The organism is Blautia sp. BCRC 81119 (assembly GCF_003184505.1).
In the GTDB taxonomy this organism is placed as follows: domain Bacteria; phylum Bacillota; class Clostridia; order Lachnospirales; family Lachnospiraceae; genus Blautia_A; species Blautia_A fusiformis.
Window position 1 is genome coordinate 57672 of sequence record NZ_QJHD01000002.1, and the last position, 57671, is coordinate 115342.

The 57671-nt window shown below is 46.8% G+C and carries 53 protein-coding genes and 1 pseudogene (1 of these 54 only partly in view); 44 read left to right on the forward strand and 10 right to left on the reverse strand.

Annotated elements, in window-relative coordinates; all coding sequences use genetic code 11:
* Positions 1 to 276, forward strand: partial view of an SH3 domain-containing protein gene (locus DMI82_RS01320; RefSeq protein WP_022426066.1) — the final stretch only. It extends 645 nt beyond the left edge of the window; 276 of the gene's 921 nt are visible here — the last part of the coding sequence; its start codon lies beyond the left edge, outside the window; the stop codon is at positions 274 to 276.
* A 65-nt stretch (positions 277 to 341) separates the two neighbouring features.
* On the opposite strand, the gene DMI82_RS01325 is transcribed toward DMI82_RS01320, so the two are convergent.
* Entirely contained in the window at positions 342 to 878 is a 537-nt protein-coding gene (locus tag DMI82_RS01325; protein ID WP_110102174.1) for an N-acetylmuramoyl-L-alanine amidase family protein, read from the reverse strand.
* Between the two features lie 112 nt (positions 879 to 990).
* Here DMI82_RS01325 and DMI82_RS01330 point away from each other — a divergent pair.
* The 8 genes and pseudogenes from DMI82_RS01330 to DMI82_RS01365 form a co-directional block, all read left to right on the forward strand.
* A pseudogene (locus tag DMI82_RS01330) lies at positions 991 to 1641 on the forward strand (pseudouridine synthase); the annotation flags it as partial.
* A gap of 85 nt (positions 1642 to 1726) precedes the next feature.
* Entirely contained in the window at positions 1727 to 3688 is a 1962-nt protein-coding gene (gene ligA, locus DMI82_RS01335; protein WP_110102176.1) for an NAD-dependent DNA ligase LigA, read from the forward strand.
* Positions 3689 to 3779: 91 nt separating this feature from the next.
* Positions 3780 to 4712, forward strand: coding sequence for a homoserine O-acetyltransferase MetA (gene metA, locus DMI82_RS01340; RefSeq protein ID WP_015524726.1), 933 nt, complete (start codon positions 3780 to 3782; stop codon positions 4710 to 4712).
* 326 nt (positions 4713 to 5038) lie between these two features.
* Entirely contained in the window at positions 5039 to 5854 is an 816-nt protein-coding gene (locus DMI82_RS01345) for a methyltetrahydrofolate cobalamin methyltransferase (RefSeq protein ID WP_110102177.1), read from the forward strand.
* 54 nt (positions 5855 to 5908) lie between these two features.
* Positions 5909 to 6541: a corrinoid protein gene (locus DMI82_RS01350; RefSeq protein WP_015524728.1), complete on the forward strand. Its 633-nt coding sequence runs from the start codon at positions 5909 to 5911 to the stop codon at positions 6539 to 6541.
* A gap of 91 nt (positions 6542 to 6632) precedes the next feature.
* Positions 6633 to 8333 carry an ASKHA domain-containing protein gene (locus DMI82_RS01355; RefSeq protein WP_227573805.1) on the forward strand — a complete coding sequence of 567 codons (1701 nt, stop codon included), beginning with the start codon at positions 6633 to 6635 and terminating at the stop codon, positions 8331 to 8333.
* Between the two features lie 16 nt (positions 8334 to 8349).
* A complete protein-coding gene (locus DMI82_RS01360) occupies positions 8350 to 8889 on the forward strand; it encodes a DUF2284 domain-containing protein (protein WP_110102179.1) in 540 nt (179 codons plus the stop codon).
* Positions 8890 to 8904: 15 nt separating this feature from the next.
* Complete coding sequence (locus DMI82_RS01365; protein WP_021650844.1) at positions 8905 to 9687, forward strand: arylamine N-acetyltransferase family protein; 783 nt, start codon at positions 8905 to 8907, stop codon at positions 9685 to 9687.
* A 21-nt stretch (positions 9688 to 9708) separates the two neighbouring features.
* Here DMI82_RS01365 and DMI82_RS01370 read toward each other — a convergent pair whose 3' ends face one another.
* The gene (locus DMI82_RS01370) at positions 9709 to 11289 is read right to left on the reverse strand and encodes a PucR family transcriptional regulator (protein ID WP_022426480.1); all 1581 of its coding nucleotides are present in this window, start codon (positions 11287 to 11289) and stop codon (positions 9709 to 9711) included.
* Between the two features lie 261 nt (positions 11290 to 11550).
* Between DMI82_RS01370 and DMI82_RS01375 the strand changes: the two genes are divergently transcribed.
* The 8 genes from DMI82_RS01375 to ybaK all read left to right on the forward strand — a co-directional run bounded on the left by DMI82_RS01375 (position 11551) and on the right by ybaK (position 20918).
* Entirely contained in the window at positions 11551 to 12951 is a 1401-nt protein-coding gene (locus tag DMI82_RS01375; protein WP_110102181.1) for an MFS transporter, read from the forward strand.
* A 54-nt stretch (positions 12952 to 13005) separates the two neighbouring features.
* Positions 13006 to 14037: a uroporphyrinogen decarboxylase family protein gene (locus DMI82_RS01380; RefSeq protein ID WP_110102183.1), complete on the forward strand. Its 1032-nt coding sequence runs from the start codon at positions 13006 to 13008 to the stop codon at positions 14035 to 14037.
* 74 nt (positions 14038 to 14111) lie between these two features.
* Positions 14112 to 14738 carry a hypothetical protein gene (locus DMI82_RS19995; RefSeq protein WP_199579953.1) on the forward strand — a complete coding sequence of 209 codons (627 nt, stop codon included), beginning with the start codon at positions 14112 to 14114 and terminating at the stop codon, positions 14736 to 14738.
* 189 nt (positions 14739 to 14927) lie between these two features.
* Positions 14928 to 15524 carry a zinc dependent phospholipase C family protein gene (locus DMI82_RS01390; protein ID WP_022426477.1) on the forward strand — a complete coding sequence of 199 codons (597 nt, stop codon included), beginning with the start codon at positions 14928 to 14930 and terminating at the stop codon, positions 15522 to 15524.
* Between the two features lie 263 nt (positions 15525 to 15787).
* Complete coding sequence (locus tag DMI82_RS01395) at positions 15788 to 17812, forward strand: NlpC/P60 family protein (protein WP_110102185.1); 2025 nt, start codon at positions 15788 to 15790, stop codon at positions 17810 to 17812.
* Between the two features lie 85 nt (positions 17813 to 17897).
* On the forward strand, positions 17898 to 19106 hold the full coding sequence (locus tag DMI82_RS01400) for a transglutaminase domain-containing protein (RefSeq protein ID WP_227573977.1): 1209 nt from the start codon (positions 17898 to 17900) through the stop codon (positions 19104 to 19106).
* Between the two features lie 49 nt (positions 19107 to 19155).
* Positions 19156 to 20415: a DUF4203 domain-containing protein gene (locus DMI82_RS01405; protein ID WP_059085598.1), complete on the forward strand. Its 1260-nt coding sequence runs from the start codon at positions 19156 to 19158 to the stop codon at positions 20413 to 20415.
* A gap of 23 nt (positions 20416 to 20438) precedes the next feature.
* Complete coding sequence (ybaK, locus tag DMI82_RS01410; protein ID WP_022426473.1) at positions 20439 to 20918, forward strand: Cys-tRNA(Pro) deacylase; 480 nt, start codon at positions 20439 to 20441, stop codon at positions 20916 to 20918.
* Between the two features lie 85 nt (positions 20919 to 21003).
* Here the strand turns inward: ybaK and DMI82_RS01415 are convergent, their stop codons facing one another.
* Complete coding sequence (locus tag DMI82_RS01415; protein ID WP_021650411.1) at positions 21004 to 22644, reverse strand: ABC-F family ATP-binding cassette domain-containing protein; 1641 nt, start codon at positions 22642 to 22644, stop codon at positions 21004 to 21006.
* Positions 22645 to 22985: 341 nt separating this feature from the next.
* Between DMI82_RS01415 and DMI82_RS01420 the strand changes: the two genes are divergently transcribed.
* From DMI82_RS01420 to DMI82_RS01485, 14 genes are all read left to right on the forward strand, one after another.
* Positions 22986 to 23399: an RrF2 family transcriptional regulator gene (locus DMI82_RS01420; RefSeq protein WP_110102187.1), complete on the forward strand. Its 414-nt coding sequence runs from the start codon at positions 22986 to 22988 to the stop codon at positions 23397 to 23399.
* Between the two features lie 244 nt (positions 23400 to 23643).
* Complete coding sequence (gene nifJ / locus DMI82_RS01425) at positions 23644 to 27189, forward strand: pyruvate:ferredoxin (flavodoxin) oxidoreductase (RefSeq protein ID WP_110102189.1); 3546 nt, start codon at positions 23644 to 23646, stop codon at positions 27187 to 27189.
* 113 nt (positions 27190 to 27302) lie between these two features.
* Positions 27303 to 30077 carry a YfhO family protein gene (locus DMI82_RS01430; protein WP_110102191.1) on the forward strand — a complete coding sequence of 925 codons (2775 nt, stop codon included), beginning with the start codon at positions 27303 to 27305 and terminating at the stop codon, positions 30075 to 30077.
* The gene (locus DMI82_RS01435; RefSeq protein ID WP_015524751.1) at positions 30074 to 31021 is read left to right on the forward strand and encodes a glycosyltransferase family 2 protein; all 948 of its coding nucleotides are present in this window, start codon (positions 30074 to 30076) and stop codon (positions 31019 to 31021) included. The genes DMI82_RS01430 and DMI82_RS01435 overlap by 4 nt, the downstream gene beginning before the upstream one ends.
* Positions 31002 to 31430, forward strand: a complete 429-nt coding sequence (locus DMI82_RS01440; RefSeq protein ID WP_110102193.1) for a GtrA family protein — start codon at positions 31002 to 31004, stop codon at positions 31428 to 31430. The genes DMI82_RS01435 and DMI82_RS01440 overlap by 20 nt, the downstream gene beginning before the upstream one ends.
* Entirely contained in the window at positions 31430 to 32482 is a 1053-nt protein-coding gene (cobT, locus tag DMI82_RS01445; protein WP_110102334.1) for a nicotinate-nucleotide--dimethylbenzimidazole phosphoribosyltransferase, read from the forward strand. The genes DMI82_RS01440 and cobT overlap by 1 nt, the downstream gene beginning before the upstream one ends.
* Position 32483: 1 nt before the next feature.
* Positions 32484 to 33011, forward strand: coding sequence for a bifunctional adenosylcobinamide kinase/adenosylcobinamide-phosphate guanylyltransferase (locus DMI82_RS01450; RefSeq protein ID WP_110102194.1), 528 nt, complete (start codon positions 32484 to 32486; stop codon positions 33009 to 33011).
* A complete protein-coding gene (locus tag DMI82_RS01455; protein ID WP_110102196.1) occupies positions 33008 to 33784 on the forward strand; it encodes an adenosylcobinamide-GDP ribazoletransferase in 777 nt (258 codons plus the stop codon). The genes DMI82_RS01450 and DMI82_RS01455 overlap by 4 nt, the downstream gene beginning before the upstream one ends.
* A gap of 27 nt (positions 33785 to 33811) precedes the next feature.
* Complete coding sequence (locus tag DMI82_RS01460) at positions 33812 to 34192, forward strand: bifunctional adenosylcobinamide kinase/adenosylcobinamide-phosphate guanylyltransferase (RefSeq protein WP_110102197.1); 381 nt, start codon at positions 33812 to 33814, stop codon at positions 34190 to 34192.
* Positions 34185 to 34784, forward strand: coding sequence for a histidine phosphatase family protein (locus tag DMI82_RS01465; RefSeq protein WP_110102199.1), 600 nt, complete (start codon positions 34185 to 34187; stop codon positions 34782 to 34784). Before DMI82_RS01460 ends, DMI82_RS01465 begins: the two co-directional genes overlap by 8 nt.
* 3 nt (positions 34785 to 34787) lie before the next feature.
* Positions 34788 to 35606 (forward strand): DUF975 family protein, encoded by an 819-nt coding sequence (locus tag DMI82_RS01470; protein ID WP_110102201.1) that lies wholly within the window; start codon positions 34788 to 34790, stop codon positions 35604 to 35606.
* Positions 35575 to 36438 carry a selenium-dependent molybdenum cofactor biosynthesis protein YqeB gene (gene yqeB / locus DMI82_RS01475; protein WP_330409180.1) on the forward strand — a complete coding sequence of 288 codons (864 nt, stop codon included), beginning with the start codon at positions 35575 to 35577 and terminating at the stop codon, positions 36436 to 36438. Before DMI82_RS01470 ends, yqeB begins: the two co-directional genes overlap by 32 nt.
* A gap of 54 nt (positions 36439 to 36492) precedes the next feature.
* Positions 36493 to 37185, forward strand: coding sequence for a selenium cofactor biosynthesis protein YqeC (gene yqeC, locus DMI82_RS01480; RefSeq protein WP_158526414.1), 693 nt, complete (start codon positions 36493 to 36495; stop codon positions 37183 to 37185).
* Between the two features lie 78 nt (positions 37186 to 37263).
* Positions 37264 to 37956 (forward strand): nucleotidyltransferase family protein, encoded by a 693-nt coding sequence (locus DMI82_RS01485; RefSeq protein ID WP_199579954.1) that lies wholly within the window; start codon positions 37264 to 37266, stop codon positions 37954 to 37956.
* A gap of 638 nt (positions 37957 to 38594) precedes the next feature.
* Here the strand turns inward: DMI82_RS01485 and DMI82_RS01490 are convergent.
* Both DMI82_RS01490 and DMI82_RS01495 read right to left on the reverse strand, forming a co-directional pair.
* The gene (locus tag DMI82_RS01490; protein WP_021651696.1) at positions 38595 to 38885 is read right to left on the reverse strand and encodes a BMC domain-containing protein; all 291 of its coding nucleotides are present in this window, start codon (positions 38883 to 38885) and stop codon (positions 38595 to 38597) included.
* Between the two features lie 16 nt (positions 38886 to 38901).
* On the reverse strand, positions 38902 to 39201 hold the full coding sequence (locus DMI82_RS01495; RefSeq protein WP_015524766.1) for a BMC domain-containing protein: 300 nt from the start codon (positions 39199 to 39201) through the stop codon (positions 38902 to 38904).
* Positions 39202 to 39454: 253 nt separating this feature from the next.
* Between DMI82_RS01495 and DMI82_RS01500 the strand changes: the two genes are divergently transcribed.
* The 5 genes from DMI82_RS01500 (at position 39455) to yedF (ending at position 43870) form a co-directional block, all read left to right on the forward strand.
* Entirely contained in the window at positions 39455 to 40816 is a 1362-nt protein-coding gene (locus DMI82_RS01500; protein WP_110102207.1) for an MATE family efflux transporter, read from the forward strand.
* A 130-nt stretch (positions 40817 to 40946) separates the two neighbouring features.
* Positions 40947 to 42194, forward strand: a complete 1248-nt coding sequence (locus DMI82_RS01505; protein ID WP_110102209.1) for a DUF1015 domain-containing protein — start codon at positions 40947 to 40949, stop codon at positions 42192 to 42194.
* Positions 42195 to 42318: 124 nt separating this feature from the next.
* Positions 42319 to 42963 (forward strand): GTP pyrophosphokinase, encoded by a 645-nt coding sequence (locus tag DMI82_RS01510; RefSeq protein ID WP_110102211.1) that lies wholly within the window; start codon positions 42319 to 42321, stop codon positions 42961 to 42963.
* Between the two features lie 2 nt (positions 42964 to 42965).
* Entirely contained in the window at positions 42966 to 43157 is a 192-nt protein-coding gene (locus DMI82_RS01515) for a hypothetical protein (RefSeq protein WP_015524771.1), read from the forward strand.
* Between the two features lie 101 nt (positions 43158 to 43258).
* Positions 43259 to 43870: a sulfurtransferase-like selenium metabolism protein YedF gene (gene yedF, locus DMI82_RS01520; RefSeq protein WP_015524772.1), complete on the forward strand. Its 612-nt coding sequence runs from the start codon at positions 43259 to 43261 to the stop codon at positions 43868 to 43870.
* A 406-nt stretch (positions 43871 to 44276) separates the two neighbouring features.
* On the opposite strand, the gene DMI82_RS01525 is transcribed toward yedF, so the two are convergent.
* From DMI82_RS01525 to DMI82_RS01535, 3 genes are all read right to left on the reverse strand, one after another.
* Positions 44277 to 45440 carry an RNA-guided endonuclease InsQ/TnpB family protein gene (locus DMI82_RS01525; RefSeq protein ID WP_110102212.1) on the reverse strand — a complete coding sequence of 388 codons (1164 nt, stop codon included), beginning with the start codon at positions 45438 to 45440 and terminating at the stop codon, positions 44277 to 44279.
* Complete coding sequence (locus tag DMI82_RS01530) at positions 45370 to 46026, reverse strand: IS607 family transposase (RefSeq protein ID WP_173741318.1); 657 nt, start codon at positions 46024 to 46026, stop codon at positions 45370 to 45372. The genes DMI82_RS01525 and DMI82_RS01530 overlap by 71 nt, the downstream gene beginning before the upstream one ends.
* 68 nt (positions 46027 to 46094) lie before the next feature.
* Positions 46095 to 47309 (reverse strand): dicarboxylate/amino acid:cation symporter, encoded by a 1215-nt coding sequence (locus tag DMI82_RS01535; RefSeq protein WP_022426826.1) that lies wholly within the window; start codon positions 47307 to 47309, stop codon positions 46095 to 46097.
* An 80-nt stretch (positions 47310 to 47389) separates the two neighbouring features.
* Between DMI82_RS01535 and DMI82_RS01540 the strand changes: the two genes are divergently transcribed.
* The 3 genes from DMI82_RS01540 to DMI82_RS01550 all read left to right on the forward strand — a co-directional run bounded on the left by DMI82_RS01540 (position 47390) and on the right by DMI82_RS01550 (position 50203).
* Entirely contained in the window at positions 47390 to 48535 is a 1146-nt protein-coding gene (locus DMI82_RS01540) for an aminotransferase class V-fold PLP-dependent enzyme (RefSeq protein WP_110102214.1), read from the forward strand.
* 32 nt (positions 48536 to 48567) lie between these two features.
* Positions 48568 to 49572, forward strand: coding sequence for an XdhC family protein (locus DMI82_RS01545; protein WP_110102216.1), 1005 nt, complete (start codon positions 48568 to 48570; stop codon positions 49570 to 49572).
* A 91-nt stretch (positions 49573 to 49663) separates the two neighbouring features.
* A complete protein-coding gene (locus DMI82_RS01550) occupies positions 49664 to 50203 on the forward strand; it encodes an SH3 domain-containing protein (RefSeq protein WP_110102218.1) in 540 nt (179 codons plus the stop codon).
* A 191-nt stretch (positions 50204 to 50394) separates the two neighbouring features.
* Here DMI82_RS01550 and DMI82_RS01555 read toward each other — a convergent pair whose 3' ends face one another.
* Positions 50395 to 50874 carry an S-ribosylhomocysteine lyase gene (locus tag DMI82_RS01555; protein WP_110102220.1) on the reverse strand — a complete coding sequence of 160 codons (480 nt, stop codon included), beginning with the start codon at positions 50872 to 50874 and terminating at the stop codon, positions 50395 to 50397.
* A 239-nt stretch (positions 50875 to 51113) separates the two neighbouring features.
* Between DMI82_RS01555 and DMI82_RS01560 the strand changes: the two genes are divergently transcribed.
* The 4 genes from DMI82_RS01560 to DMI82_RS01575 all read left to right on the forward strand — a co-directional run bounded on the left by DMI82_RS01560 (position 51114) and on the right by DMI82_RS01575 (position 54798).
* Positions 51114 to 52001: a peptidylprolyl isomerase gene (locus DMI82_RS01560; RefSeq protein ID WP_110102221.1), complete on the forward strand. Its 888-nt coding sequence runs from the start codon at positions 51114 to 51116 to the stop codon at positions 51999 to 52001.
* A 14-nt stretch (positions 52002 to 52015) separates the two neighbouring features.
* Positions 52016 to 53221: a bifunctional phosphopantothenoylcysteine decarboxylase/phosphopantothenate--cysteine ligase CoaBC gene (coaBC, locus tag DMI82_RS01565; protein WP_015524779.1), complete on the forward strand. Its 1206-nt coding sequence runs from the start codon at positions 52016 to 52018 to the stop codon at positions 53219 to 53221.
* Positions 53222 to 53375: 154 nt separating this feature from the next.
* Positions 53376 to 54014 (forward strand): ECF transporter S component, encoded by a 639-nt coding sequence (locus DMI82_RS01570; protein ID WP_015524780.1) that lies wholly within the window; start codon positions 53376 to 53378, stop codon positions 54012 to 54014.
* A 19-nt stretch (positions 54015 to 54033) separates the two neighbouring features.
* Positions 54034 to 54798 carry a type III pantothenate kinase gene (locus DMI82_RS01575; protein WP_021651710.1) on the forward strand — a complete coding sequence of 255 codons (765 nt, stop codon included), beginning with the start codon at positions 54034 to 54036 and terminating at the stop codon, positions 54796 to 54798.
* Between the two features lie 56 nt (positions 54799 to 54854).
* Here the strand turns inward: DMI82_RS01575 and DMI82_RS01580 are convergent, their stop codons facing one another.
* Positions 54855 to 55751, reverse strand: coding sequence for an RluA family pseudouridine synthase (locus DMI82_RS01580; protein WP_110102223.1), 897 nt, complete (start codon positions 55749 to 55751; stop codon positions 54855 to 54857).
* Between the two features lie 562 nt (positions 55752 to 56313).
* On the opposite strand from DMI82_RS01580, the gene DMI82_RS01585 reads away from it, so the two are divergent.
* Positions 56314 to 57495: a zinc ribbon domain-containing protein gene (locus DMI82_RS01585; RefSeq protein WP_110102224.1), complete on the forward strand. Its 1182-nt coding sequence runs from the start codon at positions 56314 to 56316 to the stop codon at positions 57493 to 57495.
* Positions 57496 to 57671: the final 176 nt, after the last annotated feature.

The following is a 57671-nucleotide window of genomic DNA, read 5'->3' on the forward strand; positions in this document are numbered from 1 at the left end:
GTAAAGACGGACTATGAAGCTGCGCAGGAGAGTGATCCCTCTCTGGCAGAATTCCTTCAGGGCCTTGGTGAAGATGCCAGTGCTTCCGCAGATGCAGGAACAATGCTTACAGTTACAGAGGATTGTAATGTTCGTGCTTCCGCAGATTCAGAGGGTGAGGTTATCGGTGGTTTTTCTGCAGGAACGGAAGTTGAAAAGAAAGGGCAGGAAGGCGACTGGATACAGGTTGATTATGATGGACAGACCGGTTATGTTTATAGTGGTCTGTTAGAATAATAAGGGTTAATAAAATGCAGGTTCCGGAAGAACCTGCATTTTTGTTGCTCTGATATAACGAAAGATCATTTTTTGAGTGAACCGTCTGCTGCCAATGTGTATTTTTTTCCATTTACGGTGATGGTTCCGGTCTGCATGATTCCGTCTTCGTCCAGATAATAACGTTTTTTGCCTAGGGTGATCCAGCCGGTCTGCATGATTCCGTCCTTATTGAAATAATATCGATGACCATCTGTGTCGGTAAGCCATCCGGTATAGGCGGTTCCGTCAACCATAAATTTCCAGTTGGTGCCATCCGGTGTCCAGACTCCGTTTTCTGCCTCTGGCGAAACCTTTTCTGTTTCGGGAATCTCTGTGGGAACAGGAGACGGTGTGGCGGAAGGTGAAGGAGCGCCGGAAGATATCCATGCATCTGTATGGTGATCGCGATCTGAACTTGGTTCAATGGCCGAAATATCGCTGGTATTTATGGAAACTACGGAAGTACTGCTGCTTTCAAAAGGACCGGCCGATGACTGGGTAAAGAGAATACCGCAGATCAGACACAGGAAAACAGCGACAAAGATCAGCAGCCGGTTCATACGTGGAGTATGCTCTGACATGTTTTTCCTCCTGATATTTAAGTATATTTCTGTTTATCATACAATAATGAGAAAGAAAATACAAGAAAAATAACCGGTTGCGAACACGTGGGAAAAAATATATAATAGAACAATGGACGAAAAAATCAGAATCAATAAATATTTAAGCGATATAGGAGTCTGCTCAAGAAGAGAGGCAGACCGACTGACAGAAGCGGGGAGAGTTACTGCTAATGGAGAACTGGTTCCCACAGGAATGAAGATCCTTCCGGATGCGGAGATCTGTATTGACGGAAAGCCTGTAAAAAAACAGGAAAAAAAGATCCTGCTTCTTTTTCATAAACCAAAAGGGATTGTCTGCAGCACCAGACAACAGCGGAATGAGATGACAGTAACAGAATATCTGGATTATCCGGTGCGGATCTATCCCATAGGACGGCTGGATAAAGATTCCGAAGGACTGCTTCTCCTTACCAATGAAGGAGATCTGGTGAACCGTATCATGAAGGCGGGGAACTACCATGAAAAGGAATATCAGGTGACCGTGAATAAACCGGTGACAGAAGAATTTATCCGTGGTATGGGCGGCGGAGTGCCGATCCTTGATACGGTCACACGTCCCTGCAAGGTTACAAAAACAGGGAAAAACAGTTTTCGTATCATCCTTACCCAGGGTCTGAACCGCCAGATCCGTCGTATGTGTGAATATTTCGGATATAAAGTCGTAACACTTAAACGTGTTCGGATCATGAATCTGTATATTGATGGCCTGGAAGAGGGGAAATATCGTGAGATCCGACCGGAAGAACGAAAAGAACTGGAGGAGATGCTTTCCTCCGAAAAATCAGAAAAAAGGACGGGAGGAAGCCATGAACGAATCATCCATAAAAAAAATGAAAGAGCTGGGAGAAAAGCTCCGGGAAGCGTCCAGGGCCTATTATCAGGAAGACAGGGAGATCATGTCCAACGTGGAGTACGACGCCCTGTACGACACTCTGAGCGCACTGGAGAAAGAAACAGGGATCGTTCTGGCAGACAGTCCAACCGTTAATGTAGGATATGAGGCAGTGGAGCAGCTCCCCAAGGAAGAACATGAGAGACCGATGCTGTCTCTGGATAAGACCAAAGAGAGAGAAGCTTTGAGAGAGTTTATCGGGGAACATCCTACACTTTTATCCTGGAAGCTGGATGGCTTAACGATCGTGCTTACCTATGAAAACGGAGAGCTTATAAAGGCAGTTACCAGAGGAAATGGTATTGTGGGAGAGGTTATTACCAATAATGCCAGAGTATTTAAGAACATACCTCTGAAAATTTCTTTTAAAGGGAGACTGGTACTTCGCGGAGAAGCCATCATTACCTATTCGGATTTTGAAAAGATCAACGAAACCATCGGAGATGCAGATGCCAAATACAAAAATCCCAGAAATCTCTGCAGTGGTTCTGTCCGCCAGCTGAATAACGAAATTACAGCGAAGAGAAACGTACGGTTTTATGCTTTTTCTTTAGTGAGTGCGGAAGGCGTGGATTTCCGGAATTCCAGGGAGGTGCAGTTTCGGTGGCTGAATGAACAGGGTTTTGAAGTTGTGGAATATCGAAAAGTCACAGCGGAAACTCTGGATGAAGCGATGGATTACTTTGCGGAAGCAGTTACGACCAATGATTTTCCGTCAGATGGGCTTGTGGCATTGTATGATGATATTGCTTACGGAGAATCTCTGGGAACTACGGCCAAGTTTCCAAGGAACGCCATGGCATTTAAATGGGCCGATGAGATGCGTGATACGAGACTTCTGGAGATTGAGTGGAGCCCGTCCAGGACCGGACTGATCAATCCGGTAGCAATTTTTGAGCCGGTGGAACTGGAAGGAACCACAGTGAGCAGGGCCAGTGTGCATAACATCAGTATAATGAAGGAACTGAAGCTGGGGATCGGAGATACCATTCGTGTATACAAAGCAAATATGATCATTCCTCAGATTGCGGAAAATCTGACCGGAAGCGGTAATGCACCGATCCCGCATACCTGTCCGGCCTGCGGACAGGAAACGGTAGTGAAGAAAGAAAACGATGTGGAATGTCTTTTCTGCGTCAATCCGGGGTGCCCGGCCAAGAAGATCAAATCCTTTGGGCTTTTTACAAGCAGGGATGCCATGAATATCGACGGACTTTCCGAGGCAACACTGGAGAAATTTATTGCCAGGGGATTTATCCATGACTTTGGCGATATTTTTGAGATCAGCCGGTATAAAGATGAGATCGTGGAAATGGAAGGCTTTGGGCAGAAATCCTATGATAATCTTATGGAAAGTCTGGAACGGGCGAAAGAGACTACACTTCCAAGGGTGATCTACAGTCTTGGGATCGCAAATATCGGTTTGGCTAATGCAAAGGTGATCTGCCGTCATTTTGACAATGATCTGGACAGGATACGTCATGCCAGTCTGGAAGAGGTCAGTGATATTGATACCATCGGGCCGGTCATTGCCGGAAATCTGGTAGCTTATTTTAGAGATGAGGATAATAATCGCCGCCTGGATCATCTGATGAGATTTCTTCATATTCAGGAGGACAGTCCCAAACAGGAACAGATCTTTGAAGGAATGAATTTTGTGATCACAGGAAGTCTGGTGCACTTTGGAAATCGAAGTGAGGCCAAAGAGCTGATCGAATCCCTGGGAGGCAAGGTTACCGGTTCAGTTACCAAAAAGACCAATTATCTGATCAATAACGACATCCAGTCCAATTCATCCAAAAACAAAAAGGCAAGAGAACTGGGGATTCCGATCCTTTCAGAAGAAGATTTTCGGAAACTTGCCGGAGTGCAGTAAAGGCCGTACAGACTGGAGATACTTTTTATCTGAAGAAAAAAGCCGAGCGGCTCCTTTATAAGAGACGCTTTATATATAAGGAGGGCAAACAATGCCGATCAAAACACAGGGGGATCTTCCGGTAAAGGAGATCCTGGAGAGAGAAAATATATTTGTAATGGACGAAAAACGTGCCATGCACCAGGATATCCGTCCGATCCATATTCTGATCCTGAATCTGATGCCGCTGAAAGAAGAAACAGAGCTGCAGCTTCTGCGTTCTCTTTCCAATACACCGCTGCAGGTGGATGTGACATTTATGGCTGTGGAGAGCCATGAAGCCAAGAATACATCTCTCAGCCATCTGAACAAGTTTTATGAAACATTCACCGATATAAAGAAACGTAAATTTGATGGAATGATCATCACAGGAGCACCGGTGGAGCAGATGCCTTTTGAGGAAGTGGATTACTGGAATGAGCTGACTGAGATCATGGATTGGACTGAGAAGCATGTGACTTCCACGATCTTTCTCTGTTGGGCAGCGCAGGCCAGTCTTTATCATTTTTATGGCCTGGAGAAAAAACCTCTGGATAAGAAAATGTTCGGACTTTTCCAGCACAGGGTACTGAACCGTAAGATCCCGCTGGTCCGGGGCTTTGATGATGTATTTCTTGCGCCGCATTCCAGACACACAGAAGTTCCTATTGCAGATATCCATGCATGCAAAGACCTTACGGTCCTGGCGGAAAGCGAAGAGGCTGGTCTGTTCCTTGCAATGGCAGAGGGAGGACGTAAAATCTTTGTTATGGGACATCCGGAATACGACCGCGTGACTTTGGATGGCGAATATAAAAGAGACCTTGCCAAGGGTCTGCCTATTGAAATCCCGAAGAACTATTACAAAGATGACGATCCAAACAACAAACCACTCCTCACCTGGAGGGCCCATGCCAACAACCTGTATACGAACTGGTTGAATTATTACGTATACCAGAGTACTCCGTATGACCTGTACGGGACACCGGATTTCAGGGAAATTTAAGGAATATGAAATAAGTGTTAGCATAAGCTCATAAATCGTAGACAAGGCTATGATTTATGGGCTTATTTTAGATTGCTGCTTACGAAGGTCTTTCCTAAAAAACATTCCTACAAAATGTAGGAATAAATGCAATGTTTATGGTATGAAATGCGGCTGGTTTTTTGCATTTATTTTGATACAATCATTATATAAAAGACATGGAACTGAAATAAGAATTCCTGGTTACTGTTTATTGGTAATATTCTGCGAAGCGTGTTACTGAGAATGGAATGAACAGTAACAATTCTTGATGCAGGCCAGAATATGTTAACGGGAGGATAAATAATATGATAATCATAGGTGAAAAAATCAATGGATCCATCCCCTCTGTGGCGGAGGCGATCTCAAACAGAGATGCAGAATTCATCAAGCAGCGGGCACTTGCTCAGGCAAACTCAGGAGCAAGCTATATCGATTGTTGCGCGTCTGTTCCGGAAGCAGAAGAAGTAGAAACCTTGAAATGGATGATCGACTGTATTCAGGAAGTGACAGATCTTCCGATTTCCGTAGACAGTCCCAGCGCAGATGTTCTTACAGAAGCTTACAAATTCTGCAGAAAACCGGGTATATTTAACTCTGTATCCGGTGAAGGGGATAAGATCGATAAGATTTTTCCTCTCATGGCACAGCCTGAAAACAAAGGGTGGCAGGTTATCGCACTTTTAAGCGATGATACAGGTATCCCCAAAAGTGCGGAAGACAGGCTGAAGGTATTTGACAAGATCATGGCAAAAGCGAAAGAGTACGGAATTTCACCGGATCGTATCCATATTGATCCATTGGTTGAGATGCTCTGTACATCTGAAGATGGTATTGCGATGAATGTGGAAGTAATTTCAAGTGTCCGTAAACAGTATCCGATGATCCACATTACAGCGGCGATCAGTAACATTTCCTTCAATCTGCCGGTACGTAAGCTTATCAATTTCGGATTTGTGGTACTTGCAATGAATGCCGGCCTTGACAGTGCGATCATGGATCCTACAAACAGAGATATGCTTGGACTTGTATATGCAACAGAGGCATTGCTTGGTCTGGATGATTACTGTATGGAATACATCGGAGCATACAGAGAAGGTCTGATCGGACCTGTAAAAAAATAAATAAAACGCATATGCGGAATGCGGATAGAAAATAAAAAGCGGAGGTGTTTGATTATGTCAAAAATCACAGAAGTAGCAGAATTGGTAGAAAAAGGAAAAGCAAAACTTGTAGGTGCAGCTGTACAGTCAGCTCTTGATGAAGGCTGTGAGGCAACAGAGATTCTTAACAGCATGATCGATGCAATGGCTGTTGTAGGTGAAAGATTTAAGAACGGAGAAATCTTTGTTCCGGAAATGCTGGTAGCAGCCCGTGCAATGAAAAAGGGTGTTGAGGTTCTGAAACCACATCTTGCATCCGGCGCTACAGGAAGTATGGGAAAACTTATCATCGCTACTGTAGCAGGAGATCTTCATGATATCGGAAAGAATCTTGTTGCAATGATGATCGAAAGTGCCGGCTTTGAAGTTATTGATCTCGGTGTTGATGTACCTGCATCGAAGGTTATTGAATGTTACAAAGAAAATCCGGATGTTAAGGTAATTGCACTTTCAGCGCTGCTCACAACTACAATGCCGGCTCTGAAGGATACAGTTGCAGCACTTAATGCGGAAGATTTCAGAAGCAATGTTAAGATCATGGTTGGAGGAGCACCGATCACGAAGGAGTTTGCAGATGAGATCGGCGCAGATGGATATTCAGAAGATGCAGCAAGCGCAGCAGTTCTTGCAAAAGCTTTGGCAGCATAAGGGAAAATAAAATAGGCCGCTCTGTATTGTCTGTGCATGGCATAGACGGCAGAGCGGCTTTTGCTTTACAGTGACCATCGGAGGGATAAAAATGTACCGAATAAAATTTATTAGGGAGGAAAAGGAGATCCTGGTGGAACCGGGTACCAGGATCCTTGAGGCGGAAAGAAAAGCAAAGCTGGTTCCTGATGCACCTTGCGGAGGCCGGGGAAAGTGCGGGAAATGTCGTGTTAAAATAGAAGATCACATGGTGCTTGCATGTCAGACGGAAATCCACAGTGACCTTGAAGTAGATACATTGTCCGGATGTCAGGAAGAGGAGATCCTTACAGAAGGAATGCAGAGACCGGTTGCGTTCAGGCCTGATCTGAAACAGAAAAAAGTGATTCTTAAGAAACCGGAGACAGGAGACAACCGCTCTGAATGGGAGCGGCTGACAGAACAGCTGGATGTGGAAAAACCTGTTCTGCCTGATACTGAAATTGCATCGAAGCTTTATGGCTGCAGAAAAGAAGCAGAAGAATGGTATGTGATCTGTGCAGGAAATAAGATCCTGGATATCAGCAGAGAAGAGAAAAAAATCTGTTTTGCGGCTTTTGATATAGGTACAACGACGGTGGTCGGCTATCTTATGGATGCATTGACCGGGAAGCAGCTGGCTCTCAAGAGTAGAATGAACCCACAGACTCAGTATGGAGCAGATGTGATCATGCGGGCGGATCATGCTCTGGAGCATGGCGTAGAGCAGCTGACCGGCTGCATACGGAATGCGGTTGATGAAATGCTCCAGGAACTGGCAGAGGAAGCAGGAAGAAGCACATTAGATATCTGTCAGGTATCTGTGGTAGGAAATACCTGCATGCATCATCTTTTTCTTGGGATTTCTCCGGCATCGCTGGTCCATGCACCGTATAATCCGGCGATCAGTCAGGGGCTTACACTGAATGCAGAGCAATATGGGCTCCATATCCACAGAAAGGGGCAGCTGCTTATGCTGCCTGATATAGCCGGGTATGTAGGGGCAGATACCTGTGGCTGCATTTTGACGCTCAGACAGGATCAGCAGAACGAGATCAGCCTTATGATCGATATTGGAACGAACGGGGAGATGGTCCTTGGAAATAAAACGAGATTAGCCTGTTGTTCAACAGCTGCCGGTCCGGCATTTGAAGGTGCAAAGATCGAGTGCGGGATGCGTGGAGGAGCAGGAGCAGTAGATCATGTAGTATACAAAAATGGAAAATGGGAATACACGACTATAGGAAATAAGGCTCCGGCAGGCTTATGCGGTTCAGGTCTGATCGATCTTGTGGCACAGCTGTACCTGGCTGGCTTTATTGATGAAAGTGGTCATCTGGAAAGCGGCCAGGAAAAGGCGGGAGTGTTTGTGCTGGTACCTCCGGAAAAGTCGGGAAATGACAGGGGCGTTTATCTGACACAGAAGGATATCGGAGAGGTACAGCTGGCAAAAGCGGCTATCGCAGCGGGAATCTTTCTTCTTATGAAAAGACTGGAGATCACAGAAAAGGATATTAAACGGGTCTATCTTGCCGGTGCATTCGGCAATTACATGAATCCGGAAAGTGCGGCAGCGATCGGGATGTTCCCGGCCGGACTGCTGCCCAGGATACAGCCGGTGGGAAATGCGGCAGGCGAAGGTGCAAGGATCGCGCTTCTGAATGAAGAGGAAAGAAAAGAAATGGATCGGACTGTCAAAAATATGGATTTTGTGGAGCTGGCAGCTTCGCCGGAGTTCCAGGACTGTTTTGTGGATGGCTTATGCTTTCCGTAATGCGAGGAGAATGGATATGCTTAATATAAAAGAACTGGAAGAGATGGGAAAAAAGGCAGGATTTTCTTATGTAGCACTTCTGAAGAGCGATTCGATCCAGCTTATGCCGGAGGTAAGGGAAATGTGCAAAAATAATACCTGCCATATGTATGCAAAACGCTGGAGCTGTCCTCCCGGATGCGGAGATCTTGAAGTATGCAGAAAAAAGATAGAAAAGTACAGGGAAGGCATTATTGTCCAGACAGTGGGGAAACTGGAGGATCCTTTGGACGGAGAGACGATGATGGAGACCGAAGCGGTTCATAAACAGAATTTTTATGAATTTGAAAAAATGCTCAGAGAAAGATGGCCGGGCATGCTCCCCATAGGGGCCGGGTGCTGTACAAAATGTAAAACGTGTACATATCCGGATGCTCCATGCCGTTTCCCCGAACAGGCATTTTCTTCGATGGAAGCCTATGGAATGCTGGTAACACAGGTATGCCAGGCAAATGGTCTGGAATACTATTATGGTCCCTGTACGATCGCCTATACCAGCTGTTATCTTCTTGAATAGAACAGGAGTGAAAAAATGAATGACAGAGAACGGGAGGCATATCTGAACAGGATCGGATATGAGGGTGAATTAAGAACAGATAAAAAATGTCTGGAAAAGATAATGGACCTTCATCTTTGCAGTATTCCCTTTGAAAATCTGGAAGTTTTTGACGAGGGAAGGATTCCTTCTCTGAGGTCGGAAGATATTTATGAGAAGATCATTGTCAGAAAACGAGGCGGATATTGCTTTGAGCTGAATAAATTGTTTTATGAGCTTCTGAAAGCTTTGGATTTCCGTGTGATCCCTGTGGCGGTAAGGATATTGTGGAACCGGGAAGAGCTTCCGCCGGTCCTGCACCGGGCAACCCTTGTTATTTTTGAGGAAGGAAGCTATTACTGTGATGTAGGATACGGAGGTCCCGGACCCAAGAAGCCGGTTCTTATGAAGGATGGTATCCACAGAGAAAAAAACGGATGGTACCGTGTTAACATGAAGCCGGGAAATACAAACGGAGAGATACTTGTTGAACGAAGGAAAGAAGAAAAATATCTGCCAATACTCAGATTTTCACAGACTCCTACAGTAGAAGCAGATTTTGAACTGCTGAATTTCTATTGTGCAAAATCTCCAGATGTATTAATTACCAGAAAAAGAGTGGTGAGCATCTGCAGACCGGAAGGAAGTGTTGCGCTGACCGGGGATGTTCTTACAATCCAGAAGGAAGATGGATCCATTGAAACGAAAATAAGCGATTCGGAAGAAACCATCAGGCTATGGATGGAACATTATTTCGGATTGGAGTTTTTACAGATATAAGCAGAAAAAAGGACCAGGTTGTCAGGTGACAGTCTGGTCCTTTTCCTGCAGAAGAAAGCAGAGCTGCAGAAGAAGCCGGTCTTTCGGATTATCCAGATCAACCTTTGTGAGTTTCTGGATGCGCTCCAGACGGTAGGTCAGGGAACTTCTATGTATAAAAAGCTCACGGGCTGTCTGAAGAGAATTGCGTTCATGCTCCAGATAGACCTTGAGTGTGTGATACAGCTCAGTATTGTTTTTTCGGTCATAATTCTGCAGTGCATCCAGCCGTGAAGAGACCAGAAGCTCGGGACTGATCTGATGGCTGATCTGGGAAAGCATATATTCCAGAAGATAAGCATCAAAATGATAGCACCAGGCCATGCTCTGACTTTTTTTGCCCAGGCGCAAGGCGGAAACAGCCTGAATATATCCCTGAGGGATCAGGAGAAAATCACGAAATTCAGAGCTTACTCCCATTTTAAAAAGCCCTTCGCGCAGGATGATCGCAAGTGAACTGATAACATCGGAAGATACAGAGTGCTTAAAGGACAGATTAACGATCACAACGATTCCCTGCTGATAGGTAAAAGCCAGACCTTCCGGGATCTGGGCTTCAATGTGTCCCAGTGTGGCGATGGAAGAGTGCATACGGTCATCCTGCTGCTGGGTTTCCAGACGAAGTACAAGATACCGGTCATGGCGATTCCAGTTCAGATACTGGATCTGATCGGTAACTGCCTGTAGTTCTGTGAGCTTTCCGGAAAGATACTCCGTGAAGAACTGCCGGGAGTCATTTCCCATTGAGATTTGGAACAGATTGTGCCGACGGATGCATAGCTCGATAAAGGAGCCAAGATACTCAAGAGCAGAAAAATGTCCGGGCTGTATCTCCGTCTGGAGCTCATCTACACAAAGCCTGCCCTGATAATTGCCGCTGACCCAGAGATTCATGTAGAGGATACGGTAACCGCGGAGCTCTTCGGAATAAATATTGGCGCCGTGGGTGATAAGTGTGCGCTGGTATTCGGCATCAAGCTTGAAATCCTGAATCAGGCTTAAAGGTGCGATGAGTCTACCTGTACGCTGGTCATGGACCCATTCGGACATACCGGTTACGTGCCGGGGAGAAGAAAGGATATAAAAGTTGGTGTCGTGGGCAAAAACCGGATTATGAAATATATCCAGACTGGCTTCCAGCATCTCATTCAGCGGATCGATACTTCCAAGTGCAAGCTGGAGTTTACTGTCCCAGTCAGAATATCTGTCAAAGGTCTGCTGTATTTGGTTGAAGACCTCAGAAAAAGAAAGGGTTCCCTTAATGTGAAGGATCCTGCAGCTTTCGGAAAAGCAGGAAAGATCACCGGAGCCCACCACTACAAATGCGATGTTCTGGTATCGCAGGAAGCTTTCGGAAAGAGAATTGCCGAAGACAAGATAAAGGTAGCATGGCTTTAGCAGGGCTCCTGCCTGATATATGCGAAGACCATCCAGCGTCAGGGGGTCTTCACGGCAGAGGATGGAAACATCCTCTTTTTTCTCCGCAAAATCGTCAGCAATGATCTGGAGATTAAGATGGAAGCCTGTATGCGGGCTATTCACGAAATGCTCTCTTTTGTTCAAAATATTTCCTCCAATTCATAAAAGCCTTGTATTTATAGGAAATTATAACATATTAGACGGAAAATAAAAAGAAAACAGAGAGGGAATTATTTGTGCATATTTACAATAATAACTGTACAAAAAGTATGAAGCATTGGAGAAAGAATGAAGAAGTGTGCGGATTTACGAACAAGAAAAAAACAACTATACTGTAATCATCAAAGGTAACGTGAAGTTGTGGAAATGGCCGGCCCCACAAAAAACAGCGAAGGGGGAAAGAAAATGAGTAAAAATGAAATACCGAAACAAGATCCGAAACAGAAAAAGGGTCTTACAAATGCCCTGAAATATTTCTTTGGTGTTGGTGATGCCGGATTTGTTCTTATGAGTAATATCGAGACATTTTACTTTATGACATTTCTGACGGATCTGGCAGGCTTTGCAGCTGGTGTAGCTGGTGTGATCAATTCCGTATTTACCATTGTTGATGCATGTCTGTCCTGGCTTTACGGAGGAATCATCAATGGCACAAAAGCAAAGAAATGGGGGCGTTATCGTTCCTGGCTGATCATGGTTCCGTGGATGGTGCCGTTTCTGTACGCATTCATGTTCATACGTGTCAGTGATAATGAATGGCTTTCGGCAGTGGTGATCATTGCCGCATCCATCGCATCTCATGTGGCATGGAATTTCAGCTATGTTGCCAACGCAACCCTGATCAGTGTTGTTGGTAAAACACCGGAAGACAAAGCAACGCTTGCATCCTCCAGGGCAACCTGGAATAACATAGGCGGTCTGTTGTTTTCCTATATGGGTCTTCCATTTGCAACACTTCTTGCCGGATATGTCGGTGAGAAAAATAAATTTGCAGCAGCAGCTTTCTGCCTGGGTATTCTGATGGTCGTAACCTATTTTGCCCATTTCAAGATGACGGAAGGCTATGAAGAGATTGAAACGGAAACAGCAGGAAAGAAAAATGACAAAACAAAGATCACGATCAGAGAGATGTTTGCTTCCCTGTTTCAGAATCCACCTCTTATGGTCCTGATGCTGGCAGACCTTGCAAAATGGTGTGTGAAATTTGTAACAGCAGCATCTGCTATTTACTATTTCAGGGATGCAATGGGAAATCCGGGACTGATGACCACTTATCTTCTCTGTGTTGCTATCGGTGCCATCATCGGAGCTTTTTCCATGAGATACATTGCAAAAGCAATATCGTCCCGTACAACTATGATCATTGCTTATGCAGGAATGGCAGTATCACTGTTCCTTGTATATATTTTCTATGGAAATGCAATGACAGTGATCGCCCTTATGACACTTGCCCAGTTCTTCTATGGTATGGCTTTTGCAGCTTCACCTGCACTTTATGCGGACACTGTAGTGTATGCAACATGGAAGAGCGGAAAAGATGCATCCGGATGGATCATGGGATTACAGAATCTTCCGCTGAAGATTGCCGTATTCTTAAGAGGAACGATCCTCAGCGCCTGTCTTGTGGCGGTAGGCTGGAAATCTGGAGTTGTTCTTGAGGGGACGGCTCGTCAGGGAATGACGATTTCCTTTGCACTTGTTCCGGCTATTTTCTGTCTGGCAGGTCTTCTACTTCTGGTGTTTGGATTTAAGATCACAAAGGAAAAGGTTCTTCAGTATCAGGCTGAGATTGACGCAAGATCATAAAGATAAGTGATCGGGTATTTTGAAAGATCACAGGATAATAAAGGAGGAAGCATTATGTTGAAAGCATCGGAGATTTTACTTGAAACGATAAAAAAGGACGGCAGGCCAGAACGACTTCTGAGACAGTATGAGGGTGCGACCTTTTACCCGCCGAACCCGGCAAATAATTATGTGCGTGGAAACCGTCACCGTGGTATGGAGCCTATGAAGGATCTTTTCGGAACTGAGATCCTCTGGCCCCAGGAACAGCTGGCTGCAATGCCACATGTAACAGAGGACAACAAGGTCATTGATGATATCACAGAATGGAAAGAGCAGCTGGTGATTCCGGATATTGTCGGTCAGTGCTCGGATCCGGCTTTATGGGAACCATTTAAACAGAAGGCACAGGAGATAAAGGATTCAGGAAGCCTTTTCATGGCATTTATGCCTACAGGTGTTTTTGAGAGGCTTCACTTCCTGATGGGATTTGAGGATATGCTGGTGAACTTCCTTCTTGAGCCGGAGGATATGATGGATCTCTGCAATGCCATTGGGGAGTACCGTTTCCAGCTTACAAAGCTGATCGTTGATAATCTCCACCCGGATATCATCCTTTCCCATGATGACTGGGGTTCCAAGCAGTCCCTGTTCATCAGTCCGGACACATGGAGAGAATTTATCAAACCACAGTATGAAAGATCCTATAAATATATGAAAGACCATGGAGTGATCATCATGCATCACGCAGATTCCTTCATGGAACCGATCATAGAGGATATGGTTGATCTTGGGATTGACATCTGGCAGGGAACACTTCCGCAGAATGATATTCCGAAGCTCCAGAAACAGCTGAACGGAAGAATGACACTTATGGGCGGAATCGATGCTTCGATCGTAGACCGTGTGGATTCCACAGAAGAAGAGATCCGTAAGGAGGTCAGAAGAGCATGTGAGGAGTATGCACCACATGGACATTTCATTCCATGTATTACCTATGGAGGTCCCGGTTGTCTGTTCCCTCATGTAGATTCAATTATTGATGACGAGATTGAAAAATATAATAAGGAGCATTCCTGTAATTCATTAAAAGCGCCAATTGAATAAAAAAGAACCTCAAGGTATGATTGAGTTGCATCTTGGCGGATGTAAACAAAACAATCAAGCACTGGAGGTTCCAAATGAATTATACACAGAATGAAAAGATTGAGCAAGTAACAGATTCAACAATGGTTGTCGGAGTTGATATCGGAAGCCAGATACATTATGCAAGAGCTTTTGATAACAGAGGACGCGAACTTACAAAACGTATTTTTTCTTTTCATAACGATCTGGAAGGGTTCAATTCTTTCAGCCTTTGGGCAGAGACACTTAAGACTGAGAATAAAAAGATTGCAGTTCTGATAAGAGACCTGGTATACAGCCGTGACGGGATCATGAAGCAGCACAACATATCTGCAAACAGGATTCAGAGATGGCTTGCAATACATTTCCCGGAATATCTGGGATTATACACACGATTTGATGCAATAAGCGGCCTGACAGTGCTTGAAAAAGCACCATTGCCAAAAGATGTGATCGCACTTGGAGTAAATGGGATCCGAAAGATCTGGCATGATAAAAAGATGCGTGGCAGAGGAGTTACTGAAGATAGGGCAAAGACCCTGGTTGAAGCTGCGCACAACAGTGTTGGACTTGACGGAGGGATTGGAACAAAAAGTGAATTATATATGCTGCTCAGGTTTCCAGCACGGTTTATCTTTGCGGAGAATCGAAGACAAGTACCGTCTGGGCATCTATTGATCTGAAGCAGCGGCAGCTTTTTGATCTGGATTAAAATTTACATAATCTTTATTTGATTATTTGAAAAAACAGTGCTATAGTAAAGTTGGTTCCGGTAAACGGATGATTTATGGATCCCAGAAGAGGACCGGGCGGAACCAAATTACTGTTGACCGGTCAGGATCTGGATCAGGAAAGAAGGAAGAGGGAAAAAATTGCGTAAAAAATCACATATACTGTTAGGCAGATACCTGGCTGACCAGATGTCTGAGGTGTACAGTCTCCAGCAGCACAGAAAAGCGTTTTGCCTGGGCAATATCATGCCTGATCTGAAACCATCGTTTCTCACCACCAGACATGAGTTTTTCGGAACATTCGATCACCTCCAGAATAAGATGAGGGCGCTTGTCGAGAAGAACCCGGAGGAAGAGAATGCCAGAGTATACTGGAGAAGATTCGGTGAGGTCATGCATTATATGGCTGATTATTTTACTTTTCCTCATAACAAAACATACAAAGGAAATCTTGCAGCACATAATTCTTATGAAGCTGAGCTGAAGAACCGCCTGAGAGAATGTATCCTCAGCGGCGCAGCAGACAGCCAGCTGGAAGAAGCGAAGCAGTTTGAAAGCTTTGAGGAACTTGTGGAATATATCCGTGAGCGTCATGCATATTATCTGGAAAGCCCGCGGTGCATTGCCGATGACATCCGTTTTATCCTTCGGGTGTGCTATCAGGTTGTACAGGGGATTTTTCAGCTCTGTGTCAGAAAACAGTTTCATATGGGCGGACAGCCGGCAGTGACTGTCTGACAGTATATAAAAAGCCGCAGTGTGTGAGAGCACTGTGGCTTTTTTACGTTATGGTAAACTCTAAAAAATCTTACAAAAATGTGAATAAAAAGTGAAAAATAGATGAATTGAAGGAGATATCCTACCAGAACAGTTGATTTCACGATTTTCGTATGCTAAAATAAATTGAATTAAACTTTAAGTTATCAAACGGTTTAAGGCAGACCTTTATTATAGGGGAAGTAAAGGGATGTTCAAGGAAAGAAGGGAGCATCTTAATAAATATGAAGAACAAGTACCTGAATAAGTTTTTTTGCATCACGATGTTATCAGCTATGGTACTGGCAGTTCCAACCGGAGTAAAAGCCGCCGAGGAAGCAGATAATGTTGTTGCTGAGGAAGGTGTTTCAGGAGACGGGAGCGAGGTAAGTGAACCGGAACCAGAAGTTCCGACAGAACCGGTGCCGACAGCTGCACCGGAACCGGAAATAACTGCTGCACCTGACCCGGAACCAACTACAGCGCCGGAGCCAACAGATACACCGGCACCTGCGCCGACGGAAACACCGGAGCCAACTGCAACACCTGCGCCGACGGGAACACCGGAGCCGACAGCGACACCTGCACCAACGGCAACACCGGAACCGACAGCGACACCTGCACCAACGGCAACGCCGGAGCCAACCGCAACACCTGCACCGACGGCAACACCGGCCAGGGATGACTCTGCAAAGGTACAGGCGGTGATCCGGAAGATCAAAGCACTGGCAGGCAGAACGATCACAGCAGCAGATAAAGCGGAGATAGATAGCGTACGTGCAGCTTATGAGGCACTGTCTAATACAGAAAAGGCCAAGGTTACGAATTATAAGATCCTGACTGAGGCAGAAGCCAAGCTTGCAGCTGTCGACAAGAACGACAGTGATAACAAAAAAGGCAACAAAAAAGATAACAAAAAAGATGATAGCAGCACGGAAGATAACAAGAATACAGAGATCACAGATGGAAATAACGCCACAGCAACACAGATCGGAGATCCTGTTTATGTGACAAATATGGTATCCAATCTCCATGCGGGCAAGGATTTTTATCTGGATAGTCTTAAGAGCAATTATCATCTGTCCTTCTCCGATGATTTTGCTTCTGTAATGGAAGAGATCGAAAGAGAATATAAAGAGAAGAACAAGCTTACCGATACGGAGAATACACTTCTGGTAAGAAACTGGCAGGATATCCTTGCTGTTTATATTTACGAAAAGAGCAAAGCAGGAGCAACGTCATTTACATTGGATGCATCCTGCAAGGATGATCTGGCAAGGATCTTTGCGGAGATGAACCCCATCGTCAGGGACAAGCAGGATATTACCAAGATATCCTACGGAAATCGTAAGATCAACTACTACATCAAGAAGAACAATATTGCAAAGGAAGACAGAAGCGTCCTTAAGAAATATGTGGAAACAGACTGTAAGCTTCTCTGTGCGGTAGTTACCGCATCCAAAGGCTTTGTCCGTGAAAGTGTGGGAGACAATGTTTCTGAGGATCGTGTAGATGTTATCACCGCAGCGTATTCACTGGTTGGTAAGGTCGGATATTTCTGGGGCGGTAAATCTACGGTGATCGGAGAAGATCCAAGCTGGGGCTCCGTTGAGAAGGTATCTGCAGACGGCAGCAGAAGCTCCGGTACGCTCCGTGCATATGGTCTGGACTGCAGCGGCTTTGTTACCTGGGCAGTGATCAATGGATATAAGGATCAGGGAATGCAGGCAGCAGTTGGAGACGGAACCTCTGACCAGTGGGAGAAGGCCGGTGTTGTCAGCGAAGCAGATGCACAGCCAGGAGATCTGGTATTCCAGAGAGGACCGGAAGCAGGAAGCAACAACCACGTTGGTATCCTGTGCGGAAAGACGGATTCCGGCGACTGGATCGCAGTACATTGTTCCTCAAGCAAGAATGGTGTAACGGTTGGTGAGGCATACAGTGCAAGCTTCCGTTATATCAGAAAGCCATCCTTCTATCAGGATACAACAGCGGAGGAAAATGAGACCACAGCTACAGAGAATGATGTTCTGACAGAGGAGAGTGCAGAAAAGCTCCTCACGGATGTGGTTAGATCTGATGCACTGAAGGATGCACTGGCATCCGGTGATACTGTTTCCAGTGACCTTCTTGCAGATTTTAAGAATAAGGCTTTGCAGGAGGATGAGGAAGAAGATGAAGTTGAGACGCTGACTCTGGATCAGGAGACCATGGACGATGCAGTGGATACATTTGATGATGATGTAGAAACACTGGAAATGGAAAACTAAGGGACAGCGATTGAAGATAAGGGCAGTCTCCCACGGGAGGCTGCCCTTTCTTACAATCGCTGCTTCAGACATAGGACATGATATTATGAAAAAAAGAAATTTCTGCCCCATGGCAGCCGCAGTGCTTACAGCTGCAGTGATCCTTCAGCCCTTTAGCGCTTCGGCAGAGGCACTGGATCAGATCTGCTCCATAGCAAAGAGCATTATTTCAGGCGAACCAAAGGAAGTAGAGGAACTGCGTCAGATGGAGGTTGCCCAGAGCGAAGAAGGGCATCAGGAATATTATTTCAAACAGCTTACGGAAGAAGAGCAGAGAGTATATCGGGAGCTGCTGAAAGGAATCCGTGCCCGGGAAAAGGAGTTTTATCTGACAATCTCCGATGATGACAGTATTGACAGAAGCTATCATGCAGTATTGAAAGACCACCCGGAGATATTCTGGGTCCACAATCGTGAAAAAATCTACAAAACTACGTATTCAGACAGTGATTACTGCGTTTTTACTCCGGGCTATACTTATACAGACGGCGAGATCGATGAGATACAGACGGCGATGGAGCAGAGCTTTCAGGAGGTCAGAGCCCTGATCCCGGAGGATGCCGGTGACTACGAGAAGGTACGCATTGTTTATACGTATGTGATTGACCATACCCAGTATCAGACAGGGGAGGATGATCAGAGCATAGCAGGTGTTTTCTGGAAAAAATCCGCAGTCTGTGCCGGATATGCAGGAGCTGTCCAGTATCTTCTGGAAAGGCTGGATATTCCCTGTATTTATGTGGACGGAAGCACAAAAGGAAGTACAGAGGGTCATGCATGGGATATTGTAAAAATTGGCCAGGAGTATTATTATGTAGATGCTACCAATGGGGATCAGCCGGATTTTCTAAATGGAGATGCCGCACAGCTGGAAGAGCATAAGACGATCATTTACGATTATCTCTGCCCTTTCCCGGAAGAATATGAAAAAACCTATACACCATCGGAAGAACTGACAGTTCCGGCATGTACTGCGAAGGATCTGGATTTTTATGTGCTGAACCAGGGGTACTTTGAAGATTACAGCTGGCAGGATATATATGATTATTGTAAGATGAGACTGGATAATGGCGCGGCTGTTGTGCGTTTCAAGTTTGGCGGTCAGGAAGCTTTTTCCGAAGCCTGCCAGGAACTGCTGGATGATGGCGTGGTACAGAATGTGGCACAGTATTATATGAAACTTCACGGACTTGGTCAGGTGGAGTATCATTATGGAGTGATGGATAATTTTTATACCATATATTTTATTTTCTGAAACATCTTTGGGAGGATTTCCGGAGGTTTTGGAAAGAGAGGAGTAAGTTATGAATATGGATATGTTGTCAAGAGGATTTGACATACTGCAGAGAGCAGGAGGTATGGAACAGATCAGCCAGCTGATGGTGATCGTATATGGAGTGCTCTGCGTTTTCGGGCTTTTGAACTGTATCCTGGGATATCGTATCCTCCGGTTCTGGATGATGATCTTTGGATTTATCATCGGAGCAGGCGCCGGCTTTGGTGTAACCTATATGTCCGGTGTTCAGGATAAAATGGTGATCGCAGGTGCCATGGCGGGACTGGGGATCGTACTGGCTGTTGTTTCGTTTCTGATCTACAGGGCAGGAATCTTTGTACTGGGATTTGGTATCGGAATAACATTGAGTATCTATCTGGTCCATCCGACCAGTTCTTTTTCTTTTTTCCTGTGCATCCTTATCGGCGTGGGACTGGGAGTACTTGCTATGCGTTATGCGAAAGGAGTGATCATTGTCGGAACCAGTATACTGGGTGGTGTTCTGGCAGGATTATCCATTGCAAAGATCGCAGGGCTGGCGCAGTTTCCATATGGCGTCGGTATGGCAGCGGGAATTGCGATCCTTGGTATGCTGATCCAGTTCGCCATCAACAAAGACCGATACGATGAGGAAGATGACGAAGAAGAGGATGACGACGATGGAACTCTGCCGGAGGAGACCAGGAAGCCGGCAGGAAGGGACCGTAGAGGAAACAGTCGTGAATACACCTCTGACCGTAACAGGGACGATCACAGATATACATACGAAAACCGGGCAAACGATGACCGGGAAAGCCGGGGTGAAAGACGTTCCCGCAGACCATCTGACAGAGAAGGACGCAACTCTGACAGACGAGAAAGAAATTATGCAGACAGCCGAAAAAGATCCGGAAGCGAAAGAAACAGCAAAGGCAGTTCCACTGAAAGAAGAAGCACTTCCGGAACATCCGGCAGAAACAGAACATCCGACAGAAATTATGCTTCGGATGACAGAAGAGGCCGCAGATACAGCCAGAGCAGCAGCACCAGGGAACGAAGGAATGCAGGAACGGGAAGCAGATCCCGCTATGCAGATCCGGAGGATCATGAAGACTATGATCGTTTTGATGAGTCGGAAAACAGGGACAGCTATGAAGATTTTGAAAAACTGCAGCAGAAAAGACGTCGGATGGATATTGAAAATATGGCGGATTTTGATGAGCAGGAAGAATATGGAAATTACAGGAATGACCCGGATCTGATGAATGATGAGGATCTGGATGAGCTTGATGAGTGGAAAGACAACTGAGAAAAATCCAAGGAGTGACAGAAATGGGAAAAGAAGCCAAAACAAACGCAATGAGAATGCTGGATCGAAAAAAAGTAAAATATGAAGCGATCGCATATGACTGTGGAGAGTTCATAGATGGGATCCACTGTGCAGACATCACAGGAGCCCCTCATGATCAGTCCTTTAAGACCCTGGTCATGGAAGGGAAAAGCGGCGGCTACTATGTGTTTGTAGTTCCGATCGAGAAAGAGGTGGACCGTAAGGCAGCCGCAAAGTCTGTAGGCGAAAAAACAGTAGATATGATCCATGTAAAGGATCTTACAAAGATCACGGGCTATATCCGCGGAGGCTGCAGCCCTCTTGGAATGAAAAAAAATTATCCGGTGGTGTTTGACCAGTCTGCCGAAAACTTTGATGAAATCTATGTAAGTGGTGGAAGAGTAGGCCTTACCCTGAAGGTACCGCTTAAAGATCTTCTGGATGTAACACAGGGCAAGCTTGCTCCGATCACCATGGAGTAAGCGCATATAAAACAGATAAAAAAACTCCCCTGACTGCCTGTAAAGGCGGAAGCAGGGGAGATTTTTTGTTACAGAAGCATGGGATTTAGTTATCCTGTGCGTCCTCTTCGTTAACCTGGAATACGTGACGCTTCTTGGCCATTTCGTCACTGGCAAGATACTCGTCGTAAGTGGTGATCTTGTCTACCAGCTTGCCGTTAGGAAGGATCTCCATGATGCGGTTTGCAGTTGTCTGTACAAACTGGTGATCGTGTGAGGTGAAAAGGATCACTCCCGGGAATTTGATCAGTCCGTTGTTCAGTGCTGTGATAGACTCCATATCCAGATGGTTGGTTGGCTCATCCAGGATCAGGATATTGGCACCGGAGATCATCATCTTGGAAAGAAGACAGCGAACTTTTTCACCACCGGAAAGAACACGGACACGTTTTACACCATCCTCACCAGGGAAAAGCATACGGCCAAGGAATCCACGGACGTAGGTTGCGTCCTTGATCTCGGAGTACTGTGTCAGCCAGTCGGTGATAGTAAGGTCGTTATCGAATTCCTGTGTGTTATCCTTCGGGAAATATGCCTGGGAAGTGGTAACGCCCCATTTGTAATTTCCTTCATCCGGCTCCATTTCACCTGTAAGGATCTTGAAGAAGGTTGTGATGGCCTGCTCGTTGGCGCCCACAAAGGCAACCTTATCTTCACGACCAAGAGTGAAGGAAATGTTGTCCAGAACCTTTACTCCATCAATGGTCTTGGACAGATTTTCCACCATGAGGACCTCGTTTCCGATCTCACGGTTCGGGCGGAAGTCGATGTATGGATATTTACGGCTGGAAGGACGCATGTCATCCAGCTGGATTTTTTCCAGGGCACGCTTTCTGGAAGTCGCCTGCTTGGATTTGGAAGCATTGGCGCTGAAACGGGAGATGAACTCCTGGAGCTCTTTGATCTTCTCCTCTTTCTTTTTGTTGGCCTCTTTCATCTGCTTGATCAGAAGCTGGCTGGATTCAAACCAGAAGTCGTAGTTTCCGGCATAAAGCTGGATCTTGCCATAATCGATATCAGCAGTATGTGTGCAGACCTTGTTCAGGAAATAACGGTCATGGGATACTACGATAACCGTATTGTCAAAATTGATCAGGAACTCCTCCAGCCATTCGATAGCAGGAAGATCCAGGTGGTTGGTCGGCTCATCAAGAAGAAGGATATCAGGATTTCCGAAAAGAGCCTGTGCAAGAAGAACCTTGACTTTCATACTACCGGTAAGGTCTGCCATCTGTGTATAGTGGAACTCGGTGTCGACTCCGAGACCGTTGAGAAGAGTAGCAGCATCGGACTCTGCTTCCCATCCGTTCATTTCTGCAAACTCACCCTCAAGCTCGCTGGCACGGATGCCATCTTCGTCTGTGAAATCTTCCTTTGCGTAAATGGCTTCTTTCTCTTTCATGATCTGATAGAGTCTTTCATTACCCATGATGACAGTATCCAGAACCGGATAAGCATCATATTTGAAGTGATCCTGCTGCAGGAAAGAAAGTCTCTGACCGGGGGTGATCACAATGTCGCCCTTGGTAGGCTCGAGCTGACCGGAAAGGATTTTGAGGAATGTAGATTTTCCTGCGCCGTTGGCGCCGATCAATCCATAACAGTTACCCTCTGTAAATTTGATGTTAACGTCTTCAAACAGCGCTTTTTTTCCAACGCGCAGTGTGATGTTATTTGCTGAAATCATATCATACCTCTTTTTTCATTAAATAAATATCGTTTCAATTACATACGAAAGCATTACAATCGTTTCCTATTGTACCGTAAACTGAAAAATTTGCAAGCTGTATTTTCCTTTTTTCGGCTAAATAAAGGAAAAACAGGGGATTACTATGAATCACAGGAAAATAATAACCTTTTATTATATAAAAAAATGGGTTATACTGTCGTATGTGGTAATGAAGTATTCCGGGGATATGGATATCCGGCTCTCTGGCACATCAGAAACACCCAGGAACGTGGCAGATCGGATGGAATGCGGAAACTATCATAAATCAGCAGCTTAGTTGAACAGAAGAGAGGTTAAAAATGTTTATCACCAGAGAAAGCGATTATGCGATGCGGGTTATCCGCGCATTGATGTGGGAGCCGCGTTTGAGCGTCAGCGAGATCTGTGAGAGGGAATCGATCACAGCACCCTTTGCATACAAGATACTGAAGAAGCTTCAGAATGCAGGGCTCGTGGAAGGATACCGCGGAGTTCATGGCGGTTACGCGCTGAAGAGAGATCCGGAAGAACTGTCATTATATGAGATATACAGTGCGATCGATCCGGATATGTCCATCATTGAGTGCCTGAACGGCACATATCAGTGTCCAAGGAACGGACAGGACGGAGTTCCCTGCCATGCACATGATGAGCTTAAGGAGATCCAGGATCAGCTGTGGACAATGCTCCGTCGGAAATCCATGAAGGATCTTTTCGGAAAAGAGGAGAAGTGATTCCCGGATGTGAGTTGGGATAAGCGTATGAGATGATAAGGAGAGCAGTTTGGAGAGGGAAAATTCCGAACAGCTCTTTTTTATTTGTGAAAAAGATAACGGCGTTTGTACAGGATAATATACAAAAAACAATGAAAGAAAATGGACATAACTGGGAATCTATGATATAATAACCAATGGAATTTTAGGCCTTCATAAGCCTAAATAATATATTTTTTAACAAACCTTTAAGGAGGAAAAAACAATGGCAAGAAAGATGAAAACCATGGATGGTAACCATGCAGCCGCTCATGCATCATACGCTTTTTCTGATGTAGCTGCTATTTACCCGATTACCCCTTCATCTGTAATGGCTGAGGCTACAGACGAGTGGGCAACTCAGGGAAGAAAGAACATCTTTGGACAGGAAGTACAGGTTACAGAGATGCAGTCTGAGGCAGGTGCAGCAGGTGCCGTTCACGGTTCTCTGGCAGCAGGTGCCCTGACTACAACCTACACAGCTTCCCAGGGTCTTCTGCTTATGATCCCGAACCTTTACAAGATCGCTGGTGAGCAGCTTCCGGGAGTTATCAACGTATCTGCCCGTGCACTTGCTTCCCACGCACTTTGTATTTTCGGTGACCATTCCGACGTTATGGCCTGTCGTCAGACTGGATGTGCAATGCTTTGTGAGTCTTCTGTACAGGAGGTTATGGACCTTACACCGGTTGCTCATCTTGCAGCAATCAAAGGAAAAGTTCCATTCATCAACTTCTTCGACGGATTCCGTACATCTCATGAGATCCAGAAGATCGAGACATGGGACTATGAAGATCTGAAAGATATGGCAGATATGGACGCAATCGCAGAGTTCCGTAACCGTGCTCTGAACCCGAACCATCCATGTCAGAGAGGTTCCGCTCAGAACCCGGATATCTTCTTCCAGGCAAGAGAGGCATGTAATCCATATTATGACGCTCTTCCGGCAGTTGTTCAGGAGTACATGGACAAAGTTAACGAGAAGATCGGAACAGACTACAAACTGTTCAACTACTACGGAGCTGCTGACGCTGAGCACATCATCGTAGCTATGGGTTCCGTAAACGATACCATCGAGGAGACAATCGATTACCTTATGGCAGCTGGCAAGAAAGTCGGTGTTGTTAAAGTTCGTCTTTACAGACCATTCTGTGCACAGGCTCTTATCGATGCAATCCCGGATACAGTTAAGCAGATCTCTGTTCTTGACAGAACAAAAGAGCCAGGAGCTCTTGGCGAGCCTCTGTATCTTGATGTTGTTGCAGCTCTTCGCGACAGCAAGTTTAGCGATGTTAAGATCTTTACAGGACGTTACGGACTTGGTTCCAAAGATACAACACCTGCACAGATCGTAGCAGTATATGAGAACACTGAGAAAGAGAAATTCACAATCGGTATCGTTGATGATGTTACAAACCTTTCTCTTGAGACAGGCGCACCACTTGTTACAACACCAGAGGGAACAACAAACTGCAAGTTCTGGGGACTTGGAGCTGATGGTACTGTAGGTGCTAACAAGAACTCCATCAAGATCATCGGTGATAACACAGACATGTACGCTCAGGCTTACTTCGATTATGACTCCAAGAAGTCCGGCGGTGTTACAATGTCTCACCTTCGTTTCGGTAAGAAACCGATCAAATCCACATACCTGATCCACAAAGCAAACTTCGTTGCATGTCATAATCCGTCCTATGTTAACAAATATAACATGGTACAGGAGCTTGTTGACGGAGGTACATTCCTTCTGAACTGTGCTTGGGATATGGAAGGACTTGAGAAACATCTTCCAGGACAGGTTAAAGCTTTCATCGCTAACCACAATATCAAATTCTACACCATCGATGGTGTTAAGATTGGTATTGAGACTGGCATGGGACCAACACGTATCAACACGATCCTTCAGTCCGCATTCTTCAAACTTACAGGAATCATTCCTGAGGAGCAGGCTATCGAGCTTATGAAAGCTGCTGCTAAAGCTACTTACGGACGTAAAGGTGATGACGTTGTTAAGAAGAACTGGGCAGCTATCGATGCCGGTGCTAAACAGGTCGTAGAGGTTCAGGTTCCGGAGAGCTGGAAGAACGCTGAGGACGAGGGACTCTTCATGTCTCACGCATCCCACGGTGCTCAGGATGCTCAGGACTTCGTAAACAACATCCAGTGCAAGATCAATGCTCAGGAAGGTAACAGCCTCCCAGTATCTGCATTCAAGGATTATGTAGATGGTACAACACCATCCGGAACAGCTGCATATGAGAAACGTGGTATCGCAGTTAACGTTCCTGTATGGGTTCCGGACAACTGTATCCAGTGTAACCGCTGTGCATACGTCTGCCCGCATGCTGCAATCCGTCCGGTTGCTATGACAGCAGATGAGACAGCTAACGCTCCAGAGGGAATCAAGACACTTCCTCTTACAGGAATGAAAGACTATACATTCACAATGACTGTATCCGCTCTTGACTGTACAGGATGTGGTTCCTGCGCAAATGTCTGCCCAGGAAAGAAAGGCAACAAAGCTCTTGAGATGGCTCCGCTTGAAGCTAACACAGAAGAGCAGAAATTCTTCGATTACGGTGTAACACTTCCTCAGAAGGAAGACGTTATCGCTAAATATAAAGAGACAACTGTAAAAGGCAGCCAGTTCAAACAGCCGCTCCTTGAGTTCTCCGGCGCTTGTGCAGGTTGTGGTGAGACACCATACGCTAAGCTGATCACACAGCTCTTTGGTGACAGAATGTACATTGCAAATGCTACAGGATGTTCCTCTATCTGGGGTAACTCTTCACCATCTACACCATACACAACAAACGCTAAGGGACAGGGACCTGCATGGTCAAACTCTCTGTTCGAGGATAACGCAGAGTTCGGTTATGGTATGCTTCTTGCACAGCGTGCGATCCGTGGCGGTCTGAAAGAGAAGATCGAAGACCTTGTAGCTAACGGAACAAACGAGGATGTTAAGGCAGCTGGTCAGGAATGGCTGGATACTTATGCTGTAGGCGCAACAAATGGTGCAGCTACAGAGAAACTCGTTGCAGCTCTTGAGGCTTGCGGATGTGACAAGGCTAACGAGATCCTTGCACAGAAAGACTTCCTCTCCAAGAAATCCCAGTGGATCTTCGGTGGTGACGGATGGGCTTACGATATCGGATTCGGTGGTGTTGACCACGTTCTTGCAAGCGGACGTGACATCAACGTTATGGTATTCGATACAGAGGTTTACTCCAACACAGGCGGACAGTCTTCCAAATCTACACCGACAGGTGCGATCGCTCAGTTCGCAGCAGGCGGAAAAGAGACTAAGAAGAAAGATATGGCATCTATCGCAATGAGCTATGGCTATGTATATGTAGCACAGATCTCCATGGGTGCTGACTTCAACCAGACTGTAAAAGCAATCGCAGAGGCAGAGGCATATCCGGGACCATCCCTGATCATCGCTTACGCTCCATGTATCAACCATGGTATCAAGAAAGGTATGAGCAAAGCTCAGACAGAGGAAGAGCTGGCAGTTAAGTGCGGATACTGGCACAACTTCAGATTCAACCCGGCTGCTGAGAACAAGTTCAGCCTTGATTCCAAGACACCGGATATGGAGAACTATATGGACTTCCTGAACGGTGAGGTTCGTTACAATTCTCTGCAGCGTCAGAATCCTGAGAAAGCTGCAAGACTGTTTGCTAAGAACGAGTCTGAGGCTCAGGCTAGATATGAGTATCTGCAGAAACTTATCACTCTTTACGGAGCAGATAAGAAAGAAGACTAATTATTGATCAATAGTTACTGTTTATACAGTGTGCTTGCTGATTAAGCATTAGGTGACAGGCCTGCGGTGTTTAGCGCACCGCAGGCCTTTTTTCATATACAGGAGAGACATATATGAAGAGAATTTTTTCGAAGGAGAAATCCCGGAAAGAGAAAAAAGCAGATTTTTATATTCTGTATACGATTGTTTTTGCGGCGATCTCGCTGTTTATTTACAGTTGTTTTTATTTCAATGGAAAATCCCTGATCTGGAGTCATGACGGTGTTCCGCAGCACATCAATGCATTGGCCTATTATGGAAAATATCTGCGGAATGTTCTGCAGACGCTGGTGACGGAGCATAAGCTTTCCCTTCCTATGTGGGATATGCATATCGGATACGGTTCCGATATCCTTACAACACTTCATTATTATGCGATCGGTGATCCGCTGACCTTACTGTCCGTTTTTGTACCGGAAAAAGACACAGAGATCTTATATGAGATTCTGATCTTTCTCCGCATTTATCTGGCGGGTATCACATTCAGCATTTACTGCTTTTACCGCAAGAATCCCAAACAGGCCACATTTCTTGGAAGCCTTGTTTATATTTTTGCAGGATGGACCATTTATGCGTCCATGAAGCACCCATATTTTTCCAATCCCATGATCTATCTGCCGCTGGTCCTTATGGGAATTGAAAAGATTTACAAAAAAGAAAAGCCATACTTTTTTATCTGTGCGACGGCTGTAGCGGCAATGTCTAATTTTTATTTCTTTTATATGATCAGTATCTTTATGGTGCTGTATGCAGCTTTCCGGTATTTTGGAATATTCCGCAAGCGTTCAGTAAAAGATGTATTTCAGTGGTTCCTGAAATTTGCTGGCTTTTATCTGGTCGCACTTATGATCGCTGCACTGATCTTTTTACCTGTGGTCATGACTCTGTTTGGAACAGAGCGCTTTCAGGCGCAGAATTATGTGCCGCTGTTATATGACCGCATTTACTACGAAAAATATCTCGGCTGCCTGATCGGCGAAAATATGATCCAGTGGGGAGTTGCTGGATATTCCGCAGTCGCAATGGCAGGCGTGTTTGTGATCTTTTCCAAAAAGAAAAAATATACGGGACTGAAGCTGGGCTTTGTGCTTCTGAATCTGTTTTTGCTGATCCCCTTTGCAGGTCATGTACTGAATGGATTTTCATACGTGTCCAACCGATGGATCTGGGCGTATGGAATGCTGATCGCATATATCCTGGTACAGGCATATCCGGAACTGTTTACGCTGGGCATCAGGGAAAAACGACGGATATTTGTGATGCTGCTGATATATGGCGTGCTGGCACTGTTTTCAGAATCCGCCCGTACGGAACGCAATATCATGGCACTGATGATGCTGGTCCTGGCTGTGTTTACAGTGGTTTCCTACGGAAACGTATTTACACAGGGAAAATATCTCTGTGGAATGATCGTGGCCGTGCTTGTGACAAGCATCCTTCTGAATGTTTCATACCAGTATTCTTACGAAAAAGATTATCTGTCAGAATTTGAGGAAAAGGATCAGGCGCTGGAGAAGCTTCAGTCCGGACCGGACAAAGCAATCCGGTCAATGGACGATTCAGCGGTTACCAGATATGATCAGTACAAAACGGGCTCTTATGTAAACACTGCAATGTATATGGGAACCAACAGTACTTCCTATTATTTCAGTGTGGCCAATGGAAATATCAGCCGTTTCTTTGATGAGATGTATCTGAATACCCCCTGGGATTATCATTACAGCAGCCTGGACGGACGGAGTATCCTGGATCGTCTTGCCTCGGTGAAATATTTTGCCATCAAAAAAAGCGGATATGGGTATCTGCCATACGGCTATGACAGTGAAGCAGCAGTCACAAAAAAATACAGGATCTACGAAGACGAGGATTCCCTTCCTCTTGGTTATACCTATGATTCCTGGATCTCCAGAGAAAACTATGAAAAGCTTTCCGTGACCGAAAAGCAGCAGGCGCTCCTGCAGGGGGCAGTTCTGGAGGACAGCAGTCTTCCTGAGACAGACCTCACCTTTGACGATAAGAAAGCAGATTTTACACTGGAAGCAGGAAAAGGCTGTAAGATCAAAGACGGAAAGATCATTGTGGCCAAAGAAGGAGCAACCGTACAGATCGGATATCAGGGAGAGCCGGAGGCTGAGGTTTATCTTGTGGCAAAAAATCTGGATTTTAATGCCTATTCTCCACGTGCAGTGGTCAGTGATAAAAAATGGGATTCCATGACAGAATATGAGAAGAATACTGTGCGTTATGAAGACAATAACTGGCGCTACTGGAAAGAAAGCAAGGAATCAGCAGTGGATGTTTCGCTGGGCTCCGTGGACAAGACTATCCGGATCTTTACAGATAAATACAACGGCTACAGCGGAAGACATAATTTTCTTCTGAATATGGGATATAAAAACTATTCTGCAGGAACTATGACACTGACATTCTCCATGCCGGGAGAATATACCTTTGATGATCTGTATGTGGTATGTCAGCCCATGGCTTCTGTTGAAGAACAGACAGAGGAGCTTGGAAAAGAAAGTCTTCAGAATATCAAAACGGAGACAAATTGCATTCGTGGAGATATCACAACCACTTCCGATAAGATCCTGGTATTTTCCATTCCCTACAGCGCAGGCTTTACCGCCTATGTAGATGGAGAAAAAACAGAACTTGTGCAAGCAAACAGTATGTATATGGGACTGGAATTAAAAAAAGGCAGGCATACGATCGCACTCAGATATTGTACACCGTATATTGTGCCCGGAATGATACTGACGGTGCTTGGCCTGATCCTGTTTGCCGGGATCGTAATATCTTACCGGCGCAAGGGAAAACAAAAAGAAAGGGGAAAACAGGAGAAATGAGCCGATTATCGGTAGTTTTGCCTGCCTGTAACGAGGAACCGATGGTGGAGAAAACCTGCCGGACTCTCAGAGAGCTCCTGGGGCAGGCCGGGATCCGTTATGAACTGGTCCTGGTAGATGACGGTTCCTCTGACGGGACCTGGGCAGCCATAGAAAAAGTATCCAGGGAAGATAAAAATGTGACAGGTGTGCATTTTTCCAGAAATTTCGGAAAAGAAGCAGCAATCGTGGCCGGCCTTGCACAGGCATGCGGAGATGCGGTGGCAGTGATGGACTGTGACCTGCAGCATCCGCCGGAAATCCTCTTGGAAATGTACCGGCTCTGGAAGCAGGGCTACGAGGTTGTGGAGGGCATCAAGAAAAACCGGGGAAAAGAAACTCTTTTTCACAGAAAAAGTGCCGGATTTTTCTATCGGATCATGTCCCGTGCCACCGGCTTTGATATGGAAAACGCTTCCGACTTCAAGCTGCTGGACAGGAAAGCGGTGGAGAGTGTTCTCGCCATGCCTGAGCGCAGCATGTTTTTCCGGGCGGCATCATCCTGGATAGGCTTCAAAAGCATCTCCGTACCTTTTGAGGTGCAGGAGCGTGAGGCCGGAGAATCCAAATGGTCTGCAGGAACGCTGATCAGCTATGCGTTTCGGAATATCGTGGCATTTACAACACTTCCGCTGCAGTTTGTAACAGCCGGTGCTGTGGGCTGCTTTGGGTGCTCCCTGCTCCTTCTGGTTTATTCTCTGGTCCGGTATTTTTCCGGGCATGCGGTGGAAGGCTATACCACACTTCTGATCGTGATGCTTTTTATTGGAAGTGCTGTGATGATGAGCCTTGGGATCATCGGATATTATATCGCCAGGATCTATGAGGAAGTAAAACGTCGTCCAAGATATATCGTATCAAAGATCATACGAGGAGGAGATACCAATGAAAAAGTGGATCCTTAAATTCTATGAAAATGATGTGATCCGTTATATTTTCTGGGGTGGTTGTACGACTCTCGTAAATCTGTTAAGCTTTTATATCATGAGGGCAATGGGAATTCCACTGATGAGTGCCAACATCATGTCGATCATCCTGGCGATCCTGTTTGCCTATGTTGTGAATTCCAGATTTGTATTTCATGACCGCTGTGAAACATGGAGGGATCATATACGGCCCTTTCTGAAATTTATAAGTGCCCGTCTGGTGACCATGGTCATTGAGGTAGGTGGCGTATGGCTTCTGGCGGAGATCCTGGGATTTCGGGATATGTTTGCAAAATTCTGCACACAATTTATCGTGCTGGCGTTGAATTATATCTTTAGTAAATTTATTATTTTTACCACAGGTAAAAGGATTGGAGGTAGCAAATGATGACTTTGGATGAGGCAGTGAAGAAAGTCCGCCCTCTGGATGAAAAGGCTATGGAGGGGGCGAGAAAGAGATGGGACAGTATTGCAAAGCCCCTGCATTCTCTGGGAGAGCTGGAGAATATGCTGACACAGATCGCCGGTATCACAGGTACTCCGGAGGTACGTGTGGAAAAAAAAGCAGTGGTTGCCATGTGCGCGGATAACGGAGTTGTAGAAGAGGGGGTGACCCAGACCGGACAGGAAGTGACGGCTGTTGTGGCTGAGAATTTTCTGGAAGGGACTACTACCTGCTGTGTGATGTGCCGTCAGTGTGGAGCAGAGCTTTTTCCTGTAGATGTGGGAATGGTCACAGATACAAAGGTCCGTACAGATCTTAAGGTTGCTTATGGGACCAGAAATATGACCAGAGAGCCGGCAATGACCAGAGATCAGGCGATCCGTGGCATCGAAGCCGGAATTGCCATGGCAGAGGAGCTGAAGGAAAAAGGCTATCAGGTTCTTGCAACCGGCGAGATGGGCATCGGAAATACTACCACCAGCAGTGCGGTAGCAGCTGTGCTTCTCGGAAAACCGGTGGAAGATATGACCGGACGTGGTGCCGGATTGACCAGTGAAGGGCTTGTCCGGAAGATCAATGCGATCAAAAAGGCGATCGCCCTGAATAATCCGGATCGTTCAGATGCCATTGACGTCCTGGCAAAGGTAGGTGGACTGGATATTGCAGGAATGGCAGGAGTATTCATTGGAGGAGCAGCACTTGGAATGCCGGTTGTCATGGACGGATTTATTTCCTGCGTATCTGCACTGATCGCAGTAAAGATCTGCCCGCAGGTAAGTGATCATATCCTTGCGTCTCATGTATCCAAAGAGCCTGCAGCACAGCTGCTCTTGAAGGAGCTTGGCAAGGAAGCGATCATCCACGCCGGCATGTGCCTGGGCGAGGGAACCGGAGCTGTGGCACTGTTTCCGATGATGGATCTGTCCTGTGCAGTATATAATTCCATGAGTACCTTTGGTGATATCAATGTAGAACAGTACGAGGAGCTGAAATAATATGCTGGTTGTTGTAACAGGAGGCAGCGGAAGCGGAAAATCTGCTTTTGCGGAAGAAACCGTACTTTCCTTTGGCGAAGCCAGAAGGATCTATATCGCCACCATGCAGGCTTTTGACGAAGAAAGCCACAGGCGCATCCGCAGACACCGGCACATGCGTGCAGGAAAAGGCTTCGAGACAATTGAAAGATATACAGAGCTGGATGAGCTGCTCATCCCGAAGGACTGCGTGGTCCTTCTGGAGTGCATGTCCAATCTGGTTGCAAATGAGATGTTCCGGGAAGGCGGCTTCCACCCGGAGGTGGCAGAAAAGATCACAGAAGGAGTGAAAAATCTTCTTTCCCAGGCAAAGCATGTGGTGATCGTCACCAACGAGATCTTTTCAGACGGGATCCTCTACGAGGAAGAATCAGAACAGTACAAAAAAGAGCTGGGACAGATCAACCAGAAGCTGGCAGAGATGGCAGAAGAGGTTGTGGAAGTCGTATACGGGATCCCTGTATGGCATAAAGGAGGAAAGGAAGCATGAAAAGTTTATGGAACAGTTTTAAGGCAGCCTTTGCCATGTTTTCAAAGATCCCCATGCCCATGGTGGACTGGAAGAAGGAAAACATAAAATATATGATGTGCTTTTTCCCCTTTGTGGGTACTGCCATCGGCATCCTGACCTGGCTTGCAGGAGGGATCCTCGGAGTGCATGCAGCTCTGGAGCCATTTTTTCTCGCTGTGATCCTTACTGTGATCCCGGTATTTGTTACCGGCGGCATTCATGTAGATGGGCTTCTGGACACGTCAGATGCATTAAGCTCCTGGCAGGAACGCACAAGGAGGCTGGAGATCCTGAAGGATTCCCATGCAGGTGCATTTGCCATTATCACAGCCTGTGTATATTTTATCCTCTGGCTGGGAGCCTGGGATCAGCTCCTTGGAAATTATAACGGGATCTGTATCATGAGCCTGGGCTTTATGATGTCCAGATGTCTTTCCGGGATCGGTGTGATCACATTTCCCAAGGCAAGGACAGACGGGACTGTGGCAGAATTTTCCAGAAATGCGTCAGAGATCGCAGTGCGAAATGTTCTTATCACGATGTTTGTGATCCTTGCAGCGCTGATGATATGGGTAGATCCGGTCCTGGGTGTTCTGGCAGCTGTCAGCGCACTTCTGGTATTCTGGTGGTATCACTATATGGCTTTGAAATATTTTGGAGGGACCACAGGTGATCTTTCCGGATTTTTCCTTTGCATCTGCGAGGTTGTGATGGCACTGGTGCTTGCTTTTGGTGGCACGTTTAATCTGTAATGAAGATTTGGATGAGGTAAAAAAGATATGGAAATGATAATCGGAGGCGCATATCAGGGAAAAGCTGCCTATGCAAAAGCACAGTTCCCGGATGTGGACTGGAAATTCGGAGGAGAGATCACAGAAGAGGAGCTTCTGAAGGCAGCGGGTGTTCTGGGATTTCAGGAATACATAAGAAAAGCTCTGAAGGCAGGAGAAGATCTCACCGGCCTGGCAGAAAAGCTGACACAGCAGGATCCGGATGTGATCCTTGTCAGTGAGGAGGTAGGCTACGGGATCGTTCCGGCGGATGCTTTTGAACGGCAGTACCGAGAAGCTGTTGGCCGGGTGTGCACTGCACTGGCTGCAAAAAGCAGCAGGGTCACAAGAGTGGTATGCGGGATCGGGACGGTGCTGAAGGATGATTAGATTATATCTGATACGACACGGACAGACACCCGGAAATAAGCTTCAGCGTTATATCGGAACAACGGATGAACCGCTGAGCACGGAGGGAAAGGAATTTCTGGAAAAGCTGACCTATCCCATGCCGGAGGCCCTTTATGTAAGTCCGCTCTGCCGCTGTGTGGAAACTGCGGGGATCCTTTTTCCAGGAAAAAGCTTTCATATTATCGAAGAGCTTTCCGAGTGTGATTTTGGAGAGTTTGAGAATAAAAATTATAAAGAGCTTTCCGGAAATCAGGATTATCAGAGGTGGATCGACAGCAATGGAACGCTTCCTTTTCCGGGAGGAGAAAGTCGAGAAGCGTTTAAGTGCCGGAGCCTTACTGGATTTCAGAAGGCTGTCACACAGTGTATCCGTAACAACATAAAGACAGCGGCTCTTGTGATACATGGCGGTACAATCATGAACATTATGGAAGAATATGCGGACAGACCCAGGGCTTTTTATGAATGGCATGTAAAAAACGGCGGCGGTTATCTGGTAGAGCTGGAGCCTGCGCTGTGGCAGAAGGGACGAAGAGAGCTCTGTGTCCGTGAAGCATATATGGAGGGTTAAGTTATGAATGAACAGAAGATCAGCTGGAAACGCAGTGACTTGAAATGGCGCGGAAAACAGGCATTCAAAAAAAATTACTGGTCAGCAGTGCTGGTAAGTCTGGTGCTGGCTATTGTGATGGCAACCGGCGGAAGCGGTGCGGCCACTGGCAGTGCCGGAAATGTGGTAAGTCCGGACTACGGTGTTACAACGTATCGTTTGGGTACGGATATCAATGGTGTTACTTCTTATGTCAGCCATGTATTTCGCTCCCCACTGGCAGTGCTTTTTGCACTTCTGAGTGCCAGTGCCGTGGTAGCTGTGGCTCTGATCGGAATTCTTTTTCATTTCTTTGTGGGAAATGTTTTGGAGGTAGGCGGAAGAGATTTTTACATTGAGAACCTTTATTCTGTACCCGGGCCCGGAAAGCTCCTCAGTGTATTTCGTTCCGGGAATTACGGTAATATCGTAAAAACCATGTTTTTACGGGACCTGTATCTTGTATTGTGGACGCTGCTTTTTATTATTCCCGGAGTGGTAAAATCCTACGAATATAAGATGATCCCTTATCTTCTTGCGGAATATCCGGATATGAGCACAAAGGAAGTATTTGCAAAAAGCCGTGAGATGATGAACGGACAGAAGATGGATACCTTTATCCTGGATCTTTCCTTTATTCCCTGGTCTGTCCTTTCGGCAATTACGGCCGGGATCGCGGGACTCTTTTATGTATCCCCGTATAAGGATGCAACCTATGCGGAGCTTTATGATACTCTTGCGGCAGGAATGCCGGGAAACGGACAGCAGGTGTATGAAGATGAAAACAGCGGCATATACGGATAAAATGATCCTTGTGAGAGGCGGCGGAGATCTGGCCACAGGAGTGATCCACAAGCTTCATCAGAGTGGCTATCAGGTCCTGATCCTGGAATGTGACCGTCCAAGTGCCATCCGCCGTCATGTGGCTTTTTGTGAAGCTGTTTATGACGGAACTGCAGAGGTAGAAGGCGTTGTGTGCAGGAGGATCACGGAGAACGATATCCGGACCCAGTGCAGGAAATGCTGGGCACAGGGAGAGATCCCCCTTCTGACAGATACCCATGGAAAACATATCCGCGAACTGGAGCCGGAGGCAGTGATCGATGCCATCCTTGCAAAAAAGAATCTTGGGACAAGCAGGGATATGGCACCACTGACTGTGGGACTTGGCCCAGGCTTTACCGCAGGGGAGGATGTGGATTACGTGATCGAGACCATGCGGGGCCATAGCCTGGGAAGGATCATAAAAAAAGGCAGTGCCCTGCCGAATACCGGAGTGCCGGGACTGATCGCAGGGATCGGAAAGGAACGTGTGATCCATTCACCGGCAGCCGGTAACATGAAAAACATCTGTCAGATCGCAGATCTTGTTGAAAAAGACCAGGTGATCGCCATGGTAGGTGATACGCCGGTGAAGGCTACCATTTCCGGCGTGATCCGGGGACTGATCCGGGACGGCTACCCTGTTTTTGAGGGAATGAAGATCGCGGACATCGACCCAAGGGCAGAACAGAAGAAAAACTGTTTTACGATCTCAGACAAGGCGAGGTGTATCGCAGGGGGAGTTCTGGAGGTGCTGCTTTCCTGCGGAGTGCTTCCGGGAACAGAGAAAGCTGTGAGGAATGAGAATCTGTGACCGATACAGAGCCTAGTGTCCCTGAAAGAAGTTAGAAGATAAATGGAGTGTGTCATGAAGAAAAATGAAAAAGCGCTTACTGTGGCATTCACAGGAGGCGGCGGAAAAACCAGTCTGATCCTTGGACTGGCAGAAATATTTTCCGGACAGGGAAAACGTGTGATCGTGACCACAACCACGCATATGGCATGGGAACCGGAACGTCCTTTTGCGGAGGCAGAGGACATTCCGGGAGCATGCCGGCTTATAGAACAATACGGATACGTCATCGCGGCTCATCACAAGGCCGGGCAGCCAAAGATTTCCGGCCCCGAAAAGGAGATCCTGGAAAAGCTGCCCGGCTTTTGTGATCTTCTTCTTGTGGAAGCTGACGGATCCAGGCGCCGACCCCTTAAAGTGCCGGCTGTTCATGAGCCGGTGATCCCTTCTTTTGCAGATGTGGTAGTAGGAGTGATCGGTCTTGACTGCATCGGCAGAAGGATCTGTGATACGGCACACCGTCCGGATGATGTGGCGGGATTTCTGGGAAAGCGTACAGATGAGCCTGTGACATGGATGGATGTGTGGAAGATCATCCGGTCTGAAGACGGATTGCAAAAAGGCGTGGACGGGCGAAGATTTCTTGCGTATCTGAACAAGGCAGATATTCTGGAGGATCCCTGTGTGGTGGAGAAGCTTATGGCACAAGGTCAGGAGTCTGGGATCATGATGATCTGCGGAAGCCTGCAGAGAAGTGTAAACAGCTAGTACAGCGAAAATTAAGTTTCTGCTATATTGACGCAGGATGATTTCTTCATCTGCAAGGCGGAGGAATGAGGCGTAGCGGTGGCTACGACGATTGACGACAACGCAGCAGATGAAAAATCAGGCAAGTCAATATGGCGGTTACTTAATATTCGCTGTACTAGAATCGAAAGGAAGTGGAGCGGTGATATGAAGCTGGGACTGATCATGCTGGCAGCAGGAAACAGCCGGCGGTTTGGAAGCAATAAGCTGCTGTACGGGATAGACGGAATGCCGATGTACAGGCATATCCTCCTGGAACTGAAAAAAGTGAAAGCAGCACTGGAGGAACAGGGGCACAGGTGTGAGATCACAGTTGTCACACAGTATGAGGAGATCGCGCAGGAAGCAGAGAAGCTTGGCGCGCGGTTTCTTTATAATCTGCATCCGGATGAGGGGATATCTTCCTCACTGAAGATCGGGCTGCGGGTCAACCGGGAGATGGATGCTTGTTTGTTTACGGTGGCAGATCAGCCGTGGTTGCGGTGGGAGACGGTTTTTGGACTGGTGGATGTGTTTTTGAGAGATGGGAAAGGGATCGCCTGTGTGGAGCATGATGGGAAGACCGGGAATCCCTGTGTCTTTTCGAAGAAGTATTATGGGGAGCTGATGGAACTTTCCGGTGATGTCGGAGGGAAGAGGGTGGTTGTGGCACATCGGGGGGATGTGGTTGTGATGAAGGTGGAGGATGGACGGGAGATGGTGGATGTGGATTTTGCGGACGGACGCCGGTGAGGTACCGTCTGGTTTGGGCTGGGCTTCGTCGGGGGCTGGCTTCTAAGGCGCTGGAAATCTGCTAAAACCGCTGAAAAAAATCCAGAACTCGCTCCTGCGTCGCTCAAACAGCTGGATTTTTTCCAGCAACGCAGATTCCCACCGCCTAAGAAGCGCACCCCTCCTGCAGAGCCAGCCCAAACCAGACGCTACCTCGCCGGCTGACGTGCGAAGGAGTGGAGGGCTAGAGTGAAGGCGTGAGTTTAAAGAATATAGCGAAAAGAGTTGCTGACGTGCGAAAGGGGAGATAGGCTAGAGTGAAAGTGTGAAGTTTGTAGAAGCAGAGCATCGATGATGAAAGCACCGGCTGATGTGTGAAATCACCGTGTCTGAGACAATTTTCACTTATACAAAAGCCAGCAGGGAACCGCCCTGGCGTAGTGGGATGTTCTGCAGGAGTCCTGCTGATTCTTAGGTGGTGTGGTTTCTGCGTTATTCCAAAAAGTTCTGCTGTCTGAGCGGCTTGACGCGAGTTCAGAACTTTTTGGAATGGTTTTAGCAGAAGCCGCAGCACCTTAGAAGCCAGTGGACGACGAAGCCCTTCCCGCTACGCCAGGGCGGTTCCCTGCGTACGTTCGTTATTATAATATAGATATTTCCTACATAAAGTGATTCTTAGCCGCTTCTTCCTCAGCCAGACGAACCGTCTCACCGGAAGGATTGGAGATCACTGCTGAAGCTACGATCTCACAAGGCGGGTTCCCTTTTACACTGTCAACGGCAGCCGTAACAGCAGATACATCACCAGTCAGAAAAACAGTGGCATGACCACCACACTTCGTCTGCCAGGTAAGAAAAGAAACATCAGAAGTCTTCAGCATCTGGTCGATCACCAGGATCGCATTACTGCTGCCAACAACCTCAACTAAACCAAAAGCACCATAATTCATAAATCCGTCGCCCCCTTTATTTATTGATCGTCATCTTCAGTGCGATCTCAGTATCCTCAGAAGGAGAAGCGATCACAGTATGAGAAACAACCTTACCAAGAGGTTTGGCTGCCTCCAGCGCAACCTCCATAGCTGCATTAACGTCAGAAACAGAACCACGCATCTTGACACAGGCGCCACTCTTCAGACGGTTACGTTCAACACTCTGGATCCTGACATTGGCTGCTTTGGAAGCAGCATCAAGAGCGACAAAACAGGCAACCAGGTTATCCAGCTCAAAAACACCTACAGCCATGCCCTTATAATTATTATCCATAAAAATACCTCCATGCGGAATAGATTCCAGTAATGTGGTTTCTTGACCGGTTTTACGTGGAATCATTACCGTTTTTATGGATTTATTATAACTTTTTTAGACAAAAATAGCAAGAAATAAATACACAGATAACAAAGTATTACTGAGAACGGAGTGAACAGTAGTTCATGAAGAGAACAGCAACGCAAAGTTTACTTTGGACGCCGGATATAGTATATTAATTAAATAAGAAATAGCAGGAAGGTGTAAAGAAATGCAGATACATCAGACAGACTTTTCAACAGGAAATGTCTATCGTAACATTATGGAAGTGGCTGTGCCGATGATCATTGCACAGATCCTAAACCTCCTTTACAACATTGTAGACCGGATCTATATCGGAAGGATTCCTGAGATCGGAGCCACTGCACTGACAGGAGTGGGACTGTGTTTTCCTATTATCACCCTGATCACCGCATTTACCTATCTTTTTGGAAATGGAGGAGCACCGCTTTGCTCCATGGAACGGGGAAGAGGAAACCGGGAAGAAGCAGAAATGCTCATGGGAAACACCTTTGTGATGCTGATCGGCACAGGAGTGATCCTGACAGCCATTGGCCTTATCTTTTACAGACCGATCCTCTATGCCTTTGGCGCCAGTGATGTAACCTTTTCCTATGCGGCAGACTACATAAGGATCTATCTTCTGGGAACCCTGTTTGTGATGATCACTCTGGGAATGAACCCGTTTATCAACAGCCAGGGCTTTGGAAACACAGGAATGCTCACGATACTGATCGGTGCTGTACTGAACATTCTTCTGGATCCCCTGTTTATCTTTGGGATGCACATGGGAGTCCGGGGAGCGGCTTTGGCGACTATCATTTCCCAGTTCTGTTCCGCCATCTGGGTTTTACGCTTCCTTACAGGAAAAAAGGCGATCCTGAACCTGAAAAAAAGCGCCATGAGGATCTCCTGGAAAAGAGTGGGCAGTATCGTAAGCCTGGGTATGTCCGGTTTTTTTATGGCATTTACAAACAGTCTTGTGCAGGTGGTATGCAATGCCACACTCCAGACCTGGGGTGGTGATATCTACGTTGGTGTCATGACAGTTTTAAATTCTGTCCGTGACGTTTTCACCATGCCGGTCCATGGGCTTACTACAGGTGCTTCTCCGGTCATGAGCTTCAATTATGGAGAAAAAGCATACGACAGAGTCAAAAAAGCAATTAAATTTATTACAGCTGTCTGTGTGATCTATACCCTGGTAGGCTGGGGAATCCTGAAGCTGCTTCCGGAATTTTTTATCCGGATCTTTAACAGCGATCCCGGGCTTCTGGAAAAGGGAGTTCCCGCCCTTCATATTTACTTTTTCGGCTTCTGCTTTATGGCATTGCAGTTTACCGGGCAAAGCGTGTTCGTAGCACTTGGAAAGGCAAAAAAGGCCACCTTTTTTTCTCTGCTCCGAAAGGTAGTAATCGTAGTACCGCTGACGCTCCTGCTGCCTCATGTGAATGGCCTGGGAACAGACGGCGTGTTCTGGGCGGAACCGGTTTCCAACCTTGTAGGCGGCTGTGCATGCTTTTTCACCATGCTGGCGACGGTACTGCCGGAGCTGAACAAACGTAAGGCATAAGACGGGCCGGATAAAGGTTTGCGGGAAATTTTGATATGTGTTAGAATGGACAGGATGATTTTTCTGCAAACTAAGCAGAAATCTTAAGAAGGGCCGGCGTATAGCCGGACAGGAATGAGAGGAAAATATAATGGCTTTATTTCAGGCATTTCGGGCAGTAAGACCTGCTTCGGAAAAAGCAGAAAAGGTGGCTGCACTTCCCTATGACGTAGTCAGCAGAGAGGAAGCGAGAAAGATCGGGGAAAAAAATCCGGAATCTTTTCTCCATATAGACCGTGCGGAGATGGATTTGGATCCGGAAACCGATCTTTATGATCCGAAGGTTTATCAGAAGGCAAGGGAAAATCTGGATCGTTTCCAGAAAGAAGGGATCCTGATCCAGGATGAGAAACCGAACTATTATCTGTATGAACTGATCCGTAAGGGAAGATCCCAGACCGGGATCGTAGGTGTCAGCTCCATTGATGATTACATGAATGGTGTGATCAAAAAGCATGAGCTTACAAGAGAGGATAAGGAGCAGGACCGCATCCGTCATGTGGATGTCTGTGATGCCAACACAGGCCCTATTTTTCTGGCGTGCAGATATCCGGCAGAGCTTCTTACTCTTATGGAAGAATGGAAAAATGCACATGCTCCTGTGTATGATTTTACTTCCGATGATGAGATCACACATCGTGTATGGGTCGTAGATGAGGAAGAAAAGATCCGGACTATACATAGTCTTTTTGGCGGGATCTCCTCTATCTATATTGCAGATGGCCACCACAGAGCAGCCTCCGCAGTAAAGGTGGGACAGAAGAGAAGAGCGGAGCATCCGGATTACACCGGAAAAGAAGAATTTAACTTTTTCCTGTCGGTGGTATTTCCGTATGACCAGCTGACCATCCTTCCGTATCACAGGATCGTAAAGGATATCAAGGGTATGGAACCCAAAGCCTTTATTGGAAGCATGAAGTTTAATTTTGAGCTGATGGCAATGCCGGGATTTCCATGTAAACCGGTGGAGAAACACTGCTTCGGGCTGTATGTAGACGGAGAATGGTTCCATCTGAAGGCATATCCGGATATCTATGCGGGTAAAGACAGCGTAGGTCAGCTGGATGTATCTATTCTTCAGGATAAGGTCCTGGGTCCGGTTCTGGGGATCAGTGACCCGCGTACCGATGAGAGGATCCGCTTTATGGGAGGAAACCACCGGCTGAAGGATCTGGCAGCAGCTGCAGATGAGACAGGAGGAGCTGCCTTTGCCATGTATCCTACATCCATGGAGGAGCTGATGACGATCGCAGACGAGGGTAAGCTTATGCCGCCAAAGAGCACCTGGTTTGAACCGAAGCTCCGCAGTGGCCTTTTTATCCATAAGCTTTCAGACTGATGCCAGAGGCTTTATAGATTTTTAATAAAATGGTCAGGAAAATCTTAGGAAATCACTACAGATTGCTCACATTTGTCCGGTAAGATACAAGTATATGCTGAGCAAACGCGAAAGAGGGGTTTTCATGACAAACGAACAGTATTACGATTGTATCCAGCCATATCAGAACGCATGTCAGATCATGCGCGCCAAGCTTGAGGTGCTCAACGGAAGCCTGTATCAGAAGTCTTCCGTATCTCCGATCCACAATATCCAGGAACGGATTAAATCCAAGAAGAGCATCGAAAAGAAGCTGGAGAAGCTGGGACATTCGGACAGTGTGCAGAACGCCAAGGATCATCTCCGGGATATCGCCGGGATCCGTGTGATCTGCTACTTTATTGATGATATATACAATCTTGTAAATGCGCTGAAGCGGCAGAGTGAGCTGATCTTTATCAGGGAAAAGGATTACATACAGAATCCCAAGCCTAACGGATACCGCAGCTTTCACGTGATCATTGCAGTTCCGGTGTATTATCTGGATACCATGGAGTATTTTCCGGTGGAGATCCAGCTGAGGACGATGACCATGGATCTCTGGGCAAGCATGGAGCACCGTGTCTGTTACAAGAAGCTTCCGGAACATAGGGATGAGCTTGCGGAGGCCTTCTGTCAGTATGCAGATATCCTTGGAAAGATCGAGGAACAGTTTGAAGCCTACAATGAAACAGGAATGCTGGAGGAGATCACACCTGCCCAGATTACTGAGAATTCGACGGAGGGATAGGAATGGAGATCGAAGAGGAATTTATATCCGGTTTCTGCCGTACCATGAACGGGGGCGAAACCGTCTGCTGTGAGTATACACGGCAGGAGGACAGCAGCAGGAAGCTGACCTTTATGGACTGCGCGCATGAAAGATGTGTAAACACAGGCGCCTGTGAGATCTTCAAACAGGCCCATGAGCTGGAGCAGAAATAAAAGATCAAAGAAAAGAAAACAGTGAAAAAGCAATAATGATAAAACAGCAATAATAATAAAACAGCAATTATAAAAAATCACAGAATACAGGAGGAGTGCGTATGAAGCACACAGTAGATGCAATGGGGAAACAGTGTCCGATCCCGGTTGTGATGACCAAGAAGATCCTTGACAAGGCTGAGCAGGGAGACGAGATCTTGATCCTGGTAGACAATGAAACAGCAGTAAACAATTTGAGCAGACTTGCCGGAAGTACCGGATGCAGCTTCGTATCCAGAAAAACAGAAGGTGGTTACGAGATCAATATGACAGTAAAATCTGATCCTGCTGCAAGAAGCCAGGCAGAGCCTGAGATCGTCTGCACACCGGCTGTTCCGCAGGGAGATTATACCGTTGCCATCACTTCCGATAAGATGGGAGATGGAGATCCGGAGCTTGGCGGGATCCTGATCAAGGGATTTGTGTATGCACTGACACAGCTGGAGACACCGCCGTCAGTTATGCTGTTTTATAATGGCGGAGCCAGACTTACCGCACAGGATTCACCATGTATCGAAGACCTTAAGACCTTACAGGAGCAGGGAACAGAGATCCTGACCTGCGGAACTTGCGTGAACTTCTACGGACTGAAGGAACCGGCAGTGGGAACCGTAACAAATATGTATACCATAGCGGAAAAGCTCACAAAAGCAGGAAAAGTGATCCGTCCGTAAACAGAGAAACATATAGAAACAACAAAAGTATATAGAAACTTACAGAAGCAGACAGAAACAAATAGAAATATACAGAAATGCCGCAGAGCCATTTTGAAGCCTGCGGCATTTCTGACATCCAGTTGGTATCTGGTTGATATCCGGTTATGAGCAAGCAACGAAGCGGATCGGGAATATCCGCCTGACTTAGCTCCGAACTTACAATTCCACATCAAGCTGCTGCTGCCACTCAAAATGTGATTAAACATACTCACATCGAGATAATGCGGATTCTCACGAATACCGCTTACTGTTTCTTTGTGTATGCTTTTGAGTAACCGGAGTTATCTCTACTCACAGATCCTAAGTACACTCCACAGTCGTTAATTCCCGAAATAGCCTTCGGTACATACTTACGTTTGCGGGATCATGCAACTTCGTAAGTCTCTGCATCTCTCAGATTCCGTGCTGCATTGAGATCTCTGTCCTCAATATATCCACATGTGCATCTGTAGATCCTGTCTGAAAGTTTCAGATCTTTTTTAATACAGCTGCAGCAGTGGCAGATCCTGGAAGATGGATACCATCGGTCAACTACTCTCAGTTCGATTCCATATTCAGCACATTTTGTTTTCAATTTTGTCCGGAATTCATAGAATTTCTGGGACGCAACTGCTTTTGAGAGATGCCGGTTCTTCATCATCCCGGATATGTTCAGATCCTCAATCGTCATATGAGACGGCTTGGTTTTCACTATCTCAGATATTACCTTGTTGATATGATCTGTACGGATATTTTCTATCCGATGATGAAGTTTCTGTACTTTAAGCTTTTGTTTGCATATATTTGCTCTTTGAGTGGTCTCCCCTTTCTTTAAGTTCTCATATTTACGGGAAAGCTTTCGCTGTGCCCGTCTTAATTGTTTCTCAAGTTTTCTAATCCGTGCTGTTTTATTGATATTTCTGTATACAGTTCCATTTGATACAACTGCAAAGTCTTTCAGCCCCAGATCAATTCCAATCCCATCAGTGAAATTTCCATCTGCTTCCGGAGCAGGTATATCGACAAGTGCAGACACATAATATCTGCCTGCTTTCATGGAAACTGCCCCGCTTCGGATCACATATCCATCCTTAGAGGTCGGAATGTAACCTTTTTCTTTCAGCCTTATCCAGCCAAGTGTTGGGATCTTGATCCTGTGACGTTCACAGAGACAGTCTTTGGGATTATTCTTTACAAAATACATTTTTACATCAGATCTTCCTTTTTTCTTATATCTCGGGAAACTACTCTGATGATGAAAAAATCTTGAAAAAGCGGTACAGGCATTTTCGATTGCATTCTTTACCGATTTGGAACTGACTTCTCTGATCCAGAAATATTCCGGATGCCTTGGAAGGTATTCATTGTTCAGCCATACACTGAACGACTTGCCGCTCATAAATCTTTCACCGGCATCATAACGTTCTTTATTATGAAACAGGTAGAAATTATAAATATATCTGCATGTGCCGATTGTCTTATGTATTTTGATCTTCTGCTCTTCTGTAGGATCGATCTCTGTCTTGAAGCTCTTCAGCAATCTCCTCATCCTTTTCTATCTGTTTTTTATACTTACGAAGTCCATATAATCTACAGGAAAACACATGAAGGATGGAAATAATATCCTGTACAAGTTCTTCCTGTGGTGACAGTTCTTCATTGTTCACCACCAGTATCATTGTGTGGAATTTCATGCAGAATCTTTCAAACCAGTCGTATCCAAAACGGATAAATCTGTCTTTATGCGTGATCACTATGGTTTTGACCTTCTGCTCCATGACTTCGTCCAGTAATCCATTCCATTTCTTGCGGTTATAATTAAGTCCGCTTCCATAGTCTTCAATGCACTGGTCTACGATCATTCCTCTGGCATTACAGAACTGACGCAGAAATGCTGTCTGATCTTGAAGATCATCCCTTTGGTTTTTGGTAGATACTCTTGCATAAATAACAACTTTTCGTTTATCATGTTCTATATTTATACCTTTAAATTGAAGATACTGGTCATATGTGTAATAACGTCTGTCTGTTGGAGTTCGGTTTGCTTTTAAGATTCCCTCTCTGTCCCATCTCTGAAGCGTTTTTACAGAAACACCTAATAATTCCGCAAAATCTTTTGGTTTATAATTTGTGATATTTGATGTGTCCATAATATACCTCCATAAGTATATTTAAACACATTTAATATCTTTTTGCAATATATTTAGTTACTTATATCATCCTCCTCAATATGATGGCGCTTTGCATAGCCGGTAAGCATCAGTGTCAGTGCACCGTCGCCGGTCACGTTGCATGCGGTACCGAAGCTGTCCTGCAGTGCAAAGATGGTAAGCATCAGTGCAGTGCCGGAGCTGTCGAATTTCAGTATTCCGGTGATGATGCCAAGGGATGCCATGACGGTTCCTCCGGGAACACCGGGAGCTCCGATGGCAAAGATACCCAGAAGAAGGCAGAACAGAACCATGGTACCCGGCGTGGGAACGGAGCCGTACAGGATCTTCGAAATCGCCATACAGAAGAAAACCTCTGTCAGGACGGAGCCACAGAGATGGATGTTTGCAAACAGAGGGATCCCGAAGCTGACCAGATCCTTACGGAGTGGTTTTGCCTTGGAGGCACACTGCAGTGCAACGGCCAGTGTGGCTGCAGATGACATGGTCCCTACGGCAGTCAGATAGGCAGGACCATAATGGCGGACAACCTCCAGAGGATTTTCTCCGGAATAGATTCCTGCAAGGATGTAAAGAAGCGCCATCCAGATAAAATGTCCGGCCAGGACCAGTACGATGATCTTCAGAAAAACAGGCAGCTGTCTGGTAATGGTTCCCTCGTAGGCAAGGCCGCAGAAGGTAGTGCCGATAAATAACGGAAGAATGGGGATGATGATCCGAGCCACCAGAGAAAGAACGATTTTCTGAAATTCATCCAGGAGCCCAGTGATCAGCTTCGCCTTTGTCCAGGTGGCGGCAAGTCCCAGCATCATTGCAAAAACAAGAGCACTCATAACGGACATGATCTGCGGGATCTCCAGCTCAAAGATCACCTCCGGCAGCCGCTTCAGTCCTGCAGCATAGGAATGGATGGACAGATGTGGAATGATGAGAAAGCCAGAGGCTGTGGAAAAAAGCGCTGCGCCAACAGAGGAGCCGTAAGCGAGGACAACCGCAACACCCAGCATCAGCGAAGCATTTTTGCCAAGCCTGGTAATGGACGGAGCGATAAATCCCAGCACGATCAGCGGCACGCAGAAGGTAATGAGCTGGCCCAGAATGTACTTGATAGTAACTGTGATATTAAGAACTGCCATAGAGATTCCGTTGGTGCTGTACCGGTTCAGGATAAGCCCGGCTATGATCCCCAGGATCACAGCGACCAGCAGCTTAAATGGCAGACTGTTGAAAAAAGATGTTTTTTTCATTGGAAAACCTCCTCGGATAGTATAAAATAAAGCCAGAGTTTATTATAAAGGTATTTGATAAAAATCACAAGGAGGATGAAATGATTTATCTGGATAACGCGGCTACAAGCTTTCATAAGCCGGACTGTGTGCTACGTGCTGTGGTGGAAGCCATGCAGCATGCAGGAAACAGCGGAAGGGGCAGCAGCAGCGAAGCAATGGCAGCCTCAAGGCTTATTTTCAATACAAGATGCCAGATCGCGGAGATGTTTGACGTATGGGGACCGGAATGTGTGGCCTTTACATCCAATGACACGGAAGCGCTCAATATCGCCCTGCAGGGAACACTTCATCCAGAGGAGGGAACTATCCATGCGATCTGTACGGAGATGGATCACAACAGTGTGCTCCGTCCGCTGTACCGCCTGGAAAAAAAAGGCATGAAGCTTACGATCCTGCCGGCAGACCGCAAGGGACGGATCTCCCTTACGGAGCTTGAAGCAGCCATCCGTCCGGAGACGAAGGTGATCGTCTGTACCCACGCTTCCAATCTGACAGGAAATCTCAATGATATCCATGCCATCGGTGCGATCGCACAGAAGCACCAGAAGCTTTTTATTGTGGATGCTGCCCAGACAGCAGGAGTATTTCCGATTTCCATGAAAAAAGATCATATAGATATTCTTTGCTTTTCCGGACATAAGGGCCTTATGGGACCCCAGGGCACAGGCGCCATCTGCGTTCGGCCGGGGGTATCTGTGGAGCCTCTGAAGGTAGGCGGAAGCGGCGTCCTCACCTTTCAGAGAGAGCATCCGCAGGATATGCCGGAGACACTGGAGGCAGGCACCCTGAACAGCCACGGGATCGCAGGTCTTGGCGCAGCCATCAGCTGGATTACCGAAATTGGAACAGAACAGATCCGAAAAAGAGAGCAGCAGCTGATGTGGCGTTTTTATGACCAGGTAAAGGAAATTCCGGGAGTTACCCTGTACGGAGATTTTTCCAGGGAAGAACGCTCCCCTGTGGTGACTCTGAATATTGCAGAGATGGATTCGGCAGAGGTGGCCATGATCCTTGATGAAGAGTACGGGATCAGTGTAAGAGCCGGCGGCCACTGTGCACCGCTGATGCACAAAGCACTGGGAACCGAAAAAACAGGAGCTGTCCGCTTTAGCTTTTCTTATTTTAATACGGAAGAAGAGGTGGACACTGCTGCCGGGGCGGTAAAGGAGCTTGCCGCGGAATAAACAGCGAAAGACGGACAGAAAGGACACAGAGAATGTATCAGACAATATATGATGTGGTAGAAAAAAGAGGGCGTGTAAAAACAGGAATCCTCCTGAACGGAGAGGATGCCGGGCTGAAATATCTTTTGGAAGAAAGCAGCTTTTTTTATCCGAAGAGAGCAGAAAGAAATAAAGAAGCAGAAGAATTCCTGAAAGCTTCCGTGGAAGCAGCTGTGGAAACCGGCGTTGTGAAAAACGGAGACCGGGAGATATTTGTGGAAACCTACGAGAAGAATCCCAGGCTGATCATACTGGGTGGCGGCCATGTTTCTCTTCCGGTAGCAGAGATCGGCAGGATGCTGGGCTTTCATGTAACAGTCATGGATGATCGGGAGGAATTTGTGACGGATGAAAGATTTCCCATGGCAGATGAGAGGATCTTTGGAGAGTTTGATACCCTGTCCGACAGGATCCCTCCCTATGAAAATGCCTACTATGTAGTGGTGACACGAGGCCATCTGGGAGATTCCGCCTGTGCAAGAGCGATCCTTAAGAGACCCTTTGCATATTTCGGAATGATCGGAAGCAGGACAAAGGTGCGGATCACCAGGGAAAAGCTCCTGAAAGAGGGCTTTACGGAGGAACAGCTGGATCAGATCCATGCCCCCATCGGACTTCCCATCGGAGGACAGATGCCGGCGGAGATCGCCGTGAGCATCATGGCAGAGATCGTGCAGGAAAAGAACCGGCATTTCCGCACCTACTGTGATGAGGAGGTGGAGGCAGCAGTACGCCGCAGGACACCGGGAACCATGGTTACGATCATCGAGAAGAAGGGCTCCTCACCAAGAGGAACCGGGAGCAAGATGTTCGTATTCCGGGACGGAAGCACGGCAGGAAGCATCGGCGGCGGGAAAGTGGAGTTTGAAGCCGGAAAACACGCAGTAAATATCCGAAATACGGAAACAAAGGTTTACGAGCTGGGACAGGGGGCAGGAGATCTGGGGATGATCTGCGGCGGAACTGTCCGGGTGCTTTTTGAGCCGGTAAATATGTGAAAGAACCGGCCAGGACTTGCATAATATTGCAGAATCGTGTATATTGGACGCAGAGAATTTTTTACCGGCGTATAAGGAGGAATCAGATAAAATGAAGAAAAAATGTATTATGGCTTTGATAATAGGCGCGGCTTTCCTTGCACAGGGCTGTGGATATGAGGAAGGAACCGATGCAGTGGTAACAGTAGTAGATTCCACACCGACGCCGGAGCCCACAGAGAAGCCGAAGGCAACTGCAACACCTACACCGGAGGCAGCAGCAGATTCCACAGCAGACGGAGCAGCAGCGGCAGATTCCACCACAGCCGGGGCAGCAGATCCCTCAGCACAGACAGCAGCTACGGAGCAGACCCCAAGCGGCATCAACGTACAGGCTCAGGATGCCACCTACTATGCAGTGGAGGGTGTGAATTTACGTTCTGACGCCAATGCAGAGGCAGAGTTTGTGGCAGGTGTCCTTTCCGGAGAATCCCTGAAGTGTACCGGTGTCTGTGACAATGGATGGATCCGTGTGGATTATAATGGACAGACCTGCTACGCATCCGGTGACTATGTCAGCACAACACCGCCGGTAGGAGCAGTGGCGGCAGATACTACCGCAGAAGATACTACCGCAGAAGCAGCACAGTAGAGCACAGACTACAGGCTTTGACCAGATCAGGGAAATCCTGATCCTGCTTCAATTGCAGATATCTCCTTGATATAATAAAAAACAGGCAGCTGTATCCGATGAAATACATCGATACAGGCAGCCTGTTTTTTTGTTTCGGCATATAGTCCGTTCAGAACACAAGGATCATACCAGCGGATCGTACCCGCAGATCATTCTGGATAAACAAGACGGTCCGGTTTGATATCGTAGAGAACCTCGTTCAGGAATTTCTTTGCCAGATATTTTGCCATGCCAAGGTTCATATCCAGATAATTTCCGCAGTCCTTGGGAGAAGCTCCCGGGATCTCACCCTCAAAATCGCGGATAAATTCAAACATCTCGATCATCAGCGGAACGATATCTCTGGATTCATAATCCCCGTTAAGAAGAAGATAATTTCCGGTACGGCAGCCCATAGGACCCCAGTAAATGACCTTCGGGCCAAACTCCTTATGGTTCCGCAGGAAGGTAGCTGCCAGATGCTCCATGGTGTGAAGCTCGGCTGTGTTCATAACAGGCTCCTCATTGGGAGAAGTCATACGGATATCGAAGGTAGTGATCACCTGATCTCCAACCGGATCCTTACGTGAAACGTATACGCCAGGCTGAAGCTTGATATGGTCAATGGTAAAACTTGTGATCTTTTCCATGTTGATTCCTCACTTTCTTATATGTACGGAGTCCATAATAAGCTCCATACATGATTTTAGCAGAGAACCGGAAGAGATACAAGGCAAAACAAAGGGAATCCTGCACCTGGTTCCGTGCAAAGTTGACTTTATGAAAAGATGATGTTAAACTGAGAAAAGCTTACAGGGGAAGAGTGAAAAGCTCACCTGAAAATGCCGGAACAGGCGTTTTCGGGATCTGATAAGGAGGACTTATAAATATGAAACGTAAGGTTTTAGCCGTATTATTTGCGACAGCTCTTACCGCAGGAATGCTTTCCGGATGCGGAAGCACAGACAGTACTTCTGACAAAGCAGACCAGAAGGAAGAATCTCTGGAGGAAGAAACCTCAGAAGGACAGACAGGCGTAGATGAAGAGACAGCAGCCAATGCAGTATCCGAGGAGGAGGCTGAGGCGGCAGGCTTTTCAGACCATGAAGAAAGCGCCGATGATCAGGAGGCTTCCGGTGATGCAGAGGACACTTCACATGAAACCGAAGCTTCTGCAGACAGTACAGAGGATACAGACAGCGCAGACGGAGAATTTTCCGATGGTTCCGAGGATGCACAAATGGCAGGAACAACTGTGATCGATACCAGCCAGCAGCTGATAGGAACCCATCATGCTGCCATCACCGTAAAGGATTATGGCGAGATCGATGTAGAGTTGGATGCAGACACCGCACCCATCACAGTCACAAATTTTGTAAAGCTGGTACAGGACAACTTTTATGACGGTCTGACCTTCCACCGGATCATTGACGGATTTATGATCCAGGGCGGAGATCCAAACGGAGACGGAACCGGCGGAGCAGAGGATACCATCAAGGGCGAATTTTCCAGCAATGGAGTGAAGAACGATATTTCTCATGTAAGAGGAACCATTTCCATGGCCCGCAGCACAGATCCGGACAGCGCAAGCTCTCAGTTCTTTATCGTACAGTCCGATTCCACACATCTGGACGGCGACTATGCTGCATTCGGACACGTGACCTCTGGGATGGACATTGTAGATCAGATCTGCAAGGATGCCAAGCCGACAGACGGCAACGGAACCATTGCAAAGGATCAGCAGCCGGTGATCGAGAGTATCCGTATGGTTGACTGACAGGAGGGAGAAGGATGCTGAAAGGGAAAACAGTGCTTCTTGGCATCACAGGAAGTATTGCTGCATACAAGATCGCATATCTGGCAAGTGCATTACATAAGCTTCATGCAGATGTCCATGTACTGATGACAGAGAATGCAACGAACTTTATCAATCCGATTACATTTGAAACACTGACCGGGAATAAATGCCTGGTGGATACCTTTGACCGGAACTTTCAGTTTCAGGTAGAGCACGTATCCATTGCCAAGAAGGCAGATGTTGTGATGATCGCACCGGCCAGTGCAAACGTGATCGGAAAGCTGGCCAACGGCCTTGCGGACGATATGCTCACCACTACGGTAATGGCCTGCAGGTGTCAGAAGATCCTTGCACCGGCCATGAATACCGCCATGTATGAGAATCCTGTGGTACAGGACAATATCCGGAAGCTGCAAACCTACGGATATGAGGTGATCACACCGGCCAGTGGCTACCTGGCATGTGGGGACACCGGAGCCGGAAAAATGCCGGAGCCGGAAACCCTTCTGGAATATATCCTGAAGGAAGCCGCCTTCCAGAAAGACCTTGCCGGCAAAAAGCTCCTGGTAACGGCAGGACCTACCCAGGAGGCCATCGACCCGGTCCGCTGTCTCACCAACCATTCATCCGGAAAGATGGGATACGCCATTGCAAAAATGGCCATGCTCAGAGGAGCGGAGGTTACGCTGGTAAGCGGACCTACTGCCATTGAGCCGCCCCTTTTTGTGAAGGTCGTACCTGTGACATCTGCCAGAGATATGTTCGAGGCAGTCACCGGTTTAAGTGATGAACAGGATATCATCATCAAGGCTGCCGCAGTGGCAGACTACCGTCCGAAGCAGGTCAGCGAAGACAAGGTTAAGAAAAAAGACGATCAGGCTTCCATAGAGCTCGAGAGGACAGACGACATTCTGAAATATCTGGGCCAGCACAAAAAGCAGGGCCAGTTCCTCTGCGGATTTTCCATGGAGACCAGAGACATGCTCCGTAATTCCAGAGCCAAGCTAGAGAAGAAAAACCTGGATATGGTGGCAGCCAACAACCTGAAGGTAGAAGGCGCCGGATTCCAGGGAGATACCAATGTCCTGACTCTTATCACACAGAACGAAGAAGTGTCACTCCCGCTTATGAGCAAGGAGGATGCAGCGTTAAAGATCCTGGATAAGATCCTTCTGCTTACCACAAAGGCAGAAGCATAGCTACAGAGCCGGTCAGAGAGCCGGTTTTAACAACGAAAAGCGGAACAAAAAGATCACCGCTTTCCATCACCGTATTGTATCCGCAGAAAACGCCGGGAAATGCTGTATTTCCGGAAATATTCACAGAGCGGAACGGTAACAAGGAGGAGAAGAAATGAAAAACAACAGATTTACAACAGCGCAGCTTACATTACTGGGCCTGATGGCAGCAATCCTTCTGCTGATGGCCTACACACCACTGGGATATCTGAACATCGGGCCACTGGCCATTTCCTTTAATGTGATCCCGGTAGCCATCAGTGCAGTCGTCCTTGGACCCGTAGGAGGAGCCGTGGCAGGTGCGATCTTCGGCCTGACCAGCTTTCTCCAGTGCATAGGAGTAGGCGGCTCCAGTGCAATGGGAGTTGTGCTTTTCGGTATCAATCCGGTATTTGCCTTTATCCAGCGCTTCATCCCACGTCTTCTGGACGGTATCTGCCTCGGATATATTTTTAAAGGCATGCGAAAGGTCAGCAATACCTATGTGGCATGTGCAGTAACCGGATTCTTTTCCGCATTCCTGAATACACTGTTCTTCATGACAGCACTTGTAGGACTGTTCGGAAATACCGATTATGTAAAAAATCTGATGGGCGGTCATAACATCATCATCGGCTGCTGTCTCATGGTAGGGATCAACGCAGTATGCGAAATGATTTCCTCCACAGTGATCACAGGAGCAGTGGGAGCTGCACTTTCCAAGGCACATCTGATCCCATCCGCACAGATCAGCCGTGAGAAGACAAAAGCATAAAGACAGGGAAAATAAAATTATGATATTAGCAATTGATATTGGAAATACCAACATAGTCGTGGGCTGCATCGATGATCAAAAAACATACTTCATCGAGAGACTTGCTACCGTAAGAACAAAAACAGAACTGGAATATGCCGTAGACCTGAAAACCTTACTGGAAATCTACCACATCAAAAAGGCAGACATAGAAGGCTGTATCATTTCATCTGTAGTCCCGCAGATCACCAACATTGCCAAGCTGGCAGCAGAAAAGATCCTTAAAAAAGAAGTCATGGTCCTGGGACCAGGAGTAAAAACAGGTCTGAACATCATGATGGACAACCCCGGACAGCTGGGCGCGGATCTTGTGGCAGACGCTGTGGCAGGATTAAATGAATATCCGGTTCCGTTTATTGTGATCGATATGGGAACCGCCACTACAGTTTCTGTTGTCAACAGCAAAAAGCAATACATTGGCGGAATGATCCTTCCTGGCATCGGGATATCCCTGGATGCACTGACAGCCAGAGCATCCCAGCTCAGCGGGATCAGCATCGATGCCCCGAAGCATGTGATCGGGCGCAATACCATCGAATGTATGAAAAGCGGCGTGCTCTACAGCAACGCAGCAGCTATCGACGGGATCATTGACCGGGTGGAAGAAGAGCTTGGTGAGAAAACAACCGTGATCGCAACAGGCGGTCTTGCAAAAAAGATCATTTCTCATTGTAAGAAAGAAATCATTCTGGATGAGGACCTTCTGCTCAAAGGACTCCTTGTGATCTACAAAAAAAATAAATAAAAACAAAAAAATCAGCTGCCGGTGCAGGAAACACGTACCGGACAGCTGATTTTTTTTTACTGTAGAAATGCTCTGCGGAAATCCTCAGGCACAGGCGCCAGGAAACACATAGGCTCCCCGGTGATCGGGTGGGCAAATTCCAGCTGGAAGGAATGCAGGGCCTGGCGTCCGATCCGGTCAAAAACCGGATGATACAGAAAATCCCCAGGCAGTGGACAGCCGATATACTTCATATGCACCCGGATCTGATGGGTCCTCCCTGTATCCAGATGCAGCTCCACAAGAGCATATCCGTTGCTGACAGCAAGACGCTCATAATGAGTTACAGCAGTCTCCCCACGCTCAAAATTAACCTCCCTTGTGATCACAGAAGCATCCATTCTCGCAACAGGAGCGGAGATCGTCCCCCTTTCCGGAGGGATCCCGTCAGTAAGTGCAAGATAGGTACGCCGGATCTGGCGCTGCTTCATCTGGGCAGAGAGAAGAGCCCCGCTCAGAGGGTTCTTGGCCAGCACCAGCACCCCGGTGGTATCCCTGTCCAGCCGGTTGATGCAGCGGTAGACAAAAGCCTCCCCCTGCTGCTGATAATACCAGGCAACACCGTTGGCAAGAGTATTCTCATAGTTCCCGGCAGAAGGATGCACAGGCATATCAGCAGGCTTGTTCAGCACAAGGATATCCTCATCCTCATACAGGATATCCAGATGCAGCGGCACCGGAATAATGGAAGGCTCCGCTCCGTCCCCGGCCTCCTCCGGAACAAGAATCCGGAGAACATCCCCCTTCCTCAGGACCGTTCTGCCAAAAGCCGGCTGCCCGTTCAGCAGGATCGCCTGCTCCGCCCGCTTCATAGTAGTCAATATATGTTTGGAAAACCCCTTCTTCCGAAGAAATCCAAGAACATTTTCCCCGGACTCCCCGGTTGAGATTGTATAGGTAATAATTCTCTCCATAGAAAAAAATCCTTTTCTGAAATTTAGCAGGCCAAAAGCCAGATCAGGCGGCCTGCGGGTATAGTATAGCATTTGGGGAGGGAAATGTCGATTAGACATAAAAAAAGAGCTGGTACAAGAGAAAACATACTTGGACAGCTCGTGGATTATGGGAATTGTGTCGCTTATTATCTTCATTAGTCACAGACCAAAAAAGATATATTTTACAGCCATATGTAAGGATACCATTGATATTTTCCTTTGTCAAGGCGTGCCAAAGACATGAAGCATGCTAATAATGTCGTTTTTTAAGCATCATATGCAGTCGTTTTCTATCAAAAAGTGAATAAACAGTCTGATAATCATCGAAATCTAACATTAGTGGTCACTAAAAGTGGTCACTTTTTTCTTGCGCAAATCCGCGTAAAATCAATACTTTTCAGGCATTTTCCTCTTTTCTTTCCAATTATTAGTGGTCAAAATCGTGGTCAACTGTGCCGAAAAAAACAGCATTTAACAGTGTTTCAAGCTCTTTTTCGCTAATGAAGATATTAAGCGATACCTGACAGCAGAAAGAGATGCCATGAAAACAGGATACAGTATCAAAACATGGAAAATGCGGCTCTTTTGTCCGGAAAAGCAGATGATCGAAACAACCGAAGCCTTGTATCGGGAAGCCGTAGCCTTTTACTATGAGCTCCTGAAAGAAAGCGAAGAGCTCTGGGCCGAAAATCTGCTGACTATCCAGGGACATCTGGAAAAACTCACTGTTCCCGGAAGAGACGGAAGAGAACCAAAGTACATCCCGCCAGGCGGAAAGCTCCCCGTTTACTTTCGGAGATCTGCCATGAACAAAGCTGCAATGGCAGTAAAGACCGCAGCAAGTGCAGAAAGCTTCCCCGAAAAGATCGATGCCAATATCACCTTTTTCAAGGGAATGTACAGAGACCTGACAGACACCTCCGTAGTGCTGAAGCTCTGGAACGGAAAGAAATGGATCTGGGTACCCTGCGGACTTACAGGACGTCCCTTCCCAAAGGAAGCGGCGATCCTTTCACCAACACTGGTCCATGAGGAAAAATGGCTCATGTTCCATGTACCTGTCAAGCAGGAGAACTCCGATGCCCGGACAGCAAAGGAACGAATGCAGGAAGGCGCTAGAGTATGCAGCGTCCGCTTTACCAATACGGACAGCTTTGCAGTATGCACAGTTCTGGATGAAGAATCCAGGCAGCTGGCTGTAAAAAACTGCAGAGGTGGAAATGCATACCAACATCATTGTAAAGCTTTGCTGAAAAAAGTAGAAGCATCCAGGGCATTTACCGATAAAGACAACGTCAGTCAGCCAAACAGGAAATATTACATGCATCTCAAGCACTTGAATGAACATTATGCACATCAGGTCAGTAAGGAGATCATGGATTTCTGTAAAGAAAATCACACCGGGATACTGGTACTGCCGGAGTATGATGAAGATTTTTCTAGGATATCCATGTACAGAAGCGGCAATTATTCGCCCCTTCACTTAAGTATCCGCATCCGGAATTATCTGAAATACAAAGCCTGGGCAGAAGGAATCCTGGTACTAGAGCTGCGCGCCGACGGAACAGAAAAGCAATGTTCCATCTGCGGAGCCACCGGAAAAAAACAGGGCAGCGTATTTATCTGCCAGAACGGCCATCAGGTCAACCGCTTCCTGAACGGTGCCCGAAACCTGGGCCGCAAATGCCAGGAAAGCTTCCGGAAAAACAACAAACCAAGTTAATAAGCGGCAGAAATGCCTCTTATATATAAATGCTGAGTGATCAGCAAGAGAGGAAGCGCCAGTGACGCTTCCCTTCCGGTTGAATACCGCCAGGCGGCCCAACGCAGGCGTCGCCGAAGAACTGTGCCCTTTGTGGTGCGGGGTGTATTCGAAGTTATAAGAATGTGAAATTGCTG

Coding starts and splice junctions, on each gene's coding strand:
- DMI82_RS01325 (WP_110102174.1), bottom strand. CDS start 878: ATGTCAGAGCATACTCCACGTATGAACCGGCTGCTGATCTTTGTCGCT.
- ligA (WP_110102176.1), top strand. CDS start 1,727: ATGAACGAATCATCCATAAAAAAAATGAAAGAGCTGGGAGAAAAGCTC.
- metA (WP_015524726.1), top strand. CDS start 3,780: ATGCCGATCAAAACACAGGGGGATCTTCCGGTAAAGGAGATCCTGGAG.
- DMI82_RS01345 (WP_110102177.1), top strand. CDS start 5,039: ATGATAATCATAGGTGAAAAAATCAATGGATCCATCCCCTCTGTGGCG.
- DMI82_RS01350 (WP_015524728.1), top strand. CDS start 5,909: ATGTCAAAAATCACAGAAGTAGCAGAATTGGTAGAAAAAGGAAAAGCA.
- DMI82_RS01355 (WP_227573805.1), top strand. CDS start 6,633: ATGTACCGAATAAAATTTATTAGGGAGGAAAAGGAGATCCTGGTGGAA.
- DMI82_RS01360 (WP_110102179.1), top strand. CDS start 8,350: ATGCTTAATATAAAAGAACTGGAAGAGATGGGAAAAAAGGCAGGATTT.
- DMI82_RS01365 (WP_021650844.1), top strand. CDS start 8,905: ATGAATGACAGAGAACGGGAGGCATATCTGAACAGGATCGGATATGAG.
- DMI82_RS01375 (WP_110102181.1), top strand. CDS start 11,551: ATGAGTAAAAATGAAATACCGAAACAAGATCCGAAACAGAAAAAGGGT.
- DMI82_RS01380 (WP_110102183.1), top strand. CDS start 13,006: ATGTTGAAAGCATCGGAGATTTTACTTGAAACGATAAAAAAGGACGGC.
- DMI82_RS19995 (WP_199579953.1), top strand. CDS start 14,112: ATGAATTATACACAGAATGAAAAGATTGAGCAAGTAACAGATTCAACA.
- DMI82_RS01395 (WP_110102185.1), top strand. CDS start 15,788: ATGAAGAACAAGTACCTGAATAAGTTTTTTTGCATCACGATGTTATCA.
- DMI82_RS01400 (WP_227573977.1), top strand. CDS start 17,898: ATGAAAAAAAGAAATTTCTGCCCCATGGCAGCCGCAGTGCTTACAGCT.
- DMI82_RS01405 (WP_059085598.1), top strand. CDS start 19,156: ATGAATATGGATATGTTGTCAAGAGGATTTGACATACTGCAGAGAGCA.
- ybaK (WP_022426473.1), top strand. CDS start 20,439: ATGGGAAAAGAAGCCAAAACAAACGCAATGAGAATGCTGGATCGAAAA.
- DMI82_RS01415 (WP_021650411.1), bottom strand. CDS start 22,644: ATGATTTCAGCAAATAACATCACACTGCGCGTTGGAAAAAAAGCGCTG.
- DMI82_RS01420 (WP_110102187.1), top strand. CDS start 22,986: ATGTTTATCACCAGAGAAAGCGATTATGCGATGCGGGTTATCCGCGCA.
- nifJ (WP_110102189.1), top strand. CDS start 23,644: ATGGCAAGAAAGATGAAAACCATGGATGGTAACCATGCAGCCGCTCAT.
- DMI82_RS01430 (WP_110102191.1), top strand. CDS start 27,303: ATGAAGAGAATTTTTTCGAAGGAGAAATCCCGGAAAGAGAAAAAAGCA.
- DMI82_RS01435 (WP_015524751.1), top strand. CDS start 30,074: ATGAGCCGATTATCGGTAGTTTTGCCTGCCTGTAACGAGGAACCGATG.
- DMI82_RS01440 (WP_110102193.1), top strand. CDS start 31,002: ATGAAAAAGTGGATCCTTAAATTCTATGAAAATGATGTGATCCGTTAT.
- cobT (WP_110102334.1), top strand. CDS start 31,430: ATGACTTTGGATGAGGCAGTGAAGAAAGTCCGCCCTCTGGATGAAAAG.
- DMI82_RS01450 (WP_110102194.1), top strand. CDS start 32,484: ATGCTGGTTGTTGTAACAGGAGGCAGCGGAAGCGGAAAATCTGCTTTT.
- DMI82_RS01455 (WP_110102196.1), top strand. CDS start 33,008: ATGAAAAGTTTATGGAACAGTTTTAAGGCAGCCTTTGCCATGTTTTCA.
- DMI82_RS01460 (WP_110102197.1), top strand. CDS start 33,812: ATGGAAATGATAATCGGAGGCGCATATCAGGGAAAAGCTGCCTATGCA.
- DMI82_RS01465 (WP_110102199.1), top strand. CDS start 34,185: ATGATTAGATTATATCTGATACGACACGGACAGACACCCGGAAATAAG.
- DMI82_RS01470 (WP_110102201.1), top strand. CDS start 34,788: ATGAATGAACAGAAGATCAGCTGGAAACGCAGTGACTTGAAATGGCGC.
- yqeB (WP_330409180.1), top strand. CDS start 35,575: ATGAAGATGAAAACAGCGGCATATACGGATAAAATGATCCTTGTGAGA.
- yqeC (WP_158526414.1), top strand. CDS start 36,493: ATGAAGAAAAATGAAAAAGCGCTTACTGTGGCATTCACAGGAGGCGGC.
- DMI82_RS01490 (WP_021651696.1), bottom strand. CDS start 38,885: ATGAATTATGGTGCTTTTGGTTTAGTTGAGGTTGTTGGCAGCAGTAAT.
- DMI82_RS01495 (WP_015524766.1), bottom strand. CDS start 39,201: ATGGATAATAATTATAAGGGCATGGCTGTAGGTGTTTTTGAGCTGGAT.
- DMI82_RS01500 (WP_110102207.1), top strand. CDS start 39,455: ATGCAGATACATCAGACAGACTTTTCAACAGGAAATGTCTATCGTAAC.
- DMI82_RS01505 (WP_110102209.1), top strand. CDS start 40,947: ATGGCTTTATTTCAGGCATTTCGGGCAGTAAGACCTGCTTCGGAAAAA.
- DMI82_RS01510 (WP_110102211.1), top strand. CDS start 42,319: ATGACAAACGAACAGTATTACGATTGTATCCAGCCATATCAGAACGCA.
- DMI82_RS01515 (WP_015524771.1), top strand. CDS start 42,966: ATGGAGATCGAAGAGGAATTTATATCCGGTTTCTGCCGTACCATGAAC.
- yedF (WP_015524772.1), top strand. CDS start 43,259: ATGAAGCACACAGTAGATGCAATGGGGAAACAGTGTCCGATCCCGGTT.
- DMI82_RS01525 (WP_110102212.1), bottom strand. CDS start 45,440: ATGAGGAGATTGCTGAAGAGCTTCAAGACAGAGATCGATCCTACAGAA.
- DMI82_RS01535 (WP_022426826.1), bottom strand. CDS start 47,309: ATGAAAAAAACATCTTTTTTCAACAGTCTGCCATTTAAGCTGCTGGTC.
- DMI82_RS01540 (WP_110102214.1), top strand. CDS start 47,390: ATGATTTATCTGGATAACGCGGCTACAAGCTTTCATAAGCCGGACTGT.
- DMI82_RS01545 (WP_110102216.1), top strand. CDS start 48,568: ATGTATCAGACAATATATGATGTGGTAGAAAAAAGAGGGCGTGTAAAA.
- DMI82_RS01550 (WP_110102218.1), top strand. CDS start 49,664: ATGAAGAAAAAATGTATTATGGCTTTGATAATAGGCGCGGCTTTCCTT.
- DMI82_RS01555 (WP_110102220.1), bottom strand. CDS start 50,874: ATGGAAAAGATCACAAGTTTTACCATTGACCATATCAAGCTTCAGCCT.
- DMI82_RS01560 (WP_110102221.1), top strand. CDS start 51,114: ATGAAACGTAAGGTTTTAGCCGTATTATTTGCGACAGCTCTTACCGCA.
- coaBC (WP_015524779.1), top strand. CDS start 52,016: ATGCTGAAAGGGAAAACAGTGCTTCTTGGCATCACAGGAAGTATTGCT.
- DMI82_RS01570 (WP_015524780.1), top strand. CDS start 53,376: ATGAAAAACAACAGATTTACAACAGCGCAGCTTACATTACTGGGCCTG.
- DMI82_RS01575 (WP_021651710.1), top strand. CDS start 54,034: ATGATATTAGCAATTGATATTGGAAATACCAACATAGTCGTGGGCTGC.
- DMI82_RS01580 (WP_110102223.1), bottom strand. CDS start 55,751: ATGGAGAGAATTATTACCTATACAATCTCAACCGGGGAGTCCGGGGAA.
- DMI82_RS01585 (WP_110102224.1), top strand. CDS start 56,314: ATGAAAACAGGATACAGTATCAAAACATGGAAAATGCGGCTCTTTTGT.